The organism is Lapidilactobacillus salsurivasis, from assembly GCF_054785215.1.
The window spans coordinates 1-57671 of the sequence record NZ_BAAABI010000011.1; the positions used below are offsets into that span (position 1 = coordinate 1).

Consider the following 57671-nt stretch of genomic DNA (forward strand, 5'->3'; position numbering starts at 1 on the left):
ATTTTTTTCGTCGAATTTAAGGTTACCAGAAGATGGTTTCTATGCCTACATAAAAAGCCCCAAAATTCCGAAAAAGTTCGGAATTTTGGGGCTTTTATTTTTGAAACTAGAATTGTGTCCTAGCCTCCTTTTTTTGATTGTTTTTGATGGAACGAGTGTCGTGGCGATTTCGCTCTACTTGGACCTACTTGGTGTCGCTTTTTGGCTATTTCCCCAACAGAAATTTAGAAATGAGAAAACCACAAGCGCCTACCGCGCCATCGAGGTCCGTGTAGGGCACGGCGACTAGTTGTTGTGAGCGTTCAAAATTTGCTAAGCTCACGTTTTGTTGAATTTTTTCTTGAAGGAGGCCAAATAGTTCTGCGTCACTGAATAGTTCGCTGTGTAAATAAATCGTTCGACAATCGATCAGTAGAGAAATGTTCTCTAAGGTAATTGCAAGATACCTGAAGGCGTGTTGCAGAATATTGTTGATACCCTCGTCACCGAGATGATATGCATTAATAATTGTTTTAATATTGATTTCTGCCTGGTTTTCGACTAACTGGTGCAGATAGGTCCCATTGGTATGGGCAAAGAGCATTTTGGCCTTTTTGATGATCCAAGCTTCACTTGCGTAAGTCTGCAGACAACCACGTTTCCCACATTCGCAGAGTTCACCATCAGGATTGACTGTTGTATGCCCAATTTCTCCGATCCGCTGGTTGTGACTGCCATAAATTTCGCCTTGATACATATACGAGCAAAACATGCCACGACTAATATGCAAGTAGAGAAAATTACTATCCTGCTTGTTTGACTTAAGAATACGTTGCGCCTTGGCCATGCTTTGAACGTTATTTTCTGAGAGGACGGGAATATCAAAACTTTGGGCGATTTTGAGAAGATCGAATTGCGTCCAAATTGGATTGTTCGTCAGTATTTTATTTTGCTTTGCATCGAAGTGACCAGGTAACGCAATGCCGATTGCTGAAGGATGATAGGCTGAGCATTGAGATACGAAATTCTTCAGATAGCCAAGATAGTCTTGGTAAGTGAAGTTAGCAAGGGTGTGCTGGGAATCAAAGTTGAGAACTTGATCTTTGAGAACGGTCCCTAGGTTATCAGTCAGACAAAAAGAAAAATATTTTTCCGACAATTCGGTGCCAATGAAGAATTGTTGGTTGGCGGCAATCTCTAAAAGAATTTTTCGCCGTCCTGAAGTCTGTTGCTGGATTTCTTCGCCGGCTTCTTTGATCAACCCTGTTTCAATTAACTTCGCAGTGAGCGCACTAATAGTCGCGGGTGTAATTCCGGTGAGGTTGGCGATGTCGATTCGCGAGATCGGACCTTGCGAATAAATAACGTCAATCACTCTGGCTTGGAGTTCTTGTTGTTTCTTTGTTTTCTTCATGGAAAGTTCCTCGATTGCGAACAAGTATGTTTGATATAGTTATTAATTATAATCAAATAATGCGTAAAAGTCAACTGAAAGCGGTTGACAAATTATATTTTATAATCTATCCTTAACGTGTTAATGACAAATTGTTATTATTGATCCTGCTTTATCGACGGGTTATTCGGCCGATTTCTCGCCGCTACTACTATCTTTGTTGGAATTATAAACTTATTGCAATAGGATTCAGTTATTTGTATTGGTTTTAAAATGTTATTATCAATCATGAAGGAGCCCTAACCTTGAATAAATTAATGGATCGACTACAGAAATATTTATTGCCGCTAGCTATCAAAATTGGTAATTTGAAGTTTTTGGTAGCCTTGCGGGATGCTTTTATCGGTACGATGCCCGTTGTCATGACAGGGTCATTAGCAATTCTCTTCAATGCATTCTTAGTGGATATTCCCGATCAATTCAATCTGCCGGCAATCACTGCCAACATGCAATGGTTGGTCGATATCAATAACTTAGTCTTTAAAGGAAGCTTGGCAATCGTCACCTTAATGTTTGTTGTTTCTTTGGGTGTCAATGTTGCCAAAATTTATCAAGTTGACCGGCTGTCTGCCGCGCTGGTCACGTTATCATCATTTGTGATTTCATTGGGTCAGTCGATGTCCACCACATTTGCAGTGTCTGCGGATAAAATAAGTTCTCTAAAGAAATTATTGCAAGGTGTTGATGGATTATCTGTTGGGAAAGACGGCTTGACTGCAACAATCAGTGGCATGATCCCAGCCGGTCAAATTACATCCAATGGCTATTTTACTGCCATTATTATTGGCTTCTTGAGTTCAATTATTTTTTGCAAGATCATGAATAAGAATTGGACCATTAAGTTGCCTGCATCGGTGCCACCAGCAATTGCCACGCCATTCATGTCAATCATTCCTGGGTTTATCGCCATGTATTCCGTTGCTGTCCTGTCGCATTTCTTCCAAATGTTGACAGGTAAGTTGATTATTGATTGGATCTATCAAGTTTTGCAAACGCCGTTATTGGGAATGTCCCAGAATTTCTTTGCAGTCTTGGCTGTTTCCGTGTTGACCCAACTCTTCTGGTTCTTCGGGATCCATGGCGGCAATGTCATGGCCCCAATTATGGAAGGTGTTTTCGGCGTGGCGATGTTAGCCAATCTGGATGCCTATCAGAATCATAAACCAATTCCTTATCTTTGGACAAGTGTTTCCTTCGGTGCGTTTGTCTGGTATGCAACTTTAGGCTTGTTGATCGCGATTTTCTGGAAATCTAAGAACAGTCATTATCGTGAAGTTGCCAAATTAGGGATTGCCCCCGTGATGTTCAACATTGGCGAGCCGGTCATGTATGGCTTACCAACTGTTTTGAATCCGATTATGTTCATTCCCTTTATTCTGTGCCCTGCAGTGATGACGACGATTTCTTACTTTGCCACGAAGTTAGGCTTAGTTGCACCGGTAACGCAAAACGTGACTTGGGTCATGCCGCCAGTGTTATACGGTTTCTTCGCCACGGCGTTTGATTGGCGAGCAATCGTCCTTTCACTTGTTAATATTGCCTTAGCAACGTTGATTTATTTGCCGTTTGTCAAAATGGGCGACAATGAGGAACTTCAACAAAATGTCTAAATTTGAAATTAAAGATCAATTCTATTTGAACGGCCGTCCCTTCAAAATCTTATCTGGTGCAGTGCACTATTTCAGGATTCATCCCAGTCAATGGGAGGATACCTTGTTTAACTTGAAGGCTTTGGGCTTCAATACAGTGGAAACCTATCTTCCTTGGAATCTTCATGAACCGCTTGAAGGTCGCTTCGATTTTGCTGGGATTAAGGATGTGGCGAAATTCATCGAAATCGCAGATCAACTAAATTTGAAAGTGATTTTACGACCATCTCCTTATATCTGCGCAGAATGGGATTGGGGTGGACTGCCAGCATGGTTGCTCAATAAGCCTGGGCTGAAAGTACGCACGACTGACCCACGCTTCTTAACCGCTGTTGCCACTTATTATCATGAACTGTTTAAGCGACTGACACCTTATCAAGTGACTCAGGGTGGCCCGGTCATCATGATGCAAGTTGAAAATGAGTACGGATCGTATGGCAATGATCACAACTATCCGCAAGCAATTGCTAGAATGATGCGAGCTGAGGGCGTAGATGTTCCTTTGTTTACAGCAGACGGAACTTGGCCAGAGGCGTTGGAGTCGGGAGCGTTGATTGCTGATGATATTTTAACAGTGGGGAACTTTGGCTCAGCCGCGCGAGAAAATTTGGCGGTGTTAGCTGATTTCCAACGCCAACACCAGAAGAACTGGCCCTTGATGTGTATGGAATATTGGGACGGTTGGTTCAATCGCTGGGGCGAACCGATCATCCGCCGTGATGCTCCTGGATTTGCCCAGGATATCAACGAACTGCTCGAGGTAGGTAGTCTTAATTTATATATGATGCGCGGTGGTACGAATTTCGGGTTCTTCAATGGCTGTTCCACACGAACCAACGATTTGCCGCAAATCACGTCGTATGACTATGACGCCCCAATTACTGAATGGGGCGCGCCAACTGCTAAATACAATGCTTTGAAGACCGTGATCCACGAACGCTATCCCGAGTTACCACAGCAGCAGCCGCGCCAGCGCCACTACAAGCAATATCCAACGATTTTTGCAAATGGAGAACAATCACTGACTGCTGCTCTCCACAGCGGGAGATTTACCTTTAAAAACAGTCAAGAAACGCAACCAATGGAGGCGCTGGGTGGCGGTTACGGTTATGCCTATTATGAAACCAGCGTGAAGAATTATGGTCACTCAGAGAAAATAAAATTAGTTCAGGCAGCGGATCGGGCCCATATCCTAATCGACAATCAGACGCTTACTTGCCAATATCACGAGACCCTTGGTGATACCGTTGAGTATTCGGGCACTGGTGCCGAGATACAGATCGGTATTCTGATTGAGAATCTCGGCCGTGTCAATTACGGTCCGAAGCTCAACGCGCCTTCTCAGCATAAAGGAATCGTTGGTGGGGTGATGATCAATAATCATTTCCATTCTGGTTGGCGACAAGTGGCTTTGGATTTTAGCGCTGAGATGTTAGCCAATTTGGACTTTTCGACTAGACTGTCTAAGCTAAATGTTCCCAATCAACCGTGCTTCTATCATTTTCACTTTACGATCGAAGACTTTAGCGATACTTTCATTGATTGCCGTACCTGGGGTAAAGGTTGTGTGATTATCAATGGCTTTAATTTGGGACGCTATTGGTCCGTGGGTCCAACCAATTATTTGTATGTGCCCGCTGGTTTACTTAAGCCAGATAATGAAATCATTGTTTTCGAAACAGAAGGCAAGCAAATTGACCGGGTTGATTTTTCTGATAAACCGATTTATTAAGACTAGTTGCGTCAAAATATAGCTGCAGGAGTTGAGAGTTTGAAAAGATTAATTAGCGCGGATACCTCCGAGCTTTTGAAAATGACTCGTTTAGAGTTGAAACAAAGTATTGCAGCCAGTGAGGGTCGCACGATTCTCTCTGAAAATGTTGCCGGTCGTGAGGCTGTTGTTGCGGATCTTACCAGCACCGAGATTGCCCATGCTTTTGGGGCTGATCTGGTTCTGCTAAATGGTGTAGATGTTTTTGAGCCGGTTATTTCCGGGCTTCCTGCTCAGGGTGTGGCAAGCAACATTGTGACACAGCTACACCGATTAGCTGGCTGCCCTATAGGTGTGAACCTCGAGCCTGTCGGAGACTTAAACGAAATGGTCGAGGATCAAACACCCATTACTGCTGGCCGTCAATTGAGTCTGGCAACGCTTCAGCAAGTATCACGGCAACAGTTTGATTTTATTTGCTTAACGGGTAATCCGGGGACGGGCGTGACGAATTCGACGATCGCCCGCAGCATCAAACTAGCGCGTGATAATTTTCCTGGCTTGATCATTGCCGGGAAGATGCATAGCTCTGGGGTTAGCGAACCTTTGATCACGGCGGATCTTGCACGGACGTTCTTGGCAGCAGGGGCAGATATCGTGCTGGTCCCTGCCGTGGGGACCGTTCCTGGTGTGAACCAACAAATGCTGACGGAAATTGTCACAGCTGTGCATGCCCAGGGTGGTTTGGTGATGAGTGCGATTGGTACCAGTCAAGAAGGTTCCGCAACCGATGTGATCAAACAAATTGCGCTGACCAACAAAATTTGCGGTGTCGATATCCAACATATCGGCGATGCCGGATTTGGAGGTGTTGCCCCTGTTCAAAATATTATCGCGTTAAGCGACGCGATTCGTGGTAGCCATCACACGATTTCCCGGATTGCGCGTTCAATCAATCGGTAGTTTGTTGCTCCGGTCTCGTTGACTTGCAATCAAGCTGATCCAGAATATTGGTCCAACCCAGAATATCTTCCCAATTAGAAGTCGCCTCTTCTAGTTGGGATTTTTTGATGGCACATCCCTTAGAATCCGGCGCCGACGTGCTAGGCAATTTGTTCTTCCTAACCGCCGCTCGAGGGTGGCCGCCAGTTTGATACTATTAGTTTTCCTTGACCGAGTTATTTCATAAATAATTGCTGAAGCAGTCGTAAGTCGTCAGTGTTATTGGTATACTTGAATTATTACCTGAGTTTAGGGGAGGAAAATCAATGATTCAGTTTGATAAGGTTACGAAAAAATACGGCGATAAAGTGGCGTTGGATGAATTAACGTTGGAGATCAAGGCGGGCGCGATCTTCGGCTTCTTAGGGCACAACGGCGCTGGTAAATCGACCACGTTGAAAAGTTTAGTGAGTATTATTGAGCCGACCAGTGGCGCGATCACGGTGGACGGGTTGGATCTGGCGACGCAGCGGCACGCCGTCAAAGAGAAGATTGCTTATGTTCCGGATATTCCCGATATTTTCATGCAATTAACGGCCAACGAATATTGGAGTTTGATCATCGCCGCTTATTCCTTGGACGCCGAGGCAGTGACGGCACGGCGGCAGGAATTGTTGGATCTGTTTGAAATGGCAGAACATCAGGATGAAACGCTGGCCAGTTTCTCCCACGGAATGCGCCAGAAAACGATCATTATTGGCGCCTTATTGCCAGATCCCGACATTTGGGTGTTGGACGAGCCTTTGCAAGGGTTGGATCCGCAGGCAGCGTTCGATTTGAAAGAGATGATGAAAGCGCACGCGGCCAAGGGTAAGACCGTGATTTTCTCGACCCACGTTCTGGACACGGCCCAACAATTATGTGATGAATTGGCGATCTTGAAGCAAGGCGAGCTGATCTATCAGGGCTCGGTGGCTGATTTGTTGGCGGCCCATCCTCAAGAGTCTTTGGAGACGATCTACTTGCAGATGGTTGGGCGGCAGTCGGCGGAAGGGCATTTGGTGGAAGACCTGAATGGTGAGCAACATGAATAAACGCCAACTCAGCGTCCTGACCCAGGTCAATTTGCGCCTGATCAGTCCCCAAGTCACCGATAAACTACGGAAGAAAGGGAAAGCAGGGAAGCGGATGACCAAAAGCTTGCTGAATCAGTACATCTCATCTGGCTTGATTTTCATTTTGATTTATGGTTTCTTGATGTTGAGCCTGGACTTCCACAAGTTTCCCGGGATCTTCACCTATTACGTGGCATTATTTGTGTTGATGGGGGTGACCCAAGCCATCAGCGCGATTTATAATATCTTCTTCGAAGGCGCGGATCTGCCGGGCTATTTGCCGCTACCTTTCCGTAATTTGGAAATTTTCCTCGCTAAAATCATCGTCGTTTTGATCGGGGTGGTCCCGTTCATCCTGCCAATGGTGATCATTTTCTTCATGCTCAGCTGGCGCGGGGGGATCATGATCCCCTTGGCCGTCCTGTTGGCCCTGGTCGTCTTTATTCTGTTTACGGCGGTCGTCTTGGCAGCGTCAAGCTTGGTGGTCTTTGGTTTGACCAAGACCAAGTTCTTCCAGCAACATAAGAAAACAGCCACCAGTTTGTTGCTGGGCTTGACCATGATCTTCATGATGGTGGGGATTTTCTTCACCAATATGAAGTCTAGTTCCGCAGGCGCGAACACCGTCGATACGAAACCGCTCCAGATCTTCATGCCCTTATATCATTTGCTCGACCAACCATTCAGCGGCGCAGGTTTGCTGGGGTTCGGCATTTTCGTGGCGCTATTAGTGATCTTGCTGCTGGTGATCCGTCAATGGATCTTGCCGGATCTGTTCACACAATTGACCCAGTCCAATACCGATATGGGTGGTGGCGCGCGCAAACGCCGCCTACCTAGTGGTTTGCGGCCACTATTGAGCTTTTACAACCGTCAATTGTTGAAAGAGCCCAATTTGATCATGCAAGTTATTTCGACGACCTTGATGGCACCGCTGATTTTCTTGATGTCCTTTGGTCTGGGCGGCAGAATCAATCTCAGTTCGTTGTCATTTTATCCTTGGTTTGGCGTATTCTTCCTAGGTGGCGCGGTTTTGGCCGTCATGATCACCGACAAGGTTTCCTTTGTCGCCAACTTGATTTCGTTAGATAAGCAGAATTACGAATTTGTCCAAGCCTTACCGTTATCTTTGAATCGTTATCTGCGGGAAAAATTCCGCCTTGGCTTTCTGATCCAGAGTATTATGGGCGCCGGGGTGGCCCTGATCGCCGCCTTCGTGCTACATATCTCGCCACTACTGGTGGTGATGATGATCTTGGGCGTGATCTATGGTGCGTATTATTTGAGTCATTATTACTTCATTCGTGATTTCCGGCTGCACTTGCCGGACTGGACCAACATCAACCAACTGTTCAGTCGCGGTGGCGGCAACTTCGCGTTAGTGCTCGTTTTAGGTGGCAATATGATCCTGGGCGCCTTAGCCTTGGTTGGTTATGCTTATGCGGTCACGTTGCAGCCGATTTGGGCGAATGTGATCGCAGCGGTGATCTTGCTGGTTGTCGCTGGGCTGTTGTCGCGGTATTTCCAACGGTCGTTTTGGCGGCGCTTGGATTGATTGTCATGATTGGATTGAAAAAACCGTCGTTTGACGGTTTTTTTGTTTGCTTGCTGATGTGCTGGGTTTGGTGTGGACGCAACCGCCTCAGGACGTTTGTCGTGGCTGGAAACGTGTTCACCGACCCAGCTCCCTGCGCTTAGCTACGCAATTGTTTCGAAAGCAAAGTGCGGCTTTCAAAACAATTGCTAGGCTAATGCTCAGGAGCTGACCGGGTCGGTTCGCACTCTGTTTCGAACGCGGTGGGCACTGTTTTGAGCCAATCCGCAAAGACCGCGGCTTGTCTCAAAATCAGGCCTTATTCTAAGCGATAAATCGCTAAGAATAATCTCACCGCTGAGCCACACGTCCTGAGGCGGTTGCTGAACAGAATTGAGCCGATCTGTCATCGAAGCTGGATATCTGACGAAGTGGTTTTGCAAGTGTGGTGGTCAAAACCCATCACACTTTTTTTGTGGTACGGCAATGTCAACGGATTTGGATTGGGTGGTCGGGATATTTTGCGTAGACTGGACATCTCTACACATTTCCTTAACAATCCTTGAGCGGCGACCGACCGATTCAGTTGATTAGCCAAGATTCTACCCGAGTTCATCAGACAGACTGCACTGGTGTCACCAATTCAAAGCTGGTGACCACTAGCCACGGTCGTCAATTGCGTGGCTCCCCATCAATTGGCAACAGCTTACTCAGTAGGCGTGAGTGCTCAAACGTCTGTTAAAACGTTGAGCGGCTGGAGCGGAGAAATTCGGGGTGAGATCGCCGTGAAATTGGTCTTAGTGGCTCTGCCACTTAGACCAAGGCCTGATTTTGAGACAAACCGCGTCCTTTGCGGATTGGCTCAAAACAGCGCCCACAGCGAGCTCACCCCGAATTTCGCAGCGCAAGCCGCGGCCAACCTACTTTTAATCAGTTTTGCCGCGCCCAGAAGTCGGCAAGCTTTAGGGATAGTTCCTGCGGCGACCGAGCCAATTGCGCTTGCTGCCAGTGCGGCGGAAACAGCTGCCGGTAACGCCCACTGGCAAAGCGCTGGTCGATCAACAAGATCACCCCGCGATCCGCCATACCCCGAATGACGCGGCCACCTGCTTGCAACACGTTGTTGAAGCCGGGAAGTTGATAGGCGTAGGCAAAGCCTTGGCCGTTTTTCTCTTGGTAATAATCCCGAAGGAGGTCGTTTTCCAGGCTCAACCCAGGGAGGCCGACGCTGACGATTGCCACGCCGATCAGCCGGGTGCCTTGCAAGTCGATGCCCTCCGAGAAGGCGCCGCCGAGCACGGCAAAACCGACCAGCGTCTCGTCAGGATCGTGGGTGAAAGCGGCCAGAAAGTCTTGCCGAACTTTTTCACTGGACCCAGCTTCTTGCTGAACGGTTTTCACGTGGGGCGCGGCTTGAGTGAAAGCGGTGGCGACTTGTTGTAAGAAACCATAGGAAGATAGGAAAACAAGGTAATTGCCAGTGCGGGCGTTGATCATTTGCGACAGGGTGGCCACGATTCGCGGCAGGTTGGTTTCGCGCTGGCGATAGGTGGTTTGCACGTAATTGGTGATCCACAAACCCTGGTGTTCCGGCGGAAAAGGCGAGGTGATCCGATAGATCAGGCTCTCGGGATCTGCGGCGGTCAGCGTTTCTTGATAGTAGCTGAGTGGTGTCAGTGTGGCCGAAAACAGGATCGCGGCATCGCCTTTATGAAGCGAGGTTTGCAAAAATTCGCTGGCATCCAAACAGCGCAAGGTGATTTTCAAGGTTGGGCTGGTGGTGACGATCGTTTGATAATTATCGCCATAAAAGTCGTAAATTTTCAGAAAAGTATTCACCGCGAAAAAGAGATTCAAGACGGATTCATGGAACTCGGATTCTTTGTGGTCCTGCAACCAAAGCCCCAGTTTCTCCAGAGTTCGGTACAGAAGTTCAATGAAGTCCTCATCAGGCGCGCTTAACAGCGCCAAATCAGGGGCGGCGTCGCGAGTCGCCTTGCTGCCATATTTCTGGGTCAGCAGTTGCACGGTGATCGGCAGCTTTTCCACCGCTTTTTCAGGTTCGCTTTCGGATTCGTTCTTGAATTCGTTTTTGGGTTTGTTTTTTGGTTTGTTTTCAGACGCCTTGCTGCCGCTGGTTTCATCACTTGTGACATCGTTTGCGCCATCGCTTGTTTCGCTCTTTACTTCAATTTTTGCTGCTGGGCCAGCTTCAAGCGTTGCTTCAGCTTTATTCTCGGTTTCCTGTCCTTCAGCTTTTTCAGAAATCGTCGGCGAGCTAGTTTGGGTGTCTGCTGGTTGTGCGGGGCTGATTTTTGCTGGTGCTAGTGCAACTGACGGCGCAGGATCAACTTTTGCCGGTGCGGTTGGCGTTATTGATGCGGCGGTCGTTGACGTTTCGCCACTGAAAAGTTGTTGCAGGATCTTGAAACTGGCCTGCAAGGGTTTCAAGGCGCGGCGCAATTGTTTCACGGCGGTGCTTTGGTGGCCGCGAATTTCTTTTTTGAGATTCTTGACCAATTGTTCGTCAAGGCTGCTGCTGTACATTTCACGGCTGCGGCTGACCAAATTGTGGGCTTCGTCGATCAGGAAAACACTGCCGGGTTGGGGATCGGCGAAGAAACGTTGCAGGTAAACTTGAGGGTCGAAAAGATAATTATAGTCGCCAATGATCACGTCGGCGAACAAACTGGCGTCCAGACTGAACTCGAAGGGGCAAATGGTGTGCTTTTCGGCGTAACGCTGGATGGTGGCGTGGTCCCAGCGGTTCTCGTGTTCGAACAGGTCCTTGAGGGCGTCTTTGTTGCGGTCGTAATAGCCCACGTGGTTGGGGCAGTTTTGTGGCTCCAAGCCTTGTTGGACCATCAAGCAACTTTTGTCCTTGGCGGTGATCGTGACACTTTTCAGTTGGGCGCCGTGGTCATTGAGCAGTTGGACGGTTTCTTCGGCGACTTGGCGGGTGCTGGTTTTGGCGGTGAGGTAGAAAATGCGCTCGCTCAGTTCGGTTCCAAAAGTTTTGACTGTGGGGAAGAGCGTGGCGATGGTTTTCCCTGTGCCCGTGGGTGCCTCGGCCAACAGGAATTTCTGGGCGGCGATGGTTTTGTAGACCACGCCGGCGAACTGGTGTTGTTGCTCACGAAAAGCGGGGAAGGGGAACGCCAATGTGGCCGCCGCCGCATTCCGCCGCGTCCGCCAGCTGGAGCGCAAATGGAGCCAATATTCATATTCTGTCATAACTTTGGTCGCGAAATCATGTAAGTCAGTCCGCGACCAAACTTGTTGTTCCCGGGTGATTGTTTCGGTCAACGTCTGAAAATAGGTCAGTTGGACAGTGACTTCGGCCACGTCTTGTTGCTCCGCCAGCAGCCAGGCGTAGAATTTGGCCTGGCCCCAATAGCGGGTCAAGGCGTCGGCGGTCAAGTCGGCGAAGGCTGGCTCCGACGTCTTGATTTCGTCCACCAAAATAGCGCCGGAATCAGGATCGATCACGACACCATCGGCGCGGCCTTCAATTAAGTAGGCGGTACCATCCAATTCAGTTTCATAAGTTAGGTGGACTTCTTTTTGATAATCTGATCCGGCTTGTTTTTGCAGGCGGCGGTGGATCCGCGCGCCTTCCAAGGCGGTGTGGTTGCTGGAAGGTTGCGGCACCAGGTCGCCAGATTTCAAAGTAAATTCGATCAGTTCACGAATGCCAAGTTTTTTTACCATAATCGCTCATTTCTAGAACCAAGTTGCCAAAAAATCAGACGTCAAGGCCTGCTTGAAGTGCCGCTGCGCTGGTGCGAAGTTCTGGTCGGCGCCTTATTCTGTTAGGGACTGCCAGGCGGCCAATTCCGGGCTGGGGCGGGCGGCTTGTTGGGCCAAGCGCCACCATAAAGGGCGTAAGCGTTGATACTTTTGGGCGCTGGTGGTGTCAGGGTGATAGGTGGTTGTCGCGACTTTCGGTTGTGGCCGCCACCAAGGTTGGTCTGGATCTAAGGCCTGTTGGGCCACGCGTCTAGCGCCCACCGCGGAGCCTTGGATTTCTTGGGGAATCACCAAGTCGCGGGCGAAGAGATCACTGATCAATTGGCACCAGAAAGCCGAGCGGGCAAAACCGCCTGTTCCCAATAACGTGGCTGTTTTGGCGGCGGGCACCAGGTCAGTCAACTGCCGCGTCACGATCGCCAAGTTAAAGCTGATCCCCTCCAAAATCGCCCGCAACAAATCGGCGCGGGTATGCTGACTGCGTAAGCCAATCAAGTGTCCGGACAAATCACCATCCCAAAACGGCGCGCGTTCGCCGTTCAAGTAAGGTAAGAAGATCAATCCCCGGGCGCCCAGGGGACTTTGCGCGGCCAAAGCAATCAAGGCGCCAATCGGGTCTGCGGTATTTTGCAGGTCAGGGCAGAAGGTGTCCAAGGCCCATTGCAAAATAATCCCGCCGTTGTTGACGGGACCGCCTATCAGCCAGTGATCGGGGTCGATCCGATAACAGAACAACTCTCCGTGGGGCGCCAATTGTGGTCGGGCGCTGATCACGCGGACGGCGCCACTGGTTCCGATCGTTAAGGCGATTTGGTGCTCGTGGACCGCGCCCAAGCCGATGTTCGCCAAAGCGCCGTCGCTGGCGCCCACCACCAGTCGGGTCGTCGGCGCCAAGCCTAAGGTGCGGGCCGCAATCGCGGTTAGGGGATATTGTTGAGTGATCGGGACGATTTGCGGCAGTTGGTCTGCGCGCGCTGCCAATTTTTTTAAAAGTTGCGGTGCCCATTGACCGGTTTCATAGGACGCTAGCCCGGTGGCGCTGGCCAGGTTGACGTCCAGGGCGAAGTGAGCGGTCAAGCGCCAAACTAAGTAGCTTTTGAGATCGGCGAAGTAGGCGGTCCGGGCCAATAATGCCGGCTGCGTTGCTTGGAGCCAGCACAGTTTGGCCAACGGCGTCATCGGGTGCAGCGGCGTCCCACTCACTTGGTACAACTCCGCCGCGTCTTTTTGTTGCCGCAGTCGCGCCACGCTGGCCGCCGCCTGATTATCAGCCCAGGTGAATAGCGCCGTTGACAAACTGACCGCCGTCACCGTAGCCATCGGCGCTTGTTGTCGAACTTGTTGGATCACCTTGACAACCGCTTGCCAAATCGCGGTGGGGTCCTGTTGCGCCTGCCCCGGTTTTTCCTGAATCAAGGGATACCCCTGGGTCGCCGTGCCCACGGCCCGCTCGTTCGTGTCGAAAAGAATCGCTTTGGTGCTCGTGGTGCCCACGTCAACGCCAATAATCATCGGTGACAGCCTCCTTCTTTTGAAACGTGTTCGCCAGCCCAGCTTCTTGCGCTTAACTACGCCAGGCTTCCGGAGGCAAGGCCCAGCCTCCAAAATCCTGGCTAGGTTAATGCTCAGAAGCTAACCGGGCTGGCTCACACTCTGATTTTAGTGTAGTGAAAAGCGAGGGAACATGCAAGTCACAATCAGAGCGTGAGCGCGTTTACGCGGAGGGCGTTGGTGGCTTGCAGATATGGTGGGGCTCCAGGTCGGGCTGGGGGTGGTGGAACGCTGCGGGCACGACTTGAAGCTTTTCGGAAACCCGCCGAAAATCTTCAAGCTCGGCCTTATTGTAGGCGATAAATCGCCAACAATAATATCGCGGCTGACTCACCCCCAGCCCGATCTTCCGCCAAACGGATAAACAGCCCATCAACGCTTAGCACATGTTGTCAGCCAAACTGGTTGATTGTGGGGCTAAGCGCGCCGCTCAACGATCGCATCAGTACTTCCGCCGACGGAGTGGCTAGTCCCAATCGTGAGGCGCGCCCTGCAATTGATGACCTTGGTTAGTTGGTCCCGATTACTTGCGGGCGATAACAATAGGCGTTGTTTTGGTCATCAGGGGCAATTCTGTCATGCAGCACGTATTAAAAAAGCCTGACGCCTTGCACGTCAGGCTTTGCTTTCGCTAAAATCGGCTGCTTGATCGGTTGTTTTTGCGGCTGATCTTGAGCGTTGCTGATTGGTCGCTGTGATTCTGCTTACGCGCGTTTCCGTAACCAGAAATGGACGGCGGCCACGCCGGTTAGTCCGACGACTAAAAGCGCCCAGAAGGCGATTTGGGTTTGCCGTTCGCCAGTCTGTGGCAAGGTTGACTGATCTTGATCAGGCTTCTTTACTGGCTTAGTTGGTTTTTCACCACCGGTAATTGGCAGGGTTGGTTTGGTTGGGTCAGTCGGGTTTGTTGGATCAGTTGGATCAGTCGGGTCAGTTGGTCCCGTTGGATCTTTGACCTTGACGGTGATCGTGGCGATTTTGGTCAGGCCGCCGTAACCATAACTCACCTGATAAACGCCGGCTTTGCTAGTGTCAACCGAGCCGATCACGCTGATTTCAGTGAAGGCGACGGGGTTGCCATTGCGGTCGAACGCGCTGATAAAGTTGTCCGCGCTGGTCCATTGGTCACCGACAGTTAGTTCTGTACTTGGCTTGATCGTCAGCGCTGTTTTGTCCTCGGCTGGTGGGGTGACCGTCCTCGACTTGACCGTGACGGTAATGGTCTTCTGCGCTTGCGGATTCGCCGCAGCGTCGAGAGTTGCGGCTGGAATCGCATAAGTTACTGGATACGTGCCTGGTGTGTCCGTCTTAACATCCTGGTCCACGGTGAGTTGCGGTAACAGAACATTATTGCCGTCGCGATCGGTGGCGCTGACAAAAGTATCCGCTGGCTCCCAGTGATCACCAACATATATTGTTTTATCGTTGGCCTCGATCGCGGCTAGGTTTTCCTTGACCGTCACCGTGATCGTTGTTTCGGCGCCGGCGAACGCATAGGTAACCTTGTAGGTCCCGGGTTTTGAAGTGTCGACCGCACTATCGCCACCAGCTTCGTCTTTGACCGTGACGGTGACATCGGTAGGGTCAGTCGTAGTCTGCCCGTCGGCGCCCACTGCACTGTCAAAGTTGTCCGCGGCCGTCCAATTGTCCCCAACGTAAATCGTGGAATAGTGGGCGTTGACCTGGGCGAGACTGTCGTTGGTGTAGGGCTGGAACAATGTAAACATTCCTCTTGTTTCACTTGCGTTGACCGCATTGACGTCGACGATCATGTAATATTTGTAGGGTAATTGACTAAGACTGTAGATTTGGCCGTTGCTGACTGTGACTGTGCCTGAGGGGCCCGGTGTTTCTTGAGTTGCCATATTCTTGAATTGGATTTCTTGGTCCGTTGCCTGAATATCTTGCTCTTTTGAAGTGTTGTAATAAAACCAAGCTGTCCATGGCCTTCGTGAGATCTCAACTCCGAGACTATTTTTGGTTACCGGAACCGGCTGAGTCGATGAGTACTTATAATTTCTTGGAAGTTTGATCACGGAATTAATGTAATCGTTGGTCAATTTGAATGTAGGATTTGTGGGATCAATATTAACAGGTGCCGGTGTAACGAGTTGATTATAGACATTTAACTCGGAATATTTGTTAGCGTCAAGCGGTGATAGATCGCCAATGCAATTATTTAGTAGATCAAGCTCTGTTACATTTGGTAGGTCGGCAATTATATGAACATCAGTAATCTGGTTACCTTGCAAGTTGATTGTTTTCAACTTTTTAAGACCGGCAATAGGACTCAAATCTTTGATTGCGCCAAAACGCATCCCAGGTTGAATATTCAGATTATCACTACAGAGTGATAACATTTCTAGGTTGGTCGCGTACTGTAGACCTTCCAAGGAGTACTCATCATCGCCAGCGGCCGCCCAAGTGTTCTGGTCTTCTTTGGGAATACTGAGTTCAGGATAGTCCGCGTCATACAGTCCACGAGTACTAAGATGGGTCAACATTGCCATATCGTCTCGGGTGATATCCGCAACGCTGTTCCAAGTCTTCGTAGGATCGAGGATTGTGAACTGTTGTAGATAGATTAAGACTAATTGCTGTAACCGGGTATTTGGCATCCACTCGTTGATTGGCGCAGTCTCATCAGAGGGCACTTCAGCGGCAAGGTCGCTGGGATGCGCGACAGTTCCCGGTTTAACAGCCTGATCTGTTGTGAGAAAGCTACTACTGATGCCAATCGAGACACCACCGTGAACCACGGCTGGACTCAAATTAGCGCCAAGCAAGATTGCCACGGCGCTAATGGTTACAAAAAATAAATACTTTTTTCTTTTCATGGTTATTCCCCCCAGAATAATCGTCAAGGATAAAAATAAATCTTCCAATATTCAATTGTCGGTAGCCAATTCTAATTTGATCTCCAATAGTAGACATATGGTATCTAGACATAATATCGATTTTATTCTAGCGTGTTTAGTCAAGTAAGGCAATGAAGCGTTTGCAATCGCCATCAGGTTTTGGACGGCCGCTCATCTTGACATCACAAAAAGCCTGATGGCCGTTGCCACCAGGCTTTGAATCAGTTTTTAATTTTTTTGGATTAGGACTGGCTAATCACCATCCGTCCTTGTTCGTTTCCGCAACCAGAAATGGACCGCGGCCAAGCCGGTTAAGCCCACTGCTAAAAGTATCCAAAAAGTTACTGGGGTTTGTTGTTGGGCGTTTGGTTGCGGATTTTTGCGCGCCTGCTTAGCAGTACTCGCTGGCGCTTTTGGATGTGTTTCGCTAGTTTCTGGTAAAGTTGGCTCGGTGGACGGTGTTGATTGAGCTGGATCGATTGGGTTGGTCGGCTGTTCTGTGGGGGTTGGCTTGCTTGGTCCGGTGGGCTGACTCGGGTTTGTAGGCTTGTCCGGTCCGGTGGGTCGACCCGGGGTAGCAGGCTTGTCCGGTCTAGCGGGCTGACTCGGGATAGCAGGCTTGTCCGGAATGGCGGGCTGACTTGGTTTCGTAGGCTTGTCTGGGTTAGTGGGTTGGCTCGGGTTAGTGGGTTTCTCTGGAGCAGTGGGGGTGCCTGGTTGTTCTGGGTCAACCGGATTTGGCGGCTTAGGTGTGCCTTCGGGTTCGGAAGGAGCCGGCGCTTTGACGGTGATCGTGGCGGTTTTTGTCAAGTTGCCATAGCTGTAACGCACCTGATACACCCCGGGTTTGCCGGTATCCACCGTGCCGCTGACGGTCAAATCTTGGAAGGATAGCCCGCGGCCATCTCGGTCATAGGCGCTAACGAAAGCCGCCGCGGGGTCCCACTTGGTGCCAAAAGCGATGGTTTGATCGCGGACTTCGATTTGCGCGCGATTTTCTTTGACGGTGACGTTGATGGTTGTTTCGGCACTCGCGCTGGTGTAGGTGATCGGATACGTGCCCGGCTTCTTCAAATCCACCTTGCCCGTGACTTTGATGTCTGACCAAGCGACGGGTGTTTGCCCGTCAACGCCCACCGCGCTATCAAAATTGTCCGCGGCCTTCCAACCGTCCCCAACGTAAATCGCGGAATCGTGAGCGTTGACCTGGGCGAGACTGTCGTTGGTGTAAGGCTGAGCCACGAAGAAAATCTCCCCAGTTGCGGGGGTACCCAAACTGGCCATCATGTAATAGTAGTAAGGCTGCTCAAGCGCGACAGGATTGTCTTCTGGTGAAATGACGTCTCCCGGGGTTACTTGCGGATAGATGTGGGTGTAATGGATGGTGCCCATGGAGTCAGTGGTGTCGCCGTTTTCCGTGGCGCCATCGTCAAAAATAATGTTAGCTTTAGCCGCCGCATTATAAAAGGACAAAGCGTGCGTGGGGTTCTCGATGAGGATTCGATCCAGATGCTTGTCATCAACTTTTGTCGGACTCAGCGGATCCGTGGATTGATAATTTTTGGGTAACTTCAGGCGCGCGTTGAAATAGCCTGGCGTTAAGTCAAAGCTGGCCGTTTCCGGGTCAATATAGACCGGTTTAGGTTGGACAAATTGACTGTGAATCTCCAAATTGGTGTAGTTATTGGCATCAAGTGCCGAGAAGTCAGCGATTTGATTATAGGTCAGAACAAGTTCGCGCAAGTGCGACAACTTGGTCAGCGGCCGCACATCGGTGATCCGATTGCCTTGTAATCCAAGATGAGTCAGCTGTGGCAACTGAGTCAGGATGGCAAGATCGCTGTCGGTAATGTCACCGACATAAATTCCCGGCTCAACATGTAAATTAAGGCTGCCCAGCCATAACTGTTCCAGATTGGTTGCGTACTGCAAACCTTCAAGTGAGTAGGAGTGGACGCCGTCGATCCAGGTGCCTTCCAATTCTGCGGGGAGATCGACCTGGATATCGTACTCTGGGAGACCCGTACTGGTGGTCATCAGGATCTTTAATTTCGCCAGATCCGCCTTGGTAATATCGGCGACACTTGTCCAAGTTTTCCCCGCGTCATCACCTAGACCTTGGAGGAAAAACAAGACCAATTGCTGTAATTTCCGATTGGGCATCCACTGATCGATCGGTTCCGCGGGGTCCGTCGCTGGGTCTGGCGAGGTGGCAGGGCTAGATGGGGGAAGTGGCAGCTGCTGGTCACGCTGGTCGGAATCGGGACGGGCGGCCTCTGATTCCGCGCTAACAGTAGCCGCCTGAGCGATTGCCGGGACCAAATTGGCGCTGAACAACACAGCCGCCATCCCAATACTGACGCGAAACAAAGCTTTTCTTTTCTTCATAGCTCTCTCCTGAAATAATGATTAATGGGCAAAGCATGACCAATCGTTTTCCGGCGATGCTGTTGGGAAAATCACCGCCACAGACTAACGATTTCATTAGGGTTAATCCAGTTTAGCATGGTCAAACAATCTACCAAAAGTAGCGCTTTTGCCGGAATTTGGCGAGTTTTTCAGAAAAAAAGTCATGGTACCTAACGCCAAGCAGACAGAAAAAGACCCGATATCCAATCACATCAGGTCTTTCTAGTCAGATGCGTTTGCTTCCATCAGGTCTTCATCCAAGTTACGTTCGAGTCTTCATCCAAGGTACGTTTGGGTTGAGGGTTATTTTTAGTCGCAGGGGCGCGAATGGTTGGGTCAACCGATCAAGCGCGTTTGCGTAACCAGAAGTGCACCGCGGCCACACCAGTCAGGCCCACAAGCAAAATGGCCCAGAAGGCACCTTGCGTTTGCCGTTCGCCAGTTTGCGGCAAGGTCACCTTGTCCGTGGCCGGTTGCTCAACAGGCGCGGTCGGCCGGTCACCACCAGTAATCGGTAAGGTTGGTTTGGTCGGATCCGTTGGGTCAGTTGGGTCCGTTGGGTCAACCGGATCGGTTGGATCAGTCGGGTCAGTCGGATCAGCAGCGTTGACCGTGATCGTGGCGATTTTTGTTAGACCCGCGTAAGCATAAGTCACCTGATAAACGCCGGGCTTGCTGGTGTCAACGGTGCCTAAAACACTGATCGCCCCGAGATCGACGGCATTGCCATTCCGATCGAAGGCGCTAATGAAGTTGTCCGCGGCCGTCCAGTCATCGCCCACGGTTAGCGTGGTACTGGGCTTGATGTTCAATGCGGTTTTGTCCTCAGCTGGTGGGGTGACCGTCTTCTTCAAAACGGTGACCGTGATCTCCTTGGTGGCTTGCGGTTGCGCCGAACCATCACGCAGAACGGCCGGCATCGTGTAAGTGACCGGATATTTACCCGGAGTGCCGGTGTTCACCGCATGGGTTACCTCCAGATCATCCAACGAAACATCGTTGCCATCACGATCGGTGGCACTGATAAAAGTGTCCGCCGGTTTCCAGATGTCACCAACGTAGATCGTGGTGTCTTTGGCATTGATCTGCGCCTGATTTTCCTTGACCTTGACGGTGACCGTCTTCGTCAGCGAACCATAGCTGTAAGTGATGGGATAATCCCCGGCCGTAGTAGTATCCACGGTTCCTGAGACGGTCACCTTGCCGAAATCGAGTGGGTTCCCCTCGTGGTTCAAACTGTCGTCAAAGTTATCCTCCGCCGTCCAGCTGTCACCAACATAGATTTCGGAATTGTGGGCGTTGAGGGTGGCCAGGTCTGCTTTGACTAGATAAGGCGTGAAACTCCAGAATACGGGCGCGCCATTTTCGTAAATGAATTTCGGTAAATAGAACCAATAACTCACGTACACCCGATATTTTTCCCCGTCTTGTTTCACATCAATCCATTGGTTAATGTATTGACTTTCTCCGTGGACGACACCATAGAGGACTGAGCCATCCGCATTGATCACAGGTTTGAAGGCGGCTGCGCCATCTACGCCGGCGCCATTATAAAAAGCTTGGCCCATGCCGGCGTATGCTGGATTCTTTATGGGGTCAAAGAAGACTAATTGCCCTGTTCCGGTTGGGATTTCAGTAGTGATACTACTTAAGTCGGTTCCACTGGGAAACGCCTCTTTACGTGCCACGGTAACTGGCCAATAGGTGTTAACCTTAGCATCGGGGTCGATGTAGATTAGCTCATCGTCCCACACGGACATCTGAAAGGTGTAGCTTAATCCCGCTGTGTAGCGACTCTTGACAATGCTTGATAGGTCCCTGATTGAATTGTAAGCAACATCCAAGTGGGTAACATTTGGCAATTCTGTCAATGGTGTGACATCTTCAATTCGATTCAATGACAAGTTGACGTACTGTAAACTTGTTAATCCACGCAACAGTGACACATCAACAAGATTGCCACGAATGGAAGTGGATGGATTATTTAGTTGATTGGTCATCGTGAGCTTTTTCAGGTTAGTCGCATACTGTAAACCCTCAAGTGAGAAATTGCTGCCATCAGTCGTGACCGTATTCCAAAGATTCTTAGGAACTTTCGACGAACGATTATCGAGTTCCGTTAAGTACAACATGTCCGCCTTGGTAATATCCGCCACGCTAGCCCAAGTTTTCTCTGTCGTCGAGCTTTGGAGCCAAGGCAAAACAATTTGCTGGAGGGCCTTATTCGGCATCCAGCTATCAATGCTTTCCTCTGCCTTGGTGCTGGGCGCCGCAGCCACAGGCGCGCCGTCGGTTGGCGTCGTCTGGTCAGCATCTGCATTGTCAGCATCCGCATTGTCGGCATCTGCATCGTCAGCGTTGGCCGCACCGTTCGTGGCCGCACCGGTTGTCTCGTTGCCGCCATTGTTAGTGTCGGGTTCCCCATTAGTGCCAACTGTTTTGCTATCCACCGTGGATGGCTCCGCGTCCGGCTCTTCTGCGATCGGCGCAGACGTGACCGCTGGATCAGTTGTCGTGTCTGTGGTCGCCAGATTATTCGCCGGCGTTTCCCCGTTGCCAGTGGTTTCACCACTGACATTGGCTGTGTTACTGCTCGTGCTCGCCGCTGCCGCTGATGTGGTTGCATCGGCGGCGTTAACAACGGCGGGACTCAAATTAGCGCCTAGCAGGATTGCCACGGCGCTAAGGGTAGCTAAAGAGAGATACTTTCTATTTTTCATGGTTATTCCCCCCAGAATAATCGTTAAAGCTGATTAAAAGTATGTGTTCCAGAAATATTAAAAAATAATGGTATAGCCAATGAACCCCAATGAATTACTGTATTTTAGCCGATATTTAGAAATTGGTAATCTTTTTATAAGGTCATAATAAGTACAGATCATCACAGCTCGAGTTTAACATGGACGTTATGTTTCCACAAGTAAAATCAACTTTGCGCGCTTGCTCACCCAACAAAGGCCAATCGCCCTTCCAAAAAGTGGCGCATTTCCAGGTCGAGTCGTCCGTTACGTAGTGTCAATTAATTAGACACAGCTTGCCCACCAGCCGAACAATTTGACCCATTTCCTTAACAATCCTTGGGTGAAGAATGGCCGATTCGGCTGGACTAATCAGCGCCCTGCCCGAGTTGATCAGACCAACTATACTGGTGTCACCAATTTAAAGCTGGTGACTACTAACCACGGTCGTCAGTTGCGTGGCTCCTCATCAATTCGCCATAGCTTTCCGGATGGCGTGAGTGCTCAAGCGACTGTTAAAACGTTGAGCGGCTGGAGCGGAGAAATTCGGGGTGAGATCGCCGTGAAATTGGTCTTAGTGGCTATGCCACTTAGACCAAGGCTCAGCTTTGAGATTCGCGCGGGTTTCGCGAAGCTCAAAGTGACGCCCACAGCGAGCTCACCCCGAATTTCGCAGCGCAAGCTGCGAACAGCATACTTTTGCCCGCAGCCCGCCACGCCCTCTACGGGTTGTTAAGAAATCATTATGCTTTACCGATCCGCCAGCGCTAAATGCCCGCCCAACGCCGGACTGTGCTAAAATTTGAGTATAAGTCAGTGAAAGAAGGCCAAATGATGGCGGACCGTTTGAGACCAAAAACCGAAACCGATTGTCAAACAGGTTTGACCGCAGCTCAGGTCACCGCGAAAACGGCGGCGGGGCAAACTAATGTGCAAATCAAACAACTGTCCCGTTCGATCCCGCAGATCATTGGGACTAATTTGTTCACGCTGTTCAATTTGCTCAACTTGGTGATCGCGATTTTGATCTTCATGACCGGGTCTTATCGCAATCTTTTCTTCATGGGACCGGTCTTGGTCAACATTATCATTGGTAGTTATCAGGAAATTCGGGCGAAATTGCGGATCGATCGTTTGAATATGGTCAACCAGCAAACGTTGACAGTTTTGCGTGATGGTCAGCCGCAACAAGTGGCGTTGGAAGCATTGGTGTTGGATGATTTGGTGGTGTTGAAGCGGGGCGAAACAGTGCCTGCGGATGGGATCGTCCGCCAGACCACTGGCTTGCAAGTCGACGAATCAGGCCTGACTGGTGAAGCGGATTCCATCGCCAAGAAAGCCCAAGATCCGGTCTACTCCGGGAGCTTCGTCGTGGCGGGGCAAGGGCTGATCCAGTTGACGCAGGTGGGGCTGCAAAGTTTCACCGCCCAATTGTCCAATGCGGTCAGCCAACAAAAGCCGCGGCTAAGCGTGTTGATGCGGATCATTAACCGGATCATTCGGGTTTTGACCTACACGATCATTCCCCTGGGCCTGTTGCTGTTTTTCCGGACCTATGGCAAAAGCGGCAATTTCAACAACGCGATTTTAGGCACGGCGGCTTCGGTGATCGGGATGATCCCGGAAGGCTTGGTGCTGTTAACTTCGATTGCCTTGGCGACTGGCGCCTATAATCTGACGAAGAAACGAATCTTGGTGCGCTCCTTGAACGCCATCGAAACCTTGGCCCGTGTCGATACCCTTTGCTTGGACAAAACCGGCACGATCACCACGGGGAATTTAACGGTGGACCGGGTTTTGCCACTGGCCGGAACGGCGGCACAAGTAACCGCGGTGGCTAGCCAGATTGTCGCTGTCACCGCCGAAGAAAACGCCACTGCCAAAGCGATTCTGGCGTTGGCGGCCACCCCGTGGTCCGCGGAGGTGGCGGAAGTGTTGCCGTTCTCCTCGGAAACCAAGGCTTCAGGCTTCGTGACCACGGCGGGGACCCGTTATTTGATGGGCGCGCCGGCGTTCATTATCACTGATTTCCACGGGCCGTTGCAGGAACAAGCCCAAGACGCGGCGGCCGCTGGCTATCGGGTTTTGGCGGTGGTGGCGCAAGCGCCCGCGGCTGATCAGGAAGTGCTGGGTCTGATTTTGATCGCTGACCAGGTGCGCCCCCAGGCGAAGGGCACTTTTGATTACTTGCGTAGCCAAGGGGTCGCCTTGAAAATCATCTCTGGCGATGATCCGGTAACCGTCGTCAATGTGGCGCGGCAAGCGGGGATCGAAGGCGCGGAGGCTTATGTGGACATGAGCGCGCTAGCGGCGGACGCGGATTATCGGCCGCTGGTCCAACGTTTTCAAGTTTTCGGGCGGGTGCGACCGGAACAAAAAGCCCGGCTGATCAAGGCGATGCAGGCCAATGGCTTGACCGTTGGGATGACCGGCGATGGCGTCAACGATGTTTTGGCGATGCGCCAGTCCGATTGCAGCATCGCTATGGCCGGGGAGAGCGAAGCGGCGGAAGCCACCGCCAATTTCGTGTTGCTGGACCATAATTTCGAGTCACTGCTCTTCATGTTGAATGAAGGGCGCCGGGTCATCAACAATGTGGAACGGGTCGCGTCGTTATATTTGATCAAAACCATCTATTCCGTGGCCTTGGCCTTGTTCTTCATTGTCTTGGGCACGGTTTACCCCTTCCAATTGTCCCAACTAACGCCGGTCAACGCGCTGACCGTGGGCATTCCCACCTTCTTCTTAGCCCTCGAACCGAATTATCGCCCGCCAGCTGGCCGGTTCATGCATAACGTCATGGAGATCGCCGCGCCGGCAGCGATCTGCGATATTTTACTATTGCTGGGGATCAGCATCACCGGACACTGGCAAAATTGGTCCTATCTAGTCACCTCAACCATGTCGGTTTTTGCCATCGGCGCGATCGGTTTCTGCGCGCTGCTGGTGATCAGCCGCCCCTTCGCCGGTCGCAAACTGGTGTTGATCGGCGGCTTAGTGGCTGCTTTTCTCGCCACCTTTATCTATACCACCACCATTTTCGGCTTGCATCGAATCCTGGCGTGGCCTTACGTTTGGTATTATTTAGGCCTGTTGCTCATTGCCTGGCCGCTGTTCATGTTGCTACGAGAAGCTTTGGGCCGCCGCGTCTTCAGCCGCATCAAATGGCGCTGATTACGCCACGAGCCCATTGTCCCAATAGAAAATGAGCGTATTATAAAAAGCCTCGTCGCTGATTGACGAGGCTTTTTGTTTATTGAAACAGTTATTGAATCTATGCTTGATTGCGGGTGTCGGTGGGTGTTGCGCGTGAACGCAACCGGCTGGGACTGCTGTTGCGGACTGGAACGTGGTGGGCGTCGTTTGAAGCCAATCCGCAAAGTACGCGGCTTGTCTTCAAATCGAGCCTTGTCCTAAGCGGCAGAGCCGCTAAGGACAATTTCACCACTGAGCCGCGCAGTCCCAGCCGGTTGCTAGGCAGAATTGAGTTTATCTGCAATTGAAGCGAAGGATTTGACGAATTGGTTTTGCGAGCTAGAGGACAAACAATTGCCCACTTTTGAGGTGGTACGGCGATGCCAACGGATTCCAGAAACCTGTGCGTGTGGGTTTAGGTGGTGACGCAACCGCCTCAGGACGTTTATCGTGGCTGGAACGCGGTGGGCATCGTTTTCTACCATTAGTCAAGAGAAAGTTGATATATTAGGCCTCTTTTTCTTTGTTTCTTGAGATTCTATTGATTCAGTTGTGAGAGGACATATTCAGAAGTATTTTTAATGATTTTTTATGCACATCAAATACAACTTCACCAATTTTAAATTTGTGAGGTGTTATAATAGTCTTAAATGAGCTTCAGCTTTACTGTCCGGCAAGGGACATTTTCGGGTCGAAGTACTCATTGTTTATAACTAGATGGTAGAGGGTCCTGATGAGGCGCCCAACTGCCGCAATGGTGATCATCTTCGTCCGTTTGGTCGTAGATGATTGCTTTTTATTTTGGTAGTAGACGCTGATATTTGATGGCTGATATCGTGCCGCACTGACGATATTCAAGATTGCACGATACAAGATTTTGCGTGCGTATGCATTGCCTCGTTTGCTGATACCACTCTTCGTCTTGTGGTCACCAGACTCATACCGGATGAGGTCAATACCGACGTAGCGATTCACGGCATTAGAACTATGAAAGCGGCGTAAATCACCCAGTTCACCAAGCAGACACATAACAGTTTTGATTCCGATTCCTGGAAATGAGAGGAGATATTTGACTTCCTCTAGATCTCCGGCAACTACTTGCATTTCCGCAATGATGTCCTTCTTTAGGCCGTCAAGGCGCTCAACTTCTGCGGCATAATACACTGTAGCACGTACCGCATGGCTAGTTACTGATGTTGAAGAAGCACAGAGTTTTGCGAGACTTAACAGCTTGTCTGCGATTCTTAGTGCGCGCTTCGCGCCCATATTTTTTGGTGTCGCGCCCAATATTTGATCGGCTAGAGCGGTCACTTCAAACTTGAGTACTAACTCTGGGTGAGGAAACAGTTGGACTAGGTGCCAGTATAAGCCGCCGTCCGTATTGCTGAGGACATGTTCTAATTCCGGGAAGGTGAGCTGTAACGCCTTATGCAGGCGGTTCTTGGCTCGAATGATGTCATCATTGTAGTCCTGATATGTTCGCTCTAAATCGTGTAGCTCGCTGTACACCGGATCCTGCTGATAGGTCGGTTTGTAATGATGTTCTCTCATAGCCAAGGCTAGACCGCGCGCATCGAGCACGTCCGTCTTATCGTGCCGGAAACTCGCCATATCTATCTTCGCTTTGAGCGGGTTAATTTCCGTATACAGCCAATTGTTTCGCTGAAGGTAAGCCCGTAGGCTTCGGGAGTAGATTCCTGTTGATTCAAAGATGATTTGGGGCGTTTTGAAGCCATTCAGAGCGTCCTCAAGCGTCTGATAGCCTGGATTATCATTCGTGATTTTGAACTCCTTGATAAATGTTTCGTCTACTAATATTGCTACGTTAGTTGTTGCTTTGCTGACATCGATACCAAAAATACATTCCATTCTGAACACCACCTAATTGAAGTTGCTTCACCGATTCACTCATCTCAATTTTCAATACACGGCGTCAAGCGCCCACAGTCTTCGAGCGAGTTCCTTGGTGAATCTGCGAAGTTGCCAGTTTGAAGTACGACGTCAAAGCGCCAAACGATGCTACGGCATGTCAACCTCGACACCACTTTACCAGAAAAATGAAAAATGGTGAATCACGATTCCGTCGAATCATGATTCACCATAAACCTTAGACTGTTTGAAGCCAATCCGCAAAGTGCGCGTCTTGTCTTCAAATCGAGCCTTATTCTAAGCGATAAATCGCTAAGAATAATCTCACCGCTGAAACATGTTCGCCGACCTAGCTTCTTGCGCTTAGCTACGCAACTATTCCGGAGGCACAGACCAGCCTCCAAAATAGTTGCTAGGCTAATGCTCAGAAGCTGCCCAGGTCGGCTCTCACTCTAGTTAGAGCCACACGTCCTGAGGCGGTTACTAGGCAGAATTGCGCCTATCTGCAATTGAAGTTGGGTATCTGACGAAGTGGTTTTGCGAGCTAGCGATCAAAACGATGGCCCGCTTTTGAGGTGGTATGGCAACATCAACAGATTTGGATTAGTAGGTCGATACACTTCGGATAGTGCCACCAACTTTATCTCACTTACCTAAGCGGGTTTGGGTTGAAAACTGACCGTTTCAGTTGATTCAACAAGAGCTTGCCTTAGTTCATCAGACAGACTGTACTGGTGTCACCAATTCAAAGCTGATGACCACCAGACATGGTCGTCAATGGCGTGGCTCCTCATCCATTGACCATAGCTTGTCCGTCGGCGGGAGTGCTCAAACGGCTGTTATAACGTTGAGCGGCTGGAGCGGAGAAATTCGGGGTGAGATCGCCGTGAAATTGGTCTTAGTGGCTCTGCCACTTAGACCAAGGCCTGATTTTGAGACAAGCCGCGTACTTTGCGGATTGGCTCAAAACAGCGCCCACAGCGAGCTCACCCCGAATTTCGCAGCGCAAGCTGCGGGTAACCTACTTTTATCTGCCAAGTGCAGCATTCACCAAGCTATCGCGGCTCAGCCCCGTCAAGTTCATTAGGCAGGAAGCTCTTGCGGACAACCATCTTGGCATTGACCAAGATCCGCCGTTTGGTCGTGCTCGTGCTGGTCAAATCGTCCTTCAACAAGTTGATCGCCAACCGACTGAGCTCAGGAATGTCAATGTGGAAAGTGGTCAGTGGCGGTGAGACATATTTGGCCACATCAATATCGTTGACACTAATAATGCTGGTGTCCTTAGGCACAATGATCCCGGTTTCGTTGAACGCCTGCAAAACACCAACGGCGATCGGATCCGAGGCGACGAAGAAGCCGTCAGGGAGTTGGTCGGCCAAATTAGTGGCGACTTGCTGGCCCAGCTGATAGCCGGTACCTACCGCAAAATGCCCCGCAGAGAAGATATAGCGCTCATCCAGCAGCCCCAACTCTTGCATATAGCTGCGGAATACGCGCTCCCGTTCATCAAGCCCAGCTTGGTGCGTGTCCGGGTCGAAACTACGTCCACCAATGAAGCCGATGCGCTCCCACCCACGCTCGCGAAACACATCGATGGCATGTTTGACGATGTAAGTTAAATCGGGTTGGACTGAATTGAATGATTCTGGCAGTGGATTGGTGTCGATAAACACCCCATTACTAGAGAAGGCTTGTAGCTGCTGCAAAATCGCTGTGGGGAAGCTGCCCACGGCGATGAAGCCGTCGGTCGCTTCGTCCGTGGCAATTTGGTCGATCGCGGCTGGATCATGATAGAAAGTCACGGTCATATTTTGTTTATGGGCATTTTCTTGGATGTTTTGGCGTAAGTTATTGAAGTAAATATCTTCCAGCTCTTCCTTGGGGGTGATCGCGAAGAAGACCGCGATATTACGTTGCGGTGGCGTGATCTCCTTGCGGTCGTAGCCCAGTTCATGGGCCACTTCTAGAATATGTTGTTTAGTATCCTCCGCGATGGAGAAGGTTGGGTCGTGGTTCAGCAGGCGTGAAACGGTCGCGGCGGAAAAACCTGATTTACGGGCGATTTCGCGAATAGTGACCATGGGCGTCCCTCCTTGGTTTTAGTAAATATTTCGTCAAAATAAGTATATCACGTTGTAAAGCCGTAGTAAACAGAAGTAAATATTGTTTAGTATAATTTAGTAATTTAATTAATAAAGCTGTTTACAAATTCAAAAATCGGGCGTATGATGAATCTTGTAAACGATTACAGGTTTTTTTGAAGGGTGGAAACACGATATGAAAAAGCATTGGATCAAAGCGCTAACGTTAGCAGCAACGGCAGGGGTTTTCATGACTGTCGCCGGGTGTGGCCCGTCCAGTTCCAGCGACGGTGCGTCAAGCAGCAGCTCAAAGAAAAGCTCGACCTTATTAGTTTGGGAAGATAAAGATAAGGGTTCCGGGATCAAAGCGGCTGCGGCAGCCTTTGGTAAGGAGAACAATGTCAAAGTCAAAATCGTTGAGAAAGAATACGCCGGACAATTAGAGAAGCTTCGGCTTGATGGACCAGCGGGCACTGGTCCAGATGTCATCACGATCCCTGGTGATCAAATCGGGACCGCGGTCACAGAAGGCTTATTGAAGCCGCTGACCGTTTCTAAAGCGACCCAGAAACTGTACACTGATTCCGCAATGGAGTCCCAAATCGTCAAAGGTAAAGTCTACGGCCTACCAAAGGCAGTGGAAACCACCATTCTCTACTATAACAAGAAGCTTGTTTCCGAGGCTGATCTGCCTAAAACAACGGAAGAATGGTATACCTTCTCTAAAGAACAACGAGCAAAAGGTAAGTATGGCTTGTTGGCCTTATGGGATCAGATCTACTACGCGCAAGGTGTTTTCAGTGGTTATGGCGGATATATCTTCGGCAAGGATTCTAAAGGCAACTTTGATGCCAAGGATATTGGCTTGAACAACAGCGGTTCAGTTGATGCGGCTAATTATGTTAGCAAATTCTACAAAGAAGGGTTGTTCCCGAAAGGTATCATTGGCGACAAAGGGATCAACGTTTTGGATTCCCTGTTCACTGAAGGCAAGGCAGCCGCTGTCATCTCCGGTCCTTGGAACTTTGAGCCTTATAAGAAGGCCGGCATTGATTACGGGGTCGTTGAATTACCTGAATTGGAAAATGGCAAGCATATGGGTTCCTTCATTGGGGTCAAGAGTTATAATGTCAGCTCTTACTCGAAGAATGCCGATTTAGCGGAGAAATTCGTTAAATATCTGACCAATGCTAAGAATTCGAAAGTTCGTTACCAGAAGACCAGCGAAGTTCCCGCGGTCAAGAGTTTGGCTGAAAGTGATCTGGTCAAGAAGGATGTTAACGCGTCTGCCGTGGCTTTGCAGTCACAACACGCGGAATTAACACCAAATATTACCGAGATGGATCAAGTTTGGACGCCAGCAAACAATGCGTTACAAGTCGTCGATACCGGTAAATCAACCGCGAAGAAAGCGCTAGATAGCGCGGTTTCTCAAATCAACAGCGCCATCAAAGCGGCGGATAACAAGTAGTTATTTTCGAACAAGTGGGCGTGAACTGTGGCGTGAACTGGAAGGACATCAGTTGGACGCGTCACGGGGCGTGACCCACTTTTCGATTCTTGACACAGTGATCCATTACGAAAGAAGGTTATCAAATGCCACAAGCTGAAAAGAAAGGCCTCTCTCATGCAACCCTGGCCACGATTCTCTCGATCATTCCCGGGGTGGGCCAATTCTTCAACCGTCAAATTCTTAAAGGCTGTTTCTTCCTGCTCATCGCGATTCTCTACGTCGGCGGGTTCGCCAATCTGTTCAATATGGGCTTCTGGGGTCTGTTCACGTTAGGCACCGAGGTTCCGCGGGATAATTCGATTTTCCTATTGGCAGAAGGGTTGATCGCGGTCTTGGTTCTGGGGATCGGGTTGTTGTTCTACTATTTGAATCTCCGCGACGCCTATAAGAATGGTGAGGCCGTGGACAACGGTCTGAAACCAGCTGGCTTTGTGCGAAGTTTCAAGGATATGACCGAGAATAGTTATCCTTATTTGTTAGTGAGTCCTGGCGTTTTATTACTGATCTTTACGGTGATTTTCCCGATTTTGTTCAGTTTCGCCTTGGCGTTTACCAACTACAACTTGTATCATACGGCCCCAGCGCATTTAGCGGATTGGGTCGGCTTCAACACCTTTAAACAGATTTTCACCGTGGATATTTGGCGGTCAACGTTCTTTGATGTTTTAGGCTGGACCGTGATCTGGACCTTGGTGGCTTCGACCTTGTCGATCGCCATTGGTATCTTTCTGGCAATCGTCGTCCATCAAAAAGACCTCAAGTTCAAGAAATTCTGGCGCACAGTGTTGGTGTTACCTTGGGCAGTGCCTGGCTTTGTCACCATTTTGATTTTCGCTGGGATGTTCAATGATAGTTTCGGCGCGATCAACAATGTCTTGTTACATTCATTGGGGATCAAGGCGATTCCGTGGATGACCGATGCCAATTGGACCAAGGTTGCCTTGTTGTTCATTCAAAGTTGGTTAGGGTTCCCTTATATCTTCGTGGTCACGACCGGGGTGCTCCAATCGATTCCCGAGGATCTCTACGAAGCGGCGTTGATGGATGGGGCGACCGCGTGGGAGAAATTCCGCAACATTACGTTACCGTTTATTCTGACGCAAATGGCGCCGATCATCATCACTCAGTACACGTTCAACTTCAACAACTTCAATATCATTTACCTGTTCAATAACGGGGGACCGGCTGTGGCCAATTCCACGGCAGGCGGGACCGATATTCTGGTTTCTTGGATCTACAAATTGACGATGCAATCCAGTCAATACGCGCTGGCGGCGGCGTTGACGATTCTCTTGTCATTCTTCGTTATTCTGATCGCCTTGATCCAATTCCGGCGGACCAATTCGTTTAAGGAGGGCTAGTCATGCACAGTATCAAAAGAAGAAAACATACCCGTTTAGGTTTCACTTATTTATTGCTGGGACTAGTCTCCCTGAGTATCTTCTATCCCTTAGCTTGGACGATCGGGGCCAGCTTCAACCGCGGCAATAGCCTGGTCAGCACCACCTTGATCCCGAAGAATCCGACCTTGGCCCATTATCAGGCACTGACGAAAACCAGTGGGACTTTCTATTACTTCCAATGGTTCCTGAATTCCTTGAAAATCAGCTTGTTTACGATGGTGTTGTCGGTGATTCTCGTGTCGCTGACGGCTTACGCCTTTTCCCGTTTCCGTTTCGTCGGCCGGAAAAACGGGCTGACCTTGTTCCTCTTACTCCAAATGATTCCGCAATTCTCCGCCTTAATCGCCTTGTTCGTCATGGCCCAGATGTTGAATTTGGTCAATAGCCATTTTCTCTTGATTTTGATTTATGTCGGCGGGCAGATCCCGATGAACACGTATCTCATGAAGGGATATCTGGATTCGATCCCGCGGTCCTTGGACGAAAGCGCCTTGATCGATGGGGCCAGCAATACGCGCATCTTCTTACAGATCTTGATGCCACTGGCCAAACCGATGTTGGCGGTCGTGGCGATGAATGGCTTCACCGGTCCTCTAGGGGATTTCGCCTTGTCGTCTGTGATCTTGCGTGATCCGAAAGCGTACACGTTACCGATCGGACTTTATAATTTGATTTCTGACAAAATGGGCGCCAGCTATACCACTTTTGCGGCCGGTGCGATTTTGATCAGTATTCCAGTGGCGATCGTCTTCATTTTGTTACAGAAGAACTTCGTCACAGGATTAACTGAAGGGGGGACGAAAGGCTAATGACGGTTCCAAAAGCACATTTAAAATTACCCTATCTTTTACATGGCGGGGATTACAATCCCGACCAATGGCAAGCCTATCCCCAAATCATTGACCAAGACTTCGCGATGATGCCCCAGGCTGGGGTCAACACTGTCACGGTCGGCGTTTTCTCCTGGGCGGCCTTGGAGCCGGAGGAAGGCCATTATGACTTCCGGTGGCTTGACGATGTCTTCGATCGCGTTGAGGCCATGAATGGGCGGGTGATCCTGGCGACCCCAAGTGGCGCACGACCACACTGGTTGGCAGACCGCTACCCTGAAGTGCTCCGGACCGATGAATATGGGCGGCCAGCACTGTTCGGTGGTCGGCATAATCACTGCTTCACGGCGCCTAGCTACCGCGAGAAAACCCAGCAGATCAATCACAAGTTGGCGGAACGCTACGGACAGCGGCCGAGCTTATTGCTCTGGCACATTTCCAATGAGTTCGGCGGCGAATGTCACTGCGACCTGTGCCAGGCAGCCTTCCGTCAATGGGTCCAACAGAAATATCAAACCCTGGCGGCGGTCAATGAAGCTTGGTGGACCCCGTTTTGGGCTCATACCTTGACGGCTTGGGATCAGATCCACTCACCTTCACCCCTCGGCGACACGAATCTGAAGGGTCTCAATCTGGATTGGCGCCGGTTCGTGACTGATCAGACGATTGCTTTCTATGAAAATGAAATTCAACCGCTGCGGGAATTGACCCCGGAGATTCCGATCACCACGAACTTTATGACCGATACACCGGCGATGATGCCTTTTCACGGGTTGGATTATCAGAAGTTTGCGACGCATTTGGACGTGATCAGCTGGGATTCCTATCCCGCTTGGGGCAATGACCAGGAGTCAACTGCTGATGTGGGGCTGAAAGTGGCGATGATCAATGATTATTATCGGAGCCTGAAACAACAAGATTTCTTGATCATGGAATCTTCACCATCTTTGGTCAATTGGCACCCGTTCAATCGTCCCAAGCGCCCGGGCGTCAATCGGCTCGCCGGCCTGCAAAATATCGCCAGCGGCTCAGACAGTATGCTGTACTTCCAGTGGCGCCAATCACGCGGCGCCTCGGAGATGTTTCATGGGGCGGTGGTCGATCACCATGGCTCCACGGCGACCCGGACCTTCCAGGAGGTCAGCCAGTTAGGCGCCGACTTGAAGCAATTGGCGCCAGTCCGGCAATTACCGCATGTGCCCGCTCGAGTCGCGCTGGTTTTCGACTATGACAACATGTGTGCTTTAGCCGATAGTGAAGCCTACGCCGACACCACCAAGCAATATTGGCAAACGCTACAACAACATTACGCCTATTTCTGGCGTCACGATATTCCCATTGATGTGATCAGTCCCCAAGCAGATCTAGCGCCTTATCAACTGGTACTTGACCCAATGCACTTCTTGATGGATCAAGCTTGGATCGATAAAGTGGCGGACTTTACCCAAGCAGGTGGGACCGTGGTCGGTACTTATTTGAGCGGCGTGGTCGACGAGCGCACCTTGGCCTACCTAGGTGATCAGCCTCAACGCCTTCATGAACTATATGGCGTCCAAACCACCGAAGTCGATACCCTGTATCCGCACCAACATAACGGCGTTCATTACGGTGACCAGACCTATCCAGCCCAAGATTACTGTGAAGTGATCACCAATCAGACGGCCAGCGTTTTGGCCACCTACACGGCGGATTTCTATGCAGGTCAGCCGGCCATTACCAAGAATCAATACGGCGCTGGCACTGCCTATTACCTTGCCGCACGGACCGATGCCGCCTGCTTGACGGCGCTGTATCACCAATTAGCCACGGAATTGGACCTGCACCCAACTTATCCACTGGCAAAAGCAAGCTCCGACATCTCGATCCAAGTCCGTGGCGACCAAAATCAACGCTACCTCTTTGTGATGAACTTCGGCGAGACAGCCAACACCATCAATTTGACCCAACCCTTGACCGAAGTGCTCAGCAACCGCACCTATCCGGCTGGCACGCAAGAATTAGCGCCTTATCAAGTCCTGGTTTTCCACGAACAGATCAAGTGACCACACCAGTCACTGATGAGAAGACAATCTGCAAACTAACCGCAACCAAGTGATTTCAACCCCGACCACCTCCTAAGGCGGGCTCGCGGCGTTTCAGCTGAACCAAATGTCAAGTTACGCTAAATTTCCCTCCAAAAATTAGGAGCATGCAAAAGCCCCTCTTTACCGGTTGGCCTAACCGATAAAGAGGGGCTTTTTTTCGCAGGGAATAGTTGAACGATGTCTGGGGAGAATTCAAGTAACGATAAAGAAAACACAGCGGTGCACAAATGGTTTCGGGAAGTCGAATGTTACACGTAACATTTTTAGCGTGCTTTTTCGGCTCTTTCTCTAGCTTGTATCCCCTTACATTAGTTCCGTGGTTCCTTTATTCTTGAATCAATGAGCGAATATGTGAACACAGGAGCAACGCGGGCTACTTAGAAACACTTTCGCAGAGAACAGGAGAGGATGAAAAGAATGGATGCTGGATTACTGAGTTTGATTGGGATCATTATTGGCCTTGGCTTACTTATTTGGCTTTCTTTTAAGCGCTTGCCACTGGTGGTGATCGGGCCATTGATCAGTGCTTTGGTCTTATTGATGTCGCGTGAAGATGTGATGGCCGGACTGACTGGGCCTTATGCTAAAGCTTTTGCTGGCTTTGCGCAAAAGAACTTTTTGATTTTTTTACCTGCCATTATTTTGGGTCAAATGTTAGGAGCCTGCGGGGCGGCGCAAGATATTGCTTATGCGATCGCCAACGTGGCCATGAAGAGTAAGAAGAATGCTAAATTTACAACCTTGATCGGTTTATCCGCAATCACGGCGGTTTTGACCTTTGGTGGTGTTTCTGGGTTCGTGGTTGTCTTTACGGTGGCGCCGATCTGCTACGAGTTATTTAAGAAATTGGATATTCCATGGCATATGGTGATTGCGGTTTTGGTTTATGGAGGCTCAATGTGGACAGCGATCTTGCCAGGCTCACCGGCGATTCAGAACTTGATCCCAATGGATTATCTGGGCACAAAACCAACAGCAGCGCCTTGGATCGGGACGATTATTGCTTTGTGGTGTATTTTGACAGGGGCCATTTATATCAAATACGCACTTCATCGCTCCGAAAAACGCGGCGAAGGTTTCATGGAAACCGGCGCACTGTACGATGAGAATAATAAAGGCAAAGAAGTTGTCCAAGAACAGCATGGTTCCGTGATCAAGGCAATCATGCCTTCGTTGGTTCTGATCATTACGATGAATTTCCTGAATCTCCAACCGGAAGTTGCCTTAACGTTAGGGGTTCTAACTTGTTTAGCACTTTATTATAAGAAGTTCACCAATTTGAACGGCTTGATTTCCGAAGGTGCCATGAAAACGGCAACCACAGTGATCAATGTCTGTGCAGTTGTTGGTTTCGGCGGTATTATCTCCGAGGTTGCGGGCTTCCAGTTCTTGATCAATGGTCTTGACAAGGTTCCAGGACCACCGTTGATCCAACTCGCGCTGGCAACGAACTTGATCGCGGGCATTACGGGATCGGCTTCTGGTGGTGAAGGGATTGCGCTGGAGACATTGGCGCCGGCCTACTTGAAGATGGGCATTGATCCTAACGTGATCCATCGAATCGTTAATATTTCTTGTTATGGCTTGGATTCACTTCCACATAATGGTTCTGTTATTACCCGCCTGAACCATACCAACTTGACGCATAAGCAAGGTTATTATCATGAATTCATTCTTGGCGCGATCATGCCATTCTTTAATTCGTTTATCGCGGTCGCTTTAGCCTATATGGGCATCAGATAAGGAGGAACGAAGCAAGTGGTCATTCCGAAAATAGTTAAAATGGAAGTTATCCCCGTCGCGGGATATGATAGCATGCTCTTAACGTTAAGTGGGGCCCATGCGCCGTACTTTACCCGCAATATTGTCATTCTAACGGATGACAGTGGTGCGGAAGGTATCGGTGAAATCCACGGTGGCGAACATACCCGTGGTCAATTAGAAGGTTATCGTGATTTGGTGCTTGGTCGCCGCGTCACGGACTATCGCGAAATCATTCGTGATCTCAAGCGCCACAATCAGAAAAGTAGCCTGGACTCCGGCGAAGGTATCCAAAAATTGGATATCAGTCAATTGAAGTTTGTGGTGCAATCCGATGCTGCGGTAGAATGTGCCTTGCTTGATTTAGTTGGAAAGTTTGTTGATTTACCGATGGCTTCGCTTCTAGGTGAAGGCATGCAGCGAGATGAAGTTGAATTTCTAGGTTACCTGTTTTACACCGGCGATCCCCGAAAGACCGATTTACCCTACTTGATTGAGGATGGTCAAGATGACTGGGAGCAAATCAGACGCACGGAAATGCTGACACCTGCAGCAATCGTGAAACAAGCCCAGGCCGCGCAGAAGCGATACGGCTTCAAAAACTTCAAACTTAAAGGCGGCGTTTTCTCAGGACGGCAGGAACTGGAAACCGTTAAAGCGCTGAAAACCGCCTTTCCTGACGCTAACATTAATTTGGATCCGAATGGGTGTTGGCCACTGGCTGATGCCGTCGAACTAAGCAAAGAATATCAGAAATATTTGGCCTATATGGAAGATCCCTGTGGACCAGAGGCGGGCTTCTCCAGCCGCGAGATCCATTCCTGGTTTAAAAATCAGACCCATTGTCCAGTAGCTACGAACATGATTGCCACAAACTGGAAGCAATTCTATCATGCGGCCTCTTTGCGGGCGGTGGATATTGTGTTGGCCGATCCGCACTTCTGGGGCTTCAATGGCAGTATTCGGATGGCGCAGATCCTCAATGATTGGGGTCTGACTTGGGGATCACATTCCAATAACCATTTCGATATTACCCTAGCGGCTTTTGCCCAAACGGCAGCGGCGGCGCCAGGTCAGATCACGGCGATCGACACTCATTATATCTGGCAAGATGGCCAAGAACTCTGTGGCAACGCGCTTAAGATCCAAGATGGCAAGATCAAGATCCCCGCTAAACCAGGCTTGGGCATTGAGATCGATCGCCAGCGCTTAAGTGCAGCCAACAAGCTTTATGAGACCATGCCAGCACGCTATCGTGATCGTGATGATACTTTGGCGATCCAATATTTAGAGAAAGATTGGGTCTTCGATTCTAAGCGTCCTGTTTTTGAACACCACTAGGGTCAGCCAATCTTGTTAGGCGTTTTGACGCGCTTGTCCGGCGAAGTCATGAAACAGAAAGGCCATATACAGAATCGGGAAATCGGCTAATTGACGTGGATTATAGCCAGTTATTTCAGCCAATTGATTGAGTTTGTTTTGAAACGTATTCTTATGAATGAATAATTGCTCGGCGCCATGGGTAATGCTCCCGTTGGCTTCCAAATAAGCATTGAAGATTTTCTGATAATTGCTGATCTCCATCTCAGTTAGATTACCCAAAACTTTATTGAGAAACAATTGTTGATTCTTGCTAGCGGTATTGAGGTAGATCAAGCCTTCATCAAGTTCAGAGAAGAAGATCAGTGCGCGCCGTTGTTCGACAGGTGTCGTGGTATTTCGGAATTGGAGCCAGTCGAGGGCTAGGTTACATTCTTCAGCACTTTCCCAATATTGAAGATAGTCGGCTTTCGGGGTACTGACCGCGAACGTCATGGTGGTTTTCAGCGAGCTGAGGATCAGGCGCTGGAGCCGTTGAATCAGGATCTCGATTTGCTTAGGTTCGATTTTCTCGCAGAAAAGGTAGACATGCTGATTATTGATGGCGTAAAAAGTTTGCTTGAGGTGTTGGATCTGGCCTTGAATGAGTGAGCCCAGCACAGCTAGATCGATATTTTGATGGGGTCCGGTCGGGATTTTAGCACAAATCAGGAAGCGTTCGATTTGGAGATCTGTATTCAGTAAGTTTGCCAGATGTTTGATTGTTTCGAGGTTGGGATTCATTTGGACGAGGTTAGCAGCAAGTTCGCTGTAATTCGCCGTTCGGTTGAAGCGATTGAGTTGTAAGGTGTTCTCAAGAATCAGGATCTCGGTCATTTTGCGAATGATATTGCCATAGGGGGCCACTTCGGCCGAATCACCAGTGATGCCAATGACGGCAACGACGGAATCGTTGAACATCACGGGAACGTTGGTGCCTTGCCGGGAACCTTGATAGGCACAGTTGGCGCCGATGGTGATTGCCTGATGGGTTTTGGCGGCCGTGTAGGCACCTTGGTGAATGGTTCCGATCCGGTCCGGGTTAGTCGAGGCGATGACCTTCCCTGAAGTGTTGAAAAGGTTGATATCGTGATTGATCACATCTTTCAAGCTGATCACGATCTTCTTGGCGATTTGGGGATCAAGTTCCATGATGGTCGCTCCTATTCTGAGTCCTTGTTATGGATAACATTGTTGGCGCCAATAACGACTAAAATGAAGTTGGCGTAACATTTAGATTGTTGAATGAATTAATTATACTATAGATAGCGAATTCGTAGGTTATTTCACCAAAAATCAGAAGATTTAAGGATGAATTTGAGTTGGAGGTAAAGTGATGAATGTTCCCGTAATTGTAAAAATGGAAGTTGTCCCAGTAGCTGGTTATGACAGCATGTTGATGAATTTAAGCGGTGCACATGGTCCTTATTTTACTAGAAATATCGTGGTCTTGTCAGATGACCAAGGTAACACCGGGTTAGGTGAAGTTCCTGGTGGTGAGAAGATCCGCGGGATTTTGACAGAGTGTATCCCAATGGTGGAGGGCCAACCGATCAGTCACTATAAGCAAGTATTGGCTCAGATCAAGGAGAAATATCAAGGTCTAGATCAAGGCGGTCGTGGGAATCAAACTTTTGATTTGCGGACGACAGTTCATGTGATGACCGCGATCGAGGCGCCGATGCTAGATCTAATGGGCCAATTCTTGCAACTGCCGGTGGCGGCCTTGCTCGGTGACGGCCAAGTTCGGGAGAAGATTCCGTTCTTGGGTTATCTGTTCTACGTTGAAGATCAGGACAAAACAGATCTGCCTTATTTAACCAATGATGATAATAGCGATGCTTGGGGACGTTTGCGTCGGCAACCGGCGATGACCCCAGAAGCGATCCTCGCATTGGCTCAGGCGGCTCATGAGCGTTATGGGTTCAAGGACTTCAAGCTCAAGGGTGGCGTTTTATCTGGCGCAGAGGAGATGAAGGCGATCTTGTTGCTGAAGGAAGCTTTTCCTGACGCCCGGATCACCCTAGATCCCAACGGTGCTTGGTCACTTGAAGAAGCTGTCGCGCTTTGCGGCGATAAACAAGGAATCCTAACCTATGTTGAGGATCCTTGTGGCGCAGAGGGACGTTTCTCAGGGCGTGAGGTGATGGCTGAATTCCACCGACGGACCGGGTTGCCTACAGCCACAAATATGATTGCCACGGACTGGCGGGAAATGAAAGCCGCGATTCGGCTTGACTCGGTTTCGATTCCATTGGCCGATCCGCATTTTTGGACGATGTCTGGGAGTGCCCGGGTGGCGCAGTTATGCCATGACTTTGACCTAACTTGGGGTGTGCACTCCAATAACCATTTCGATATTTCACTGGCAATGGTTGCCCAAACCGTTGCGGCCGCACCAGGAGAAATCAATGCTGCGGATACGCATTGGATTTGGCAAGATGGTCAGGGGTTGACGAAACAACCTCATCAAATCGTGGATGGGATGATCACGATTCCTCGGGATTCCGTGGGACTCGGAATCACGATCGATCGGGAGAAGCTGGCGAAAGCCCATCAACTTTATTTGGACCAAAATTTAGGCGTTCGTAATGACGCAATTGCCATGCAATATCTGATCAAGGATTGGAAATTTGACGCCAAACGACCAGCCTTGGTTCGGGAAAGAGGATAACATGAAGTTTGATACAAGCAGAATTAAAGGAATCATCGTACCCTTGTTGACACCGGTCGACCAAGACGAAAATATCGATGAAGCGAAATTAAGGTTCATTGTGGAACACGTGATTACCCACGGTGTTCATGGTATTCTTGCCTTTGGGAGCAATAGTGAATTTTATATGTTTGACGATGATGAAATGGTCGCGGCCTTGGAGATCATTTTAGATCAGGTCAACAATCGGATCCCCGTTTTCTTCGGGGTTGGTTCAATTCGGACGAAGCACGGGATTCGGCTAGCAAAACGCGTTGCGAACCTTCCGATCGAAGGAATCTCAATCTTGCAACCGATGTTTATTCGCCCGACAGATGAGGCACTGTATCACCATTTCAAGGCCATTGCTGACGCTGTACCCGCGCAGAAAATCCTAATTTATAACAATCCGGGGCGGACCGGCTATGCGCTGAGCTTGGACGTGATCGATCGTTTGGCCCACAATGTGGACAATATCGTCGGTATCAAGGAATCTAGCGGGGATATCACGATCATTAGCGAGCTGATTCGGCGTCAACAGGATCTTGATTTCAAGGTCTTCGCCGGCAAAGATACCGTTGTTTATCCATCGCTGTGTGTGGGTGCAGCTGGCGCGGTTTGCTCAACAGCCAATATGTTCCCTGAATTAGTTGCAGGTATTTATAATGATTATCAAGCTGGTCAACGTGACGCGGCGTTGGCGCGACAATTCAAGCTGAATCCGATTCGACTTTCCCAAGACGGCGCAAGTTTCCCGGCCGCAACCAAGGATATGGCCAACTTACTCGGATTGGACGTGGGCAATTCAGTCCTACCAACGGAAGCAACCACTGGACCAGCCTACGAAAAAATGGTAACTGAAATAACTAAGGCGGGATTTCTCGATAAATGACCACCAAGAAGGAGGAGGAAATAATGAAAAAGAATAAAATCATTATCGCGATGGACTCCTTCAAAGGCAGTGCAACAAGTTTAGAATTAGGTAATTGGCTTGCTGAGGGAATTTTACAGGTAGATCCGGATTTGGAAACAATCGTTCTTCCCATTGCAGATGGCGGTGAAGGAACGCTGGAATCATTGCAGACGGTCAGCCAAGGTAAACTCGTCCCGGTCCAAGTTCATGGGCCATTGGGCGACCTGATCCAAGCTGACTATTGTCTCCTTGATCCGAAAACCGCTGTGATTGAGATGGCCTTAGCCAGTGGGCTGGCCTTGACCAATCAAACCGAGACCGATGCGTTGAACGCTAGCACGTTTGGCGTCGGTGAACTGATCATTGACGCGCTTGATCAGGGTGCCACCAAGATCTATTTAGGAATCGGCGGTAGTGCCACCACGGATGGTGGCGCCGGGATGGCCCAGGCCCTGGGCGCGAAACTGCTCGATCAGGCGGGACAGCCGATTGCGCCAGGGGCTGCCGGCTTACCAACGTTGGCCCATATCGACATGACTCATTTGGATCCGCGCCTTAAAAAGACCCAGATCAAGGTATTGTCAGATGTGACCAATTTATTGCTGGGTAAAGCCGGCGCCGCAGCTGTTTACGGTGCTCAGAAAGGCATTCCGCTCAGTAAACTAGATCAGGTTGATCAGTGGTTGGCGCATTATAGTCGGATCATCGAGCGAGACCTAGGAATCGAGGTCGCCCAACTCACTGGTTCAGGTGCCGCCGGAGGCCTTGGCGCTGGTCTATTAGCTTTCACCAATGCGACCATGGTTCAAGGCATCCAGGAAATTCTAAATCTTTGGAATTTCGATGCGCTGGTGGGTCAAGCCCAATTGGTGATCACTGGTGAAGGCAAGATCGACAATCAATCGGTCAACGGCAAGGCGCCGATCGGGATCGCTCAGCGCGCCAAGCAGCAACATGTTCCGGTAGTGGCCATTGTTGGCGGCCGCGCTACCGATCTATCTGAAATCTATCGTGCTGGGATTGATTTGGTTTTGCCGATTATTCCGCGGCCAATGACCTTAGCCCAAGCGCTGGATGACGTTCATGTAAATACGGTCATCGCTGGTGAAACGGCGATCCGCGCATTTCAATTAGGCTCAAAGAAAGGTGATCAAGAATGAAAGTTGGATTTGTTGGTTTAGGAATCATGGGGAAACCCATGGCGAAAAATGTTTTAAAAGCAGGTCACGAGGTTTTCTGCTTTGATTTCAATCAAGAAAGTGTGAACGAATTAGCCGGAGCTGGTGCCCAAGCCTGCCCTTCAGGTAAGGCCGTCGCCGAGCAGGCAGAGGTGGTCATCACCATGTTGCCCAATTCCCCGAATGTCAAGGCCGCGCTTTTTGCTGAAAATGGGATCGCCGCTGGGTTGACCGCGGGCAAAACAGTCATTGATATGAGCTCGATCGCGCCGAAAGCAAGTCAAGAATTTGCGGAGAAGTTGACAGCCCAAGATGTCACTTTCTTAGATGCACCTGTTTCAGGGGGCGAACCAAAGGCAATTGATGGGACGATCGCAGTGATGGTCGGTGGTGATCAAACTGTTTTTGATAAGTACAAAGATTTGCTGCTAACGATGGCCGGATCAGTTACTTTAGTTGGCGCAGTCGGCGCAGGTAATATTACTAAATTGGCCAACCAAATGATCGTGGCCATCAATATCGCGGCGATTTCGGAGGCATACAGCCTAGCTAAGAAAGCGGATGTGGATCCGAAGGCTGTTTATGAGGCAATTCGCACGGGGTTAGCAGGCAGTACTGTCATGGATCAGAAATCCAACAAGATCTTTGCTGGTGACTGGGATCCTGGTTTCCGCATCGAGTTACACATCAAGGACCTGCAAAATGTGTTGGATACTTCCCACGACATCAATGTTGCCACACCGTTTTCATCATTGGCGATGGACATTATGCAGTCATTGAAGGCGCACGGTCACCAAACTGAGGACCACAGTGCAATCGCGCGTTTTTATGAGAACATCAATAATATGGATTTGCGTAGTTAATTAATGATTGGCAAGATAAAAAGCACTCACTTCCGAGATACAGCTGCCGCTGGCAATTGTGTCTGGAACGAGTGCTTTTTTCACGGGAATAACGCTGTGTTACCTGCTTACCTGGGGTCAATCCTTCATCATGAACTGGATCTTCATTTGCGGCTTGCCCAGGGCCAACAACTGATCCATGAGCCGATAACTGTGGGTCAGGTAGCACTGGGCCAAGTCGGCGTTGATCTTGGTCAAATAACGGGCCGGATCGGCTTGCCGGGGCGCCAGCGCGTCAGCCTGGCCTTGCAACTGGCGGCAAGCGGCCAACAGCGCGCTGGCGAAATTGGTGACGCTGTCTAAATAGAGGTTGTAATGGGCGTCCCCCAGCAGCGCCAGAGTATTGCTGAGCCAAAAAGCTTGATCCGGCGCGTAGTGGGTGGCGGTGTCGCGATAACTGGCAGGCGTGTCCTGACAATGGGCGTAAAAAGGCACGACCATATTGAAGGTGTTGGGTCCAAACGCGACCCAGTGAATCGCGGCGATGCTGGTGTCCACGTCCGGACGGAGTTGCAGAATGTGCATTTCTTGATTGCGACTCATGGCGATCGGGCGAAAACGCATTTTGTCAGCCTCGGTTCCTGGACCATAAGGGTCGAACGGGGTGTTTTGGTAATGGGAACTGAGGACGAATTTCAGATCCTCGATCCCAATCAAACGCGCCGGCCGCTGGCAGAAAGGCAAGTCGAAGTCACAAGGATCCTGGACAATCTCCGGGTTGAAATAGCGTTGCCCATACCAAGTCCGCGGATTGTTATAATGCGTGTCCTTGACCGTCGCCGTCCCGAAAATGTGGCGTAGGTTGACCGTATCGACATCGGGATTGAGATGATAGTCGCTGATCAATTGAGGTAAACCCGCCGCAAATAAAACCGTCGGATCGCTGAAATCGAATTCGGTCAAGTTGAAGCGGTTGGGCGCCACCACATAACAATCGTCAGGTAGGCGTCGCGCCGCCCAGTGATGCCCGCCGATCGTTTCCATATACCAGATCTCCTCCTGGTCGGCAAAAGCGATGCCGTTGGTTTCACAGGTGCCATAAGTTTCCACCAGTTGGCCCAACCGCAAGACGCCGGCCCGGGCCGAATCAATGAAGGGTAGCACCGTAGCAATCAGATCTTCCTCGCCAATACCATTGGCCACCAAGGGATCCACGCCTAAAATCTCACCATTGTTGGTGATGGTTTCACTGGCGCTCATGGCCACATTCTTCCGATTGATGCCCGACGCAGAACCGATCCCCACCGGATCGGTCGCCGCTGGTGTGCTGGTATAACTCAGCGGGTCAGGTGGCAAATCGAGGTTAAAGTCACTATAAGGCGCCTGATAGTGACAGGGTTGGTCCGCCGCACGGACCAGCACAAATTTCTTCGGATTGAGGACGCCACCATCATTGTTCCGGGCAATCATCGTCGAGCCATCGCGCGAAGCCCGTTTGCCGACCAAAATCGTCGTACATGCGCTTGTGGGTTTGGACATGGGAATACACCTGCTTTCAGTTTTGGGTACGGTTTTAGTTTAACCTGAGTTGCCGGGAAAAGCACCTGTTGATTTTGTTGCTATTCTTGTACTTGTGCTTGATTGCGGGTGTGGTAGGGTGTTGCGCGTGAGCGCAACCGGCTGGGACTGCTGTTGCGGACTGGAAACGTGCTCACCGACCCAGCTCCCTGCGCTTAGCTACGCAATTGTTCCGAAAGCAAAGTGCGGCTTCCAAAACAATTGCTAGGCTAATGCTCAGGAGCTGACCGGGTCGGTTCGCACTCTGTTTCGAACGTGGTGGGCATCGTTTGAAGCCAATCCGCAAAGTGCGCGGCTTGTCTTCAAATCGAGCCTTGTCCTAAGCGGCAAAGCCGCCAAGGACAATTTCACCACTGAAACGTGTTTGCCACCCCAGCTTCTTCCGCTTAGCTACGTCAGGCTTCTGGAGGCAAAGCCCAGCCTCCAAAATCCTGACTAGGCTATGCTCAGAAGCTACCCGGGGTGGTTCGCACTCTGGTTAGAGCCGCGCAGTCCCAGCCGGTTGCTAGGCAGAATTGAGCCGATCTGCAATTAAGGCGAAGGATTCGACGAAGTGCTTTTGCGAGATTGAGGTCAAACAATCCCTCTTTTTGATGGTACGGCAACATCAACGGATTCCGGAAACCTAGACATCGTTCTTGATTTTTCGCTTAATTCAGGTGTGGTGGGTTTTGGTGGGGACGCAACCGCCTCAGGACGTTTGTCTTGGCTGGAACGCGGTGGGCATCGTTTTGAGCCAATCCGAAACCCACGGATTGTCTCAAAATCGAGCCTTATTCTAAGCGATAAATCGCTAAGAATAATCTCACCGCTGAGCCACACGTCCTGAGGCGGTTGCTAGGCAGAATTGAGCCTATCTGCAATCGAAGTGGGGGATCTGACGAAGTGCTTTTGCAAGCGAGAGGTCAAAACGAGCGCCAACTTTTTTGGTGGTACTGCAACATCAACGAATTTGGGGACGTAAGTGGGTACATTTCGGATAGTGCCGACAGCTTTATCTCACTTGCTTAAACCAATTCTGGTTGGAAACCAACCAATTCAGTTAATCATTGAGAACTAGTCCGATTCATCAAGCAAACTGCACTGGTGTCACCAATTTAAATCTGGTGGTCACTAACCACGGTCGTCAATTGCGTGGCTCCTCATCGATTGATGATAGCTTGCAAGATGGCGTGAGTGCTCAAACGACTGTTATAACGTTGAGCGGCTGGAGCGGAGAAATTCGGGGTGAGATCGCCGTGAAATTGGTCTTAGTGGCTTTGCCACTTAGACCAAGGCCTGATTTTGAGACAAGCCGCGCACTTTGCGGATTGGCTCAAAACAGCGCCCACAGCGAGCTCACCCCGAATTTCGCAGCGCAAGCCGCGGCCAAGCTACTTTTTCACCAGCGCTGTTACAGCCACGACAAATCGTAACATTTTCCCGATTCGGTTTGTCAAGCGCTTTCAAATGGTGCATAATGGAAGAGGACTTTCTAAACCGAAATGAAGCAGGGGTAACTATGCGGAAATACAGCCAAAGTGCAAAATTGATTTTGCTCATTTGGGGGGTACTGCTGCTGGCTGGGTGCCAGCACACAGTTGCGGGAAAAGCCGAATCGACCAGACCCGTGGAAATCACGTATTGGCATCGAATGACAGGCTCATGGGCAAAGTCACAACAGAAACTAGTCAATGAATTCAATCGTTCGCAGCACACGTATCATGTCGTTACAAAATCTTGGGGAAGCTACAGCAAATTAAATAAGAAAATCAAGCAGGCCAGCAAGCAGGGGACCCTGCCTGTTCTGGCGCAAACGCCTTATACGAATATTGCGGACTATGTGGCGGCAGATTTATTGCAACCGCTGGATCAAATGTTGTATCAAGGCAAGCAGGCTTTGTCGCACGAGCAATTGATCGATATCAATCCTAGTTTTTTGGCGACGGGGCAGTACAACAGCAAGCAGTACGCCATGCCGTTTTCGATTTCGACGCGGATTCTTTACTATAACCAGGCCTTATTGGATGCGTATCAGTTGCAGGTGCCGACGACTTGGGATGAGCTGTTGGTAACCGCGGCCAAGGCCAAGGCGCTGGGGTTAACGCCGATTACGATGGACCATTCGCCGGATTTGGAGCTGGAGAGTATGGCTTTTGGCATCAATCAGCAGCCGGTGGACGCCCAGCTCCACGTGAACATTAATACGGCGCCTAATCAGGTGCTGGCGCAGATGATCACCAAGTCTGAACAAAGCGGCCTGATCAAAATGGCGCCACGAGACCATTCCTTCACCTACGATTTCGTCAAGGGGCGGACGGTCTTCGGCTTCGGCTCCAGCTCGGCCATTCCCGAGCTACAACAAGCGGCGAGCCAACCGCAAGCCAAGAATCAAGCAACGAGTCATTTGGTTTGGGGGACGACGATCTTGCCAGAGTATGGTGGCAGTTCCACCAATGTCTTGGCTGGCAATGATCTGGTCATGTTTAAGCAAGCCTCCAAGAAGCAAAAGCGCGGCGCTTGGCAGTTCATGCGCTTCCTGTTGCAAAAGAAACAGGTGACAGCTTGGTCGATGGCCTCAGGATATGTACCGGTCACCGGTTCAGCGATCCACAGCAAACGTTATCAAGCTTGGCTGAAGGAAGCGCCGCAATATAACGCGGCGATTCGCTCGATCAAAACCTCCTTCAAGGCGCAAACCTTTGTCGGTTATAGTCTTTATCGGCAGACATTGCTAAGCACGATCACCGGCGTTGAGGCAAAGCCTGAGGAATTAGCGCGAAGGCAGGCGGAGCTCCAGACAGTCGCCGAAAATGTCATCACGGCACACCAACAGGCCGATAATTAAGCGAAAAACCGAGCGGCCACGAGCAGGTCGTTCGGTTTTTTTAAAACGTGTTCGGAAGCAACCCGGGCTGGCTTACACGCTGTTTGCTATACACTGCTTGCTAGCCCCGGTCGTCAGTCACGTGGCTCCCATCAGTTTAACAACACTTCCCAGCCGGCGTGAGTGCTGAATGAATAAGATAGCGTGAGCCGCGGCCAACCTACTTTTGGTGGGTGATACGGCAATACCAACGGATTTGGATGAGCAGGTCGGGACATTTCGCATAGGCTGAATATCTCTACTTGTTTTCGTAACAATTGATGGATGGACAGAAAACGCTCGATTCGGCCGATTCATCAAGAACTTGTCTCAGTTCATCAGGCGAATTGTACTGGTGTCGCCAATTTAAAGCTGATGACCACTAACCACGGTCGTTAACCGCGTGGCTCTCGATCAATTGACGATAGCTTGCCAAATGGCGTGAGTGCTCAAACGGCTGTTAAAACGTTGAGCGGCTGGAGCGGAGAAATTCGGGGTGAGATCGCCGTGAAATTGGTCTTAGTGGCTTTGCCGCTTAGACCAAGGCTCAGCTTTGAGATTCGCGGGTTTTGCGAAGCTCAAAGTGACGCCCACAGCGAGCTCACCCCGAATTTCGCAGCGCAAGCTGCGGCCATCATACTTTTTTCTCGGCCAATCGCAAGCAATCAGATAACTGAGCTTGGTATTTCGGGCGTTTTCCCCAAGAATTATGGTATGCTAGGGGAGTCAAAAGTTAGGAATAGGAGTTTTTCGGATGAAGATGTCTGTTGCACAATTTCAAGCAGCGTTAAAAGAGCAAGAGCCAGAGTTACGAATCGTCACCACCCCGCAAACCACGAATCATGATGAGGCGTTTTTCCAAGCGGTCGCGGCGAACCTGTTGGCGCAAGCGGCCAGCCTCCTTGATGAGGGACGCTTGGGTTATGCCAGCTATACCATTGGCGGCGAACCGGCGGCGGAGTTCAGCGTGGAGTTGAGCCCGGTCAATCTGCCCATGGCGGACCATAAGAAAGTTAATCAATTCTTTACTGATGAAGCAGCGCCTGTCGCCTTGAACTTGTATTTGGTGACCCGCGCCGAGCATTTGAATGTGTCCCATTTCCACATCGACTTGCTGGGCAGCAGTGAAGCCGATCCGGCTGGGTATCAAGCCGCGGCCGCGACGATCATGGCTGCGAATTGGGCCCAAACCGTGGAAAATTTCCAGAATCCGCCTGCGCCGAAGCCAGCTCCCGTGGTTAAAACCACCAAGGCAGCAGCCAAGAAAACGACGACGCGAAAACGAGCGACCACGAAGAAGACCACAACTAAAAAAGCAACAACCAAAAAAGCAACAACCAAAAAAACGGCCACGAAAAAGACCACAACCAAAAAGGCCGCGACCACAAAAGCGGCAGCCCCAAAAGTGACGCCTGAAAAAGCCGCAGAAAAGAAGACGACCACGAAAAAGGCAACGACCAAAAAGACCACGTCAAAGGCTGGCACTACTAAGAAAGCGGCGGCTAAGAAGACGACAAAGTAGGGGGAAGTGAGCATGAGTGAACGGGTTTTTACTGAAGTTGTGCTCCAATTCTTCATTTACGCATCGATGGGCTGGATCTGGGAAACCAGCCTGAAAGCCTTCAAGGAACATCGCTTCGTGGATACGGGCTTTCTGATTGGTCCCATCACGCCGATTTATGGTTTTGGCGTGGTCGGCGTCGTTTACTTGTTGCGCCCGTGGCAAAACCAGGTGGTGCTACTCTTCATTTTGGCCACGTTGCTTGTGACGGCGCTGGAATACTTGACTGGCTACCTCCTGGAGAAAATGTTCCATACTAAATGGTGGAATTACGCCAATGTGCCGCTGAATATTCAGGGCTATGTTGCCTTGCCAATCTCGCTGTTTTGGGGGATTTGCTGCGTGCTGATCATCAAATTTGTTCAACCGGAAGTGCTGTTATTGGTCGGTCATTTGCGGCAACGTTTCGGCTTTATTTTGCCGGTAATCCTGATCGCGCTGGGATCCTTCGATTTCGGCTTCACCTTAGCGAACCTCCAATCCTTCCGGGCCAAAATGCAGAAACTCAACCAGGCCATCGAAGAACGCCGGGCCGAGCTCAGTACGGGTGTGGCCGATTTACGTCAAGATGTGCATGAGAGCTGGGACGACTTTCTGGACAAGCATCCCCAAAGTCGCGCTCATTTGACCAACTTGAACTTTGGCCAACGCCATTTATTGCGGAGTTTCCCCAACATGAAAGTTGAAAACGCCAGCAATCATATGGACGAATTGAAAGAGCTGGTTAACGCCTTACGCAAGAAACGGAAAAAATGATCACCGTTATGGCGTAATATAACGGCAACTCGAGGCTCCAGTGATGCTTGACCCGGCCCAAGCTCAATAAAAAAGTCTTTCTGGCACCAACCAATTACTCACGCGAAACGAGTGATTGCTGGTGGCACAGGAAGACTTTTTTTGTTAAGGGATGGGCGATCGCCTAGGCAACTTGTAGGCGGCGCAACAATTGAGGCCACCACCGTTGAACCATCTTGAAGATCAGCCAACCCAGCAGGCTACCGCCGGTGTTCAGCAGCAAGTCACTCAAGTCGAAAACTCGATTACCCAAGTAGAAATAATTCATCAGTAGTTGGGTGCACTCGATGCTTAACGAAGTGAGAAAACCCAGCGCCAAACTCTGCCAGAATCGTTGGAAGCGGGGCACTAGGCAGGGCGCTAACAAGGTCAGCGGCGCCAGCATGATCAGATTGCCCAGATTTTGCCCGATTTGGTAATCGAGGAAGGCTAGGGGGTTCAGCTCCGTCAACAGCGTTTGTTGACCAAAGTCCAATTGATGGATCGGCGAACCTAACGGGAAAATCAAGAAAGGGAAAACGGTAACACTTAACAACAGATTTAAATAGGTCAGGAGCAAGGCGTTGACACCTTGGTGGGGCCAATTCAGTTGGTTTTTCCGCAGATTACGAAGCACCAACCACAGCCACAGGAGGGCAAAGACCGGAATCATCACCACGGCCTTGACTTGGATCGGCGCGACAAAATTTTGCTGAGGACCATGGATCATCGAAAGCCAACTCCTTTCAGAAGACGACGTTTAGCCGCCATCAGCCTGGGCCTGGTTTTGCGTGGGATCGCAACTCAAGCAGGCTGACGATAATTAGTCTAATCATAAGCGTTATCTGCAGCTGGTTCAACTGATAAGCCAGCGCCCCATTGCCAAAAAACGCCGCTACATCCCCAGAAACGGTGATGTAGCGGCGTTATAACGGCCGATTATTTTTGGAAAAAAGTCATTCATTTCCCTTAAACGTTGGCTGCGGGGGTGAGCGTTCTGGTAACCGGCGCGGGACCGCTACCTGCCATCAGCGCTTACGGCTTACGGCCGATGTCGTAGTCACTGGTCTTCATCGCGGCCACGTGACCGAGCAAGTAGCCATTGCCAACTTGGGAGAAGAAGTCGTGGTTGGCGGTTCCGGTGGAAAGGCCGTTCATCACGATTGGATTGACATCGTCCGCTGTATCTGGGAATAGTGGGTCTTGCCCCAAGTTCATCAGCGCTTTATTGGCGTTATAACGGAGGAACGTTTTGACATCTTCGGTCCAGCCGACTTGATCATAAAGGGCCGCGGTGTATTTCTCCTCGTTGTCATACAGATCGTAGAGTAAATTGTAGAGCCAATCCTTGAATTGACTTTGAGCCGCCGCGTCCAACTCGTTGAAGCCCAACTGGAATTTGTAGCCAATATAGGTGCCGTGAACCGATTCGTCGCGAATGATCAGCTTAATGATCTCGGCGACATTGGCCAGCTTGTTGTTGCCCAGGTAATAAAGCGGCGTGTAGAAACCAGAATAAAATAGAAATGTTTCTAAGAAGACGCTGGCGACCTTCTTCTCCAAGGGCGTCCCTGTTTGGTAAATCGAATTGACGATCTCCGCTTTGCGCTGTAAATACTCGTTGTGGTTGGTCCAAGCGAAGATCTCAGTAATTTCTTCACTGGTACAAAGCGTGCTGAAAATCGACGAGTAACTTTTGGCGTGGACCGATTCCATAAACTGGATATTGTTGAAAACCGCTAATTCCTGCGGCGTGCGAATATCACGGCGCAGTTGATCGATCCCGTCTTGGGATTGCAGCGTATCCAATAAGGTCAAGCCGCCAAAAACATGATTGACCACCGTTTTCTCGGCGGGATTCAAGCCGCGCCAGTCGTCCAAGTCGTTAGACAAGGGGATTCGGGTATCAAGCCAGAATTGCTCGGTCAGTTTCTCCCAAGTCGCCTTATCAATGGCATCCTCGATGCTGTTCCAATTGATCGCCTCGTAATAAGTCTGAACCATTTGTTTTCCTCCTGATGGCCGTAAGACCACGGCTAAAATTTTTTGTGGCATGGAGAGCGTTTGCGAAATTTGTCTTTCGCGTGATGGCAGGGTTTTTGGCGGGTGGTGCGCGTGAGCGCAACCGGCTGGGACTGCTGATGCGGACTGGAACGTGGTGGGCATCGTTTGAAGCCAATCCGCAAAGGGCGCGGCTTGTCTTCAAATCGAGCCTTGTCCTAAGCGGCAAAGCCGCCAAGGACAATTTCACCACTGAGCCGCGCAGTCCCAGCCGGTTGCTGGGCAGCATTGAGCCTATCTGCCTAGCAAAGTGAAAGATTTGACGAAGTGCTTTTGCAAGTAAGAGGGCAAACAATTGCCCACTTTTGGGGTGGTACGGCAATGCCAACGGATTTGGATTAGTTGGTTGGCACAGCTTGCAATGTTTGAAAAGCTTTACCCGCGCCTTAACAATCCTTGGGTGGAAACCAATCGATTCAGTTGATTCACTGATAACTAGGCTTGTTCATCTGATAGATTGTACTGGTGTCACCAATTTAAAGCTTGTAACCAATATCCACGGCCGTCATTTACGTGGCTCCACATCAATTGGCAATAGCTTGGCATATGGCGTGAGTGCTCAAACGATTGTTATAACGTTGAGCGGCTGGAGCGGAGCGTGGCGTTGGTGGGCTGTTTACTAGTTGGCGGAAGGTCGGGCTGGGGGTGAGTCAGCCGCGATATTATTGTTGGCGATTTATCGCCTACAATAAGGCCGAGTTTTGAGATTTTCGGCGGGTTTCCGAAAAGCTCAAAATCGTGCCCGCCGCGTTCCACCACCCCCAGCCCGACCTGGAGCCCTGCCCACCACCAACGCCACGCGCAGCGCAAGCCGCGGCCAACCTACCTTTTAGTCAAGCTATTAGATAATACAGCTTTCGCAGTCGTTACTGCCGACTTCTTGCGCGTTGTCGGTAAACGTGCGGACATAATACAACGATTTGATGCCGCGATAAAAGGCGTAGTTTCGCAAAATACTCAGATCGCGGGTCGTTTGTTCCGGCTCGTTTTTCCATTCGTAGAGACCGGCGGGAATCGTCGCCCGCAGGAACAAAGTCAGGCTCATACCTTGATCCACGTGGACTTGTGCCGCCGCGTAAGTGTCGATCACCTTGCGCATATCGGTGTCGTAGGCCGACTTGTAGTAAGGTAAAGTCTGATTATCCAGCAGAGGCGCGGGAAAATACAGCTTGCCGTTTTTCTTCTCGGTCCGTTCTTCGATCAGGCGGGTGATTGGATGTAAACTGGCGCTGGTGTCGTTGATGTAAGAAATCGAACCGGTCGGCGCGACGGCGAGGCGGTTTTGGTTGTAAAGGCCGTCTTGCTGGACTTTAGCTTGGAGTTCAGCCCAGTCAGCGGGTCCCGGAATGAAAATATGCTTGAACAGATCCTGGACCTTGGCCGTTTGAGGACCCCAATCTTGTTGGCGATATTGGTCAAAGTAGGAGCCATCCGCGTAGGCGGAGTCCGCGAAATCAGCGAAGGTTTCTTGGCGTTCGCGGGCCAGGTCGTTGCTGGCGACCAGGGTCCAATAATTGAGCAACATGAAATAAGTGCTGGTGAATTCTAGGGCTTCTGGTGAGCCATATTCAATCTGATTTTTGGCCAGGAAGGTGTGCAGGCCCATGGCGCCAAGACCGATGGCGTGGCTGCGCTGGTTGCCGTACGCGATGGTCGGGACGGCGGTGATGTTCGACGTGTCGGAAACAAAGGTCAGCGCGCGGACCATGGCGTTGACTGAACGGCCAAAGTCAGGGCTGGCCATTAAGTTCAAAATATTCGTGGAACCGAGATTGCAACTCACATCGGTGCCCATTTTGACAAAATCTTGGGCGTCGTTCAATTGCGCTGGGGTTTGGACTTGGAGGATCTCGGAACAAAGATTGCTCATCACGATCCGCCCTGGGATGGGATTGCTGCGATTGGCGGTGTCGATGTTGAGGATATAAGGATAGCCAGACTCTTGCTGCAATTTGCTGATCTCATTTTCCAATTCCCGGGCCTGCAAATAATATTTGCGAATCTCAGGGTTGGCGACCATCCGCTCATATTCGGCGCTAATGTCCACGTAGGAGAAGGGCTGGCCGTAAACGCGCTCCACGTCATAAGGGCTGAACAGCGCCATTTTCGCGTCGGCGCGCACCAGTTCGTAATATTTATCGGGAACGATCACGCCCAACGACAGCGTTTTGACGCGGACCTTCTCATCGGCGTTCTCTTTCTTAGCGGAAAGAAAGGCAATGATGTCCGGGTGGAAAACATTCAAGTACACGGCGCCGGCGCCTTGACGTTGGCCCAATTGGTTGCTGTAACTGAAACTGTCCTCCAGCAACTTCATCACCGGCAAAACCCCGCTAGATGCGCCTTGGATTCCTTTGATCGGCGCGCCGGCTTCGCGCAAGTTGGACAGAGTGATTCCCACGCCGCCGCCGATCCGGGACAACTGCAAGGCGCTGTTGACGCCGCGACCAATGCTGTTCATGTCGTCCGTGATCTGGATCAAGAAGCAGGAGACGAACTCGCCGCGACGTTGACGCCCAGCGTTGAGGAAACTTGGCGTTGCCGGCTGATAACGTTGGTGGATCATTTCGTCAGCCAATTGCTGCGCCAACGCTTCATCGCCATCCGCGAAATAAAGGGCATTAAAAAGAACCCTATCTTCGAAATTTTCTAAGTAAAAGTTGCCGTCATCGGTTTTCAACGCATACTGATTGTAAAACTTATAGGCCGCCATGAATGACTTGAAGGTGAAATGTTGGTCGCTCAAGTAAGTCGCCAGCTGGTCAATGAAGGCAGGGGAATACTTGGCGATAAACGCGGGCTCGAGAAAATCATGAGCCAACAACCACTGGATCTTCTCATTGATCGTGGCGAATTTCCGCGTGTTCGGCGCCACGTTCTCTGTGAGAAAAGCTTGTAAGGCCGCCTGGTCCTTGCCCAAAGGAATCTGACCGTCAACCGGCCGATTCAATTCGTTATTTAACTTGAAGTACGTGATTTCATTAAGATCGAGACTTTTGAGACTCAAATTGGCGCACCACCTTTTGGAATTGGGCCACGTCAGCAGCGGTCCCGTTGAATTCGAAGTCGAAAACCACGGGCACGTCTAAGCCGCGGGCGATATCTTTAGCGTTGTGGATATACAGCTCGTTGAAATTGCGGTTGCCGCCGCCAGCCACGCCTTGCAGATCACGGGCGTTATTTTGGTAGCCGAGAAATTCGATCACCGGTTCCAACATTTCGTCATCATAGGTCGGCACCACCAACAAATAGGGCGTGTTCATCGCGTGGTAGGGGTCAGCATCGGTGATCTCGTAAGCGTCCAGCCCCGTTTTGGCCAGGAACCGCCGCGTCTGCCCGGTGATCGAATAGAAAGCCAGCGCCATCTAACCGACCAACTTCTGTAAAGCTTCTGGACGAAAACCAACGATCGGCGCGTCTTGATCCTGACGGAAAACCAACGGCACACTGGCAAAGCCCTTTTCTCGCAAATAAGCGGCTGACGCTGGATTCTCGCTGATGTTGATTTCCTGAAAGGCGACTTGATGCTCGCTTAAATAACGCTTGGTCATTTTGCACTGCATACAGCCATCACGGGTATATAAGATAATTTTTTGCTTGTTCATCGGTAAAACCTCCCAATAATTTTGCAACGCAGTGGCCGCGACACGATTTTTCGCCGAGCGGACTAATTGTCGAGAGTGGTCAAAACTGCGTAAGTTGATGATTTTGATTATACCGACGCCAGCAAAAATACACAACATATTGTGCTCGAACAAATTTTCGTATACAAATTATTGTGTAAAGCCACGATTGTCGCCAACCGTCCCACTTTTTACCGCGCGGACCGGCGTCACAAAAAAGTCTCGAACCCGCTGGATTCAAGACTTACCTGATACAAGTTAAAATCGTGTTACATTTTTTGTGGGAATTTATGCCGTGGCGTTGCATATTATTAGATAGGTTGGTGTGATTTGGTTTTGAACTTGCACTTGATTGCAGGTCTAGTGGGTTTGGATGGGGACGCAACCGCCTCAGGACGTTTGTCGTGGCTGGAACGCGGTGGGCACTGTTTTGAGCCAATCCGCAAAAACCGCGGCTTGTCTCAAAATCAGGCCTTATTCTAAGCGATAAATCGCTAAGAATAATCTCACCGCTGAGCCACACGTCCTGAGGCGGTTGCTAGGCAGAATTGCGCCTATCTGCAATCGAAGCAACGCATTTGACGAAGTGGTTTTGCAAGTGTGGTGGTCAAGGCCATCACACTTTTTTGGTGGTACGGCTTCATCAAGATCATGTCCTAGTTCATCAAGCAGACTGCGCTGGTGTCGCCAATTTAAAAATTGTAATCACTAACCCCGGCCGTCATTTGCGTGGCTCCCCATCAATTGGCAACAGCTTGCCCGTTGGCGTGAGTGCTCAAACGTCTGTTAAAACGTTGAGCGGCTGGAGCGGAGAAATTCGGGGTGAGATCGCCGTGAAATTGGTCTTAGTGGCTGTGCCACTTAGACCAAGGCCTGATTTTGAGACAAGCCGCGCACTTTGCGGATTGGCTCAAAACAGTGCCCACAGCGAGCTCACCCCGAATTTCGCAGTGCAAGCTGCGGCCAACCTGCTTTTGGTGAGTGGTACGGCAATGCCAACGGATTTGGATTGGTTGGTCGGTACAGTTTGCATCGGTTGAACAGCGTTACCTGTTCCCTAGACAATTCTTGGTTGAAAACCGATCAATTCAGTTGATTCACCGAGAACTAGCTCTGCTCATCAAACAGACTGCGCTGGTGTCGCCCATTTAAAGCTGGTAACCGCTAACCACGGTCGTTAATTGCGTGGGTCCTCACCAATTGACAATAGCTTGCCCAGTCGGCGTGAGTGCTCAAACGGCTGCTATAACGTTGAGCGGCTGGAGCGGAGAAATTCGGGGTGAGATCGCCGTGAAATTGGTCTTAGTGGCTTTGCCACTTAGACCAAGGCCTGATTTTGAGACAAGCCGCGGTCTTTGCGGATTGGCTCAAAACAGCGCCCACAGCGAGCTCACCCCGAATTTCGCAGCGCAAGCTGCGGCCAACCTACTTTTAAAAATCTGCGCCTAATTGGTTGCAACCCGTTGTGTTCCGCACTGTGAATTTTGTGCGCGAAAGGCGTCGCAGAGGACCTTGATCCCCATGTCGATCTGAGTGTGAGAGGCGCCGGCATAGCTGAGCCGCGCGCCGTTGTTGACGTTTTTGCTGGCGTAGAGATTGGTCGAAGGCACGTAGAGAATGTGATCTTGCGGCCCGATTTCTGTCCGCAACAACTGATTGAGATCAACATTTTCCGGACCGGTGACCCAAAGGAAGAAACCACCATTGGGTTGCGAGGTTTGCCAACCAGCAGGCAGATTGGCTTCAAGCGCGCTCAGCATCCAGTCGCGCCGTTGTTGATAATCGGCTTGGACTTGTTGCAAATGAGCGCTGAAGTC

At 50.3% G+C, this 57671-nt stretch carries 47 protein-coding genes (1 of these 47 running past the window's edge); 28 read left to right on the forward strand and 19 right to left on the reverse strand.

What is annotated here, in order from left to right; all coding sequences use genetic code 11:
• Positions 1–205: 205 nt before the first annotated feature.
• The gene (locus ACYVSB_RS10965) at positions 206–1393 is read right to left on the reverse strand and encodes an ROK family transcriptional regulator (RefSeq protein WP_461219395.1); all 1188 of its coding nucleotides are present in this window, start codon (positions 1391–1393) and stop codon (positions 206–208) included.
• A gap of 296 nt (positions 1394–1689) precedes the next feature.
• On the opposite strand from ACYVSB_RS10965, the gene ACYVSB_RS10970 reads away from it, so the two are divergent.
• The 5 genes from ACYVSB_RS10970 to ACYVSB_RS10990 all read left to right on the forward strand — a co-directional run bounded on the left by ACYVSB_RS10970 (position 1690) and on the right by ACYVSB_RS10990 (position 8404).
• Positions 1690–3042 (forward strand): PTS sugar transporter subunit IIC, encoded by a 1353-nt coding sequence (locus ACYVSB_RS10970; protein WP_461219457.1) that lies wholly within the window; start codon positions 1690–1692, stop codon positions 3040–3042.
• Positions 3035–4813 carry a glycoside hydrolase family 35 protein gene (locus ACYVSB_RS10975; RefSeq protein WP_461219396.1) on the forward strand — a complete coding sequence of 593 codons (1779 nt, stop codon included), beginning with the start codon at positions 3035–3037 and terminating at the stop codon, positions 4811–4813. The genes ACYVSB_RS10970 and ACYVSB_RS10975 overlap by 8 nt, the downstream gene beginning before the upstream one ends.
• Positions 4814–4852: 39 nt before the next feature.
• Positions 4853–5755 carry a DUF7916 family protein gene (locus ACYVSB_RS10980; protein ID WP_461219397.1) on the forward strand — a complete coding sequence of 301 codons (903 nt, stop codon included), beginning with the start codon at positions 4853–4855 and terminating at the stop codon, positions 5753–5755.
• 305 nt (positions 5756–6060) lie between these two features.
• Positions 6061–6828, forward strand: a complete 768-nt coding sequence (locus ACYVSB_RS10985; protein ID WP_461219398.1) for an ABC transporter ATP-binding protein — start codon at positions 6061–6063, stop codon at positions 6826–6828.
• On the forward strand, positions 6821–8404 hold the full coding sequence (locus ACYVSB_RS10990; protein WP_461219399.1) for an ABC transporter: 1584 nt from the start codon (positions 6821–6823) through the stop codon (positions 8402–8404). Before ACYVSB_RS10985 ends, ACYVSB_RS10990 begins: the two co-directional genes overlap by 8 nt.
• 200 nt (positions 8405–8604) lie before the next feature.
• On the opposite strand, the gene ACYVSB_RS10995 is transcribed toward ACYVSB_RS10990, so the two are convergent.
• From ACYVSB_RS10995 to ACYVSB_RS11020, 6 genes are all read right to left on the reverse strand, one after another.
• Entirely contained in the window at positions 8605–8793 is a 189-nt protein-coding gene (locus ACYVSB_RS10995) for a hypothetical protein (protein ID WP_461219400.1), read from the reverse strand.
• Between the two features lie 520 nt (positions 8794–9313).
• Positions 9314–12094, reverse strand: a complete 2781-nt coding sequence (locus ACYVSB_RS11000; protein WP_461219401.1) for a helicase C-terminal domain-containing protein — start codon at positions 12092–12094, stop codon at positions 9314–9316.
• A gap of 93 nt (positions 12095–12187) precedes the next feature.
• The gene (locus tag ACYVSB_RS11005; RefSeq protein WP_461219402.1) at positions 12188–13645 is read right to left on the reverse strand and encodes a gluconokinase; all 1458 of its coding nucleotides are present in this window, start codon (positions 13643–13645) and stop codon (positions 12188–12190) included.
• 743 nt (positions 13646–14388) lie between these two features.
• Positions 14389–16521, reverse strand: coding sequence for a bacterial Ig-like domain-containing protein (locus ACYVSB_RS11010; RefSeq protein ID WP_461219403.1), 2133 nt, complete (start codon positions 16519–16521; stop codon positions 14389–14391).
• Between the two features lie 273 nt (positions 16522–16794).
• Positions 16795–18930, reverse strand: coding sequence for a bacterial Ig-like domain-containing protein (locus tag ACYVSB_RS11015; protein WP_461219404.1), 2136 nt, complete (start codon positions 18928–18930; stop codon positions 16795–16797).
• A 365-nt stretch (positions 18931–19295) separates the two neighbouring features.
• Positions 19296–21671, reverse strand: coding sequence for a bacterial Ig-like domain-containing protein (locus ACYVSB_RS11020; RefSeq protein WP_125600449.1), 2376 nt, complete (start codon positions 21669–21671; stop codon positions 19296–19298).
• Positions 21672–22032: 361 nt separating this feature from the next.
• Here ACYVSB_RS11020 and ACYVSB_RS11025 point away from each other — a divergent pair, with 361 nt between their 5' ends.
• From ACYVSB_RS11025 to ACYVSB_RS11035, 3 genes are all read left to right on the forward strand, one after another.
• Complete coding sequence (locus ACYVSB_RS11025) at positions 22033–22425, forward strand: hypothetical protein (RefSeq protein ID WP_125600452.1); 393 nt, start codon at positions 22033–22035, stop codon at positions 22423–22425.
• 95 nt (positions 22426–22520) lie between these two features.
• On the forward strand, positions 22521–24863 hold the full coding sequence (locus ACYVSB_RS11030; protein ID WP_461219458.1) for an HAD-IC family P-type ATPase: 2343 nt from the start codon (positions 22521–22523) through the stop codon (positions 24861–24863).
• A 122-nt stretch (positions 24864–24985) separates the two neighbouring features.
• Entirely contained in the window at positions 24986–25192 is a 207-nt protein-coding gene (locus ACYVSB_RS11035; protein ID WP_461219405.1) for a hypothetical protein, read from the forward strand.
• Between the two features lie 355 nt (positions 25193–25547).
• Here the strand turns inward: ACYVSB_RS11035 and ACYVSB_RS11040 are convergent, their stop codons facing one another.
• Complete coding sequence (locus ACYVSB_RS11040) at positions 25548–26753, reverse strand: IS110 family RNA-guided transposase (RefSeq protein WP_461219406.1); 1206 nt, start codon at positions 26751–26753, stop codon at positions 25548–25550.
• Positions 26754–27441: 688 nt separating this feature from the next.
• On the opposite strand from ACYVSB_RS11040, the gene ACYVSB_RS11045 reads away from it, so the two are divergent.
• On the forward strand, positions 27442–27840 hold the full coding sequence (locus ACYVSB_RS11045) for a hypothetical protein (protein WP_461219407.1): 399 nt from the start codon (positions 27442–27444) through the stop codon (positions 27838–27840).
• On the opposite strand, the gene ACYVSB_RS11050 is transcribed toward ACYVSB_RS11045, so the two are convergent.
• Positions 27809–28837, reverse strand: coding sequence for a LacI family DNA-binding transcriptional regulator (locus ACYVSB_RS11050; RefSeq protein WP_461219408.1), 1029 nt, complete (start codon positions 28835–28837; stop codon positions 27809–27811). The two genes, ACYVSB_RS11045 and ACYVSB_RS11050, sit on opposite strands and share 32 nt — an antisense overlap.
• A gap of 196 nt (positions 28838–29033) precedes the next feature.
• Between ACYVSB_RS11050 and ACYVSB_RS11055 the strand changes: the two genes are divergently transcribed.
• The 6 genes from ACYVSB_RS11055 to ACYVSB_RS11080 all read left to right on the forward strand — a co-directional run bounded on the left by ACYVSB_RS11055 (position 29034) and on the right by ACYVSB_RS11080 (position 37769).
• Positions 29034–30308, forward strand: coding sequence for an extracellular solute-binding protein (locus ACYVSB_RS11055; RefSeq protein WP_461219409.1), 1275 nt, complete (start codon positions 29034–29036; stop codon positions 30306–30308).
• A 125-nt stretch (positions 30309–30433) separates the two neighbouring features.
• Positions 30434–31711 carry an ABC transporter permease subunit gene (locus tag ACYVSB_RS11060; RefSeq protein ID WP_461219410.1) on the forward strand — a complete coding sequence of 426 codons (1278 nt, stop codon included), beginning with the start codon at positions 30434–30436 and terminating at the stop codon, positions 31709–31711.
• Between the two features lie 2 nt (positions 31712–31713).
• Complete coding sequence (locus ACYVSB_RS11065; RefSeq protein ID WP_125600466.1) at positions 31714–32562, forward strand: sugar ABC transporter permease; 849 nt, start codon at positions 31714–31716, stop codon at positions 32560–32562.
• Complete coding sequence (locus ACYVSB_RS11070; RefSeq protein WP_461219411.1) at positions 32562–34625, forward strand: beta-galactosidase; 2064 nt, start codon at positions 32562–32564, stop codon at positions 34623–34625. Before ACYVSB_RS11065 ends, ACYVSB_RS11070 begins: the two co-directional genes overlap by 1 nt.
• 459 nt (positions 34626–35084) lie before the next feature.
• Complete coding sequence (locus ACYVSB_RS11075; RefSeq protein WP_461219412.1) at positions 35085–36410, forward strand: GntP family permease; 1326 nt, start codon at positions 35085–35087, stop codon at positions 36408–36410.
• 39 nt (positions 36411–36449) lie between these two features.
• The gene (locus ACYVSB_RS11080) at positions 36450–37769 is read left to right on the forward strand and encodes an enolase C-terminal domain-like protein (RefSeq protein ID WP_461219459.1); all 1320 of its coding nucleotides are present in this window, start codon (positions 36450–36452) and stop codon (positions 37767–37769) included.
• A 15-nt stretch (positions 37770–37784) separates the two neighbouring features.
• On the opposite strand, the gene ACYVSB_RS11085 is transcribed toward ACYVSB_RS11080, so the two are convergent.
• Positions 37785–38939, reverse strand: a complete 1155-nt coding sequence (locus ACYVSB_RS11085) for a CdaR family transcriptional regulator (protein WP_461219413.1) — start codon at positions 38937–38939, stop codon at positions 37785–37787.
• Positions 38940–39123: 184 nt separating this feature from the next.
• On the opposite strand from ACYVSB_RS11085, the gene ACYVSB_RS11090 reads away from it, so the two are divergent.
• The 4 genes from ACYVSB_RS11090 to garR are packed head-to-tail and all read left to right on the forward strand — an operon-like array spanning position 39124 to position 43433.
• The gene (locus tag ACYVSB_RS11090; RefSeq protein WP_461219414.1) at positions 39124–40461 is read left to right on the forward strand and encodes an enolase C-terminal domain-like protein; all 1338 of its coding nucleotides are present in this window, start codon (positions 39124–39126) and stop codon (positions 40459–40461) included.
• 1 nt (position 40462) lies between these two features.
• Positions 40463–41371 (forward strand): dihydrodipicolinate synthase family protein, encoded by a 909-nt coding sequence (locus ACYVSB_RS11095; protein ID WP_461219415.1) that lies wholly within the window; start codon positions 40463–40465, stop codon positions 41369–41371.
• Between the two features lie 23 nt (positions 41372–41394).
• Positions 41395–42552 (forward strand): glycerate kinase, encoded by a 1158-nt coding sequence (locus ACYVSB_RS11100; protein ID WP_461219416.1) that lies wholly within the window; start codon positions 41395–41397, stop codon positions 42550–42552.
• A complete protein-coding gene (gene garR / locus ACYVSB_RS11105; RefSeq protein ID WP_461219417.1) occupies positions 42549–43433 on the forward strand; it encodes a 2-hydroxy-3-oxopropionate reductase in 885 nt (294 codons plus the stop codon). The genes ACYVSB_RS11100 and garR overlap by 4 nt, the downstream gene beginning before the upstream one ends.
• 117 nt (positions 43434–43550) lie before the next feature.
• On the opposite strand, the gene ACYVSB_RS11110 is transcribed toward garR, so the two are convergent.
• Both ACYVSB_RS11110 and ACYVSB_RS11115 read right to left on the reverse strand, forming a co-directional pair.
• Positions 43551–44951: a C69 family dipeptidase gene (locus ACYVSB_RS11110; RefSeq protein WP_461219418.1), complete on the reverse strand. Its 1401-nt coding sequence runs from the start codon at positions 44949–44951 to the stop codon at positions 43551–43553.
• Between the two features lie 255 nt (positions 44952–45206).
• Complete coding sequence (locus ACYVSB_RS11115) at positions 45207–45341, reverse strand: hypothetical protein (RefSeq protein WP_461219419.1); 135 nt, start codon at positions 45339–45341, stop codon at positions 45207–45209.
• Between the two features lie 698 nt (positions 45342–46039).
• Here ACYVSB_RS11115 and ACYVSB_RS11120 point away from each other — a divergent pair.
• The 5 genes from ACYVSB_RS11120 (at position 46040) to ACYVSB_RS11140 (ending at position 50152) form a co-directional block, all read left to right on the forward strand.
• The gene (locus ACYVSB_RS11120) at positions 46040–46405 is read left to right on the forward strand and encodes a hypothetical protein (protein ID WP_461219420.1); all 366 of its coding nucleotides are present in this window, start codon (positions 46040–46042) and stop codon (positions 46403–46405) included.
• A gap of 218 nt (positions 46406–46623) precedes the next feature.
• Entirely contained in the window at positions 46624–47817 is a 1194-nt protein-coding gene (locus ACYVSB_RS11125; protein WP_461219421.1) for an extracellular solute-binding protein, read from the forward strand.
• A 447-nt stretch (positions 47818–48264) separates the two neighbouring features.
• The gene (locus ACYVSB_RS11130) at positions 48265–48681 is read left to right on the forward strand and encodes a hypothetical protein (protein ID WP_461219422.1); all 417 of its coding nucleotides are present in this window, start codon (positions 48265–48267) and stop codon (positions 48679–48681) included.
• Complete coding sequence (locus ACYVSB_RS11135; protein ID WP_461219423.1) at positions 48590–49357, forward strand: hypothetical protein; 768 nt, start codon at positions 48590–48592, stop codon at positions 49355–49357. The genes ACYVSB_RS11130 and ACYVSB_RS11135 overlap by 92 nt, the downstream gene beginning before the upstream one ends.
• A 12-nt stretch (positions 49358–49369) precedes the next feature.
• A complete protein-coding gene (locus tag ACYVSB_RS11140; protein ID WP_461219424.1) occupies positions 49370–50152 on the forward strand; it encodes a putative ABC transporter permease in 783 nt (260 codons plus the stop codon).
• Between the two features lie 163 nt (positions 50153–50315).
• Here ACYVSB_RS11140 and ACYVSB_RS11145 read toward each other — a convergent pair whose 3' ends face one another.
• Together ACYVSB_RS11145 and nrdF are read right to left on the reverse strand one after the other, a co-directional pair.
• The gene (locus ACYVSB_RS11145; RefSeq protein ID WP_461219425.1) at positions 50316–50900 is read right to left on the reverse strand and encodes a VanZ family protein; all 585 of its coding nucleotides are present in this window, start codon (positions 50898–50900) and stop codon (positions 50316–50318) included.
• A gap of 305 nt (positions 50901–51205) precedes the next feature.
• Entirely contained in the window at positions 51206–52174 is a 969-nt protein-coding gene (gene nrdF / locus ACYVSB_RS11150; RefSeq protein ID WP_461219426.1) for a class 1b ribonucleoside-diphosphate reductase subunit beta, read from the reverse strand.
• 95 nt (positions 52175–52269) lie between these two features.
• On the opposite strand from nrdF, the gene ACYVSB_RS11155 reads away from it, so the two are divergent.
• Both ACYVSB_RS11155 and ACYVSB_RS11160 read left to right on the forward strand, forming a co-directional pair.
• A complete protein-coding gene (locus ACYVSB_RS11155) occupies positions 52270–52485 on the forward strand; it encodes a hypothetical protein (RefSeq protein ID WP_461219427.1) in 216 nt (71 codons plus the stop codon).
• Between the two features lie 102 nt (positions 52486–52587).
• The gene (locus ACYVSB_RS11160; protein WP_461219428.1) at positions 52588–52854 is read left to right on the forward strand and encodes a hypothetical protein; all 267 of its coding nucleotides are present in this window, start codon (positions 52588–52590) and stop codon (positions 52852–52854) included.
• Positions 52855–53072: 218 nt separating this feature from the next.
• On the opposite strand, the gene nrdE is transcribed toward ACYVSB_RS11160, so the two are convergent.
• From nrdE to ACYVSB_RS11180, 4 genes are all read right to left on the reverse strand, one after another.
• A complete protein-coding gene (nrdE, locus tag ACYVSB_RS11165; protein ID WP_461219429.1) occupies positions 53073–55238 on the reverse strand; it encodes a class 1b ribonucleoside-diphosphate reductase subunit alpha in 2166 nt (721 codons plus the stop codon).
• Positions 55213–55596, reverse strand: coding sequence for a class Ib ribonucleoside-diphosphate reductase assembly flavoprotein NrdI (nrdI, locus tag ACYVSB_RS11170; protein WP_461219430.1), 384 nt, complete (start codon positions 55594–55596; stop codon positions 55213–55215). The genes nrdE and nrdI overlap by 26 nt, the downstream gene beginning before the upstream one ends.
• On the reverse strand, positions 55597–55836 hold the full coding sequence (nrdH, locus tag ACYVSB_RS11175; protein ID WP_461219431.1) for a glutaredoxin-like protein NrdH: 240 nt from the start codon (positions 55834–55836) through the stop codon (positions 55597–55599).
• Positions 55837–56098: 262 nt separating this feature from the next.
• Positions 56099–56377 carry a hypothetical protein gene (locus tag ACYVSB_RS11180; RefSeq protein WP_461219432.1) on the reverse strand — a complete coding sequence of 93 codons (279 nt, stop codon included), beginning with the start codon at positions 56375–56377 and terminating at the stop codon, positions 56099–56101.
• Between the two features lie 55 nt (positions 56378–56432).
• Between ACYVSB_RS11180 and ACYVSB_RS11185 the strand changes: the two genes are divergently transcribed.
• Positions 56433–56894: a hypothetical protein gene (locus ACYVSB_RS11185; protein WP_461219433.1), complete on the forward strand. Its 462-nt coding sequence runs from the start codon at positions 56433–56435 to the stop codon at positions 56892–56894.
• A gap of 160 nt (positions 56895–57054) precedes the next feature.
• On the forward strand, positions 57055–57303 hold the full coding sequence (locus ACYVSB_RS11190) for a hypothetical protein (protein WP_461219434.1): 249 nt from the start codon (positions 57055–57057) through the stop codon (positions 57301–57303).
• On the opposite strand, the gene ACYVSB_RS11195 is transcribed toward ACYVSB_RS11190, so the two are convergent.
• Positions 57300–57671, reverse strand: the 3' portion of a protein-coding gene (locus ACYVSB_RS11195) for an aminotransferase-like domain-containing protein (RefSeq protein WP_461219435.1). The gene runs 840 nt beyond the window's last position; the window shows 372 of its 1212 coding nt (coding positions 841–1212); its start codon lies beyond the right edge, outside the window; the stop codon is at positions 57300–57302. The genes ACYVSB_RS11190 and ACYVSB_RS11195 overlap by 4 nt on opposite strands.

What these genes read in the sequence shown, in the direction of transcription:
- nrdF (WP_461219426.1), bottom strand. Translation starts at nt 52,174, where the DNA reads ATGGTTCAGACTTATTACGAGGCGATCAATTGGAACAGCATCGAGGAT.
- ACYVSB_RS11085 (WP_461219413.1), bottom strand. Translation starts at nt 38,939, where the DNA reads ATGGAACTTGATCCCCAAATCGCCAAGAAGATCGTGATCAGCTTGAAA.
- nrdH (WP_461219431.1), bottom strand. Translation starts at nt 55,836, where the DNA reads ATGAACAAGCAAAAAATTATCTTATATACCCGTGATGGCTGTATGCAG.
- ACYVSB_RS11145 (WP_461219425.1), bottom strand. Translation starts at nt 50,900, where the DNA reads ATGATCCATGGTCCTCAGCAAAATTTTGTCGCGCCGATCCAAGTCAAG.
- ACYVSB_RS11050 (WP_461219408.1), bottom strand. Translation starts at nt 28,837, where the DNA reads ATGGTCACTATTCGCGAAATCGCCCGTAAATCAGGTTTTTCCGCCGCG.
- ACYVSB_RS11140 (WP_461219424.1), top strand. Translation starts at nt 49,370, where the DNA reads ATGAGTGAACGGGTTTTTACTGAAGTTGTGCTCCAATTCTTCATTTAC.
- ACYVSB_RS11075 (WP_461219412.1), top strand. Translation starts at nt 35,085, where the DNA reads ATGGATGCTGGATTACTGAGTTTGATTGGGATCATTATTGGCCTTGGC.
- ACYVSB_RS11095 (WP_461219415.1), top strand. Translation starts at nt 40,463, where the DNA reads ATGAAGTTTGATACAAGCAGAATTAAAGGAATCATCGTACCCTTGTTG.
- ACYVSB_RS11100 (WP_461219416.1), top strand. Translation starts at nt 41,395, where the DNA reads ATGAAAAAGAATAAAATCATTATCGCGATGGACTCCTTCAAAGGCAGT.
- ACYVSB_RS11060 (WP_461219410.1), top strand. Translation starts at nt 30,434, where the DNA reads ATGCCACAAGCTGAAAAGAAAGGCCTCTCTCATGCAACCCTGGCCACG.
- ACYVSB_RS11015 (WP_461219404.1), bottom strand. Translation starts at nt 18,930, where the DNA reads ATGAAGAAAAGAAAAGCTTTGTTTCGCGTCAGTATTGGGATGGCGGCT.
- ACYVSB_RS11000 (WP_461219401.1), bottom strand. Translation starts at nt 12,094, where the DNA reads ATGGTAAAAAAACTTGGCATTCGTGAACTGATCGAATTTACTTTGAAA.
- ACYVSB_RS11040 (WP_461219406.1), bottom strand. Translation starts at nt 26,753, where the DNA reads ATGGAATGTATTTTTGGTATCGATGTCAGCAAAGCAACAACTAACGTA.
- ACYVSB_RS11070 (WP_461219411.1), top strand. Translation starts at nt 32,562, where the DNA reads ATGACGGTTCCAAAAGCACATTTAAAATTACCCTATCTTTTACATGGC.
- ACYVSB_RS11110 (WP_461219418.1), bottom strand. Translation starts at nt 44,951, where the DNA reads ATGTCCAAACCCACAAGCGCATGTACGACGATTTTGGTCGGCAAACGG.
- ACYVSB_RS10970 (WP_461219457.1), top strand. Translation starts at nt 1,690, where the DNA reads ATGGATCGACTACAGAAATATTTATTGCCGCTAGCTATCAAAATTGGT.
- ACYVSB_RS10995 (WP_461219400.1), bottom strand. Translation starts at nt 8,793, where the DNA reads ATGACAGATCGGCTCAATTCTGTTCAGCAACCGCCTCAGGACGTGTGG.
- ACYVSB_RS11020 (WP_125600449.1), bottom strand. Translation starts at nt 21,671, where the DNA reads ATGAAAAATAGAAAGTATCTCTCTTTAGCTACCCTTAGCGCCGTGGCA.
- garR (WP_461219417.1), top strand. Translation starts at nt 42,549, where the DNA reads ATGAAAGTTGGATTTGTTGGTTTAGGAATCATGGGGAAACCCATGGCG.
- ACYVSB_RS11005 (WP_461219402.1), bottom strand. Translation starts at nt 13,645, where the DNA reads ATGATTATTGGCGTTGACGTGGGCACCACGAGCACCAAAGCGATTCTT.
- ACYVSB_RS11080 (WP_461219459.1), top strand. Translation starts at nt 36,450, where the DNA reads ATGGAAGTTATCCCCGTCGCGGGATATGATAGCATGCTCTTAACGTTA.
- ACYVSB_RS11010 (WP_461219403.1), bottom strand. Translation starts at nt 16,521, where the DNA reads ATGAAAAGAAAAAAGTATTTATTTTTTGTAACCATTAGCGCCGTGGCA.
- ACYVSB_RS10965 (WP_461219395.1), bottom strand. Translation starts at nt 1,393, where the DNA reads ATGAAGAAAACAAAGAAACAACAAGAACTCCAAGCCAGAGTGATTGAC.
- ACYVSB_RS11030 (WP_461219458.1), top strand. Translation starts at nt 22,521, where the DNA reads ATGATGGCGGACCGTTTGAGACCAAAAACCGAAACCGATTGTCAAACA.
- ACYVSB_RS11065 (WP_125600466.1), top strand. Translation starts at nt 31,714, where the DNA reads ATGCACAGTATCAAAAGAAGAAAACATACCCGTTTAGGTTTCACTTAT.
- ACYVSB_RS10985 (WP_461219398.1), top strand. Translation starts at nt 6,061, where the DNA reads ATGATTCAGTTTGATAAGGTTACGAAAAAATACGGCGATAAAGTGGCG.
- nrdI (WP_461219430.1), bottom strand. Translation starts at nt 55,596, where the DNA reads ATGGCGCTGGCTTTCTATTCGATCACCGGGCAGACGCGGCGGTTCCTG.
- ACYVSB_RS10990 (WP_461219399.1), top strand. Translation starts at nt 6,821, where the DNA reads ATGAATAAACGCCAACTCAGCGTCCTGACCCAGGTCAATTTGCGCCTG.
- ACYVSB_RS11125 (WP_461219421.1), top strand. Translation starts at nt 46,624, where the DNA reads ATGACAGGCTCATGGGCAAAGTCACAACAGAAACTAGTCAATGAATTC.
- ACYVSB_RS10975 (WP_461219396.1), top strand. Translation starts at nt 3,035, where the DNA reads ATGTCTAAATTTGAAATTAAAGATCAATTCTATTTGAACGGCCGTCCC.
- ACYVSB_RS11135 (WP_461219423.1), top strand. Translation starts at nt 48,590, where the DNA reads ATGAAGATGTCTGTTGCACAATTTCAAGCAGCGTTAAAAGAGCAAGAG.
- ACYVSB_RS11090 (WP_461219414.1), top strand. Translation starts at nt 39,124, where the DNA reads ATGAATGTTCCCGTAATTGTAAAAATGGAAGTTGTCCCAGTAGCTGGT.
- ACYVSB_RS11055 (WP_461219409.1), top strand. Translation starts at nt 29,034, where the DNA reads ATGAAAAAGCATTGGATCAAAGCGCTAACGTTAGCAGCAACGGCAGGG.